Source organism: Bradyrhizobium sp. Cp5.3 (assembly GCF_000426265.1).
Taxonomy (GTDB): domain Bacteria; phylum Pseudomonadota; class Alphaproteobacteria; order Rhizobiales; family Xanthobacteraceae; genus Bradyrhizobium; species Bradyrhizobium neotropicale.
Window position 1 is genome coordinate 1 of sequence record NZ_AUFA01000031.1, and the last position, 56,124, is coordinate 56,124.

The 56,124-nt window shown below is 64.5% G+C and carries 53 protein-coding genes and 2 pseudogenes (1 of these 55 only partly in view); 24 read left to right on the forward strand and 31 right to left on the reverse strand.

Annotated elements, in window-relative coordinates; translation table 11 throughout:
- From K289_RS0130300 to K289_RS0130320, 5 genes are all read left to right on the forward strand, one after another.
- Nucleotides 1-411: chemotaxis protein CheW (locus K289_RS0130300; RefSeq protein WP_027554927.1), on the forward strand; the 411-nt coding region annotated here is incomplete at its 5' end.
- Between the two features lie 31 nt (nt 412-442).
- Complete coding sequence (locus K289_RS0130305; protein WP_027554928.1) at nt 443-829, forward strand: response regulator; 387 nt, start codon at nt 443-445, stop codon at nt 827-829.
- Between the two features lie 47 nt (nt 830-876).
- Nucleotides 877-1,758: a protein-glutamate O-methyltransferase CheR gene (locus K289_RS0130310; protein WP_027554929.1), complete on the forward strand. Its 882-nt coding sequence runs from the start codon at nt 877-879 to the stop codon at nt 1,756-1,758.
- 2 nt (nt 1,759-1,760) lie between these two features.
- The gene (locus K289_RS0130315; RefSeq protein ID WP_027554930.1) at nt 1,761-2,078 is read left to right on the forward strand and encodes a hypothetical protein; all 318 of its coding nucleotides are present in this window, start codon (nt 1,761-1,763) and stop codon (nt 2,076-2,078) included.
- Nucleotides 2,079-2,212: 134 nt separating this feature from the next.
- Complete coding sequence (locus K289_RS0130320; protein WP_027554931.1) at nt 2,213-2,716, forward strand: response regulator; 504 nt, start codon at nt 2,213-2,215, stop codon at nt 2,714-2,716.
- A 12-nt stretch (nt 2,717-2,728) separates the two neighbouring features.
- Here the strand turns inward: K289_RS0130320 and K289_RS45660 are convergent, their stop codons facing one another.
- On the reverse strand, nt 2,729-3,058 hold the full coding sequence (locus K289_RS45660) for a hypothetical protein (protein ID WP_051310971.1): 330 nt from the start codon (nt 3,056-3,058) through the stop codon (nt 2,729-2,731).
- Between the two features lie 150 nt (nt 3,059-3,208).
- On the opposite strand from K289_RS45660, the gene K289_RS0130330 reads away from it, so the two are divergent.
- Nucleotides 3,209-3,844, forward strand: a complete 636-nt coding sequence (locus K289_RS0130330) for a response regulator transcription factor (protein ID WP_027554932.1) — start codon at nt 3,209-3,211, stop codon at nt 3,842-3,844.
- Nucleotides 3,845-4,007: 163 nt separating this feature from the next.
- On the opposite strand, the gene K289_RS0130335 is transcribed toward K289_RS0130330, so the two are convergent.
- From K289_RS0130335 to K289_RS0130345, 3 genes are all read right to left on the reverse strand, one after another.
- Nucleotides 4,008-7,598 (reverse strand): PAS domain S-box protein, encoded by a 3,591-nt coding sequence (locus K289_RS0130335; RefSeq protein ID WP_027554933.1) that lies wholly within the window; start codon nt 7,596-7,598, stop codon nt 4,008-4,010.
- Complete coding sequence (locus tag K289_RS47905) at nt 7,576-7,728, reverse strand: hypothetical protein (RefSeq protein ID WP_245284042.1); 153 nt, start codon at nt 7,726-7,728, stop codon at nt 7,576-7,578. The genes K289_RS0130335 and K289_RS47905 overlap by 23 nt, the downstream gene beginning before the upstream one ends.
- Nucleotides 7,729-7,946: 218 nt before the next feature.
- On the reverse strand, nt 7,947-8,663 hold the full coding sequence (locus K289_RS0130345) for a GntR family transcriptional regulator (RefSeq protein WP_027554934.1): 717 nt from the start codon (nt 8,661-8,663) through the stop codon (nt 7,947-7,949).
- A 153-nt stretch (nt 8,664-8,816) separates the two neighbouring features.
- Here K289_RS0130345 and K289_RS45670 point away from each other — a divergent pair.
- From K289_RS45670 to K289_RS0130375, 6 genes and pseudogenes are all read left to right on the forward strand, one after another.
- Nucleotides 8,817-9,777, forward strand: a pseudogene (locus K289_RS45670) (ABC transporter substrate-binding protein).
- Nucleotides 9,777-10,538 (forward strand): ABC transporter ATP-binding protein, encoded by a 762-nt coding sequence (locus K289_RS0130355; RefSeq protein ID WP_027554935.1) that lies wholly within the window; start codon nt 9,777-9,779, stop codon nt 10,536-10,538. The pseudogene K289_RS45670 and the gene K289_RS0130355 overlap by 1 nt, the downstream one beginning before the upstream one ends.
- Before the next feature lie 11 nt (nt 10,539-10,549).
- A complete protein-coding gene (locus tag K289_RS0130360) occupies nt 10,550-11,413 on the forward strand; it encodes an ABC transporter permease (RefSeq protein WP_027554936.1) in 864 nt (287 codons plus the stop codon).
- On the forward strand, nt 11,410-13,149 hold the full coding sequence (gene araD, locus K289_RS0130365; RefSeq protein ID WP_027554937.1) for an L-arabinonate dehydratase: 1,740 nt from the start codon (nt 11,410-11,412) through the stop codon (nt 13,147-13,149). The genes K289_RS0130360 and araD overlap by 4 nt, the downstream gene beginning before the upstream one ends.
- A gap of 132 nt (nt 13,150-13,281) precedes the next feature.
- Nucleotides 13,282-14,001 (forward strand): ribonuclease activity regulator RraA, encoded by a 720-nt coding sequence (locus tag K289_RS0130370; RefSeq protein ID WP_027554938.1) that lies wholly within the window; start codon nt 13,282-13,284, stop codon nt 13,999-14,001.
- Nucleotides 14,002-14,085: 84 nt separating this feature from the next.
- Nucleotides 14,086-15,177 (forward strand): SMP-30/gluconolactonase/LRE family protein, encoded by a 1,092-nt coding sequence (locus K289_RS0130375; RefSeq protein ID WP_027554939.1) that lies wholly within the window; start codon nt 14,086-14,088, stop codon nt 15,175-15,177.
- Between the two features lie 214 nt (nt 15,178-15,391).
- On the opposite strand, the gene K289_RS0130380 is transcribed toward K289_RS0130375, so the two are convergent.
- From K289_RS0130380 to K289_RS0130395, 4 genes are all read right to left on the reverse strand, one after another.
- Nucleotides 15,392-17,506: a S9 family peptidase gene (locus tag K289_RS0130380; protein ID WP_035686357.1), complete on the reverse strand. Its 2,115-nt coding sequence runs from the start codon at nt 17,504-17,506 to the stop codon at nt 15,392-15,394.
- Nucleotides 17,507-17,631: 125 nt separating this feature from the next.
- Nucleotides 17,632-18,819 (reverse strand): alanine--glyoxylate aminotransferase family protein, encoded by a 1,188-nt coding sequence (locus K289_RS0130385; protein WP_027554941.1) that lies wholly within the window; start codon nt 18,817-18,819, stop codon nt 17,632-17,634.
- Nucleotides 18,820-18,925: 106 nt separating this feature from the next.
- Nucleotides 18,926-19,651, reverse strand: a complete 726-nt coding sequence (locus K289_RS0130390) for a thermonuclease family protein (protein WP_027554942.1) — start codon at nt 19,649-19,651, stop codon at nt 18,926-18,928.
- A 238-nt stretch (nt 19,652-19,889) separates the two neighbouring features.
- Nucleotides 19,890-21,620 carry a hypothetical protein gene (locus K289_RS0130395; RefSeq protein ID WP_027554943.1) on the reverse strand — a complete coding sequence of 577 codons (1,731 nt, stop codon included), beginning with the start codon at nt 21,618-21,620 and terminating at the stop codon, nt 19,890-19,892.
- A 428-nt stretch (nt 21,621-22,048) separates the two neighbouring features.
- On the opposite strand from K289_RS0130395, the gene K289_RS0130400 reads away from it, so the two are divergent.
- Nucleotides 22,049-22,897, forward strand: coding sequence for a caspase family protein (locus K289_RS0130400; RefSeq protein WP_027554944.1), 849 nt, complete (start codon nt 22,049-22,051; stop codon nt 22,895-22,897).
- A gap of 202 nt (nt 22,898-23,099) precedes the next feature.
- Here the strand turns inward: K289_RS0130400 and K289_RS0130405 are convergent, their stop codons facing one another.
- From K289_RS0130405 to K289_RS51785, 4 genes are all read right to left on the reverse strand, one after another.
- Entirely contained in the window at nt 23,100-23,990 is an 891-nt protein-coding gene (locus K289_RS0130405; RefSeq protein WP_027554945.1) for an efflux RND transporter periplasmic adaptor subunit, read from the reverse strand.
- A 183-nt stretch (nt 23,991-24,173) separates the two neighbouring features.
- On the reverse strand, nt 24,174-25,313 hold the full coding sequence (locus tag K289_RS0130410; RefSeq protein ID WP_027554946.1) for a lactonase family protein: 1,140 nt from the start codon (nt 25,311-25,313) through the stop codon (nt 24,174-24,176).
- Nucleotides 25,314-25,460: 147 nt separating this feature from the next.
- Nucleotides 25,461-25,598, reverse strand: coding sequence for a hypothetical protein (locus K289_RS50795; RefSeq protein WP_156918266.1), 138 nt, complete (start codon nt 25,596-25,598; stop codon nt 25,461-25,463).
- Nucleotides 25,599-25,703: 105 nt separating this feature from the next.
- Complete coding sequence (locus K289_RS51785) at nt 25,704-25,973, reverse strand: hypothetical protein (protein ID WP_198024800.1); 270 nt, start codon at nt 25,971-25,973, stop codon at nt 25,704-25,706.
- A gap of 57 nt (nt 25,974-26,030) precedes the next feature.
- Here K289_RS51785 and K289_RS52875 point away from each other — a divergent pair, with 57 nt between their 5' ends.
- Nucleotides 26,031-26,153: a hypothetical protein gene (locus K289_RS52875; protein ID WP_256380022.1), complete on the forward strand. Its 123-nt coding sequence runs from the start codon at nt 26,031-26,033 to the stop codon at nt 26,151-26,153.
- A gap of 28 nt (nt 26,154-26,181) precedes the next feature.
- Here K289_RS52875 and K289_RS0130430 read toward each other — a convergent pair whose 3' ends face one another.
- Complete coding sequence (locus K289_RS0130430) at nt 26,182-26,520, reverse strand: hypothetical protein (protein WP_027554947.1); 339 nt, start codon at nt 26,518-26,520, stop codon at nt 26,182-26,184.
- A 431-nt stretch (nt 26,521-26,951) separates the two neighbouring features.
- Between K289_RS0130430 and K289_RS0130435 the strand changes: the two genes are divergently transcribed.
- Nucleotides 26,952-27,641, forward strand: a complete 690-nt coding sequence (locus tag K289_RS0130435) for a dienelactone hydrolase family protein (protein WP_256380023.1) — start codon at nt 26,952-26,954, stop codon at nt 27,639-27,641.
- Between the two features lie 217 nt (nt 27,642-27,858).
- Nucleotides 27,859-28,962: a transglycosylase SLT domain-containing protein gene (locus tag K289_RS0130440; protein WP_245284043.1), complete on the forward strand. Its 1,104-nt coding sequence runs from the start codon at nt 27,859-27,861 to the stop codon at nt 28,960-28,962.
- 370 nt (nt 28,963-29,332) lie between these two features.
- Here the strand turns inward: K289_RS0130440 and K289_RS51790 are convergent, their stop codons facing one another.
- Both K289_RS51790 and K289_RS0130450 read right to left on the reverse strand, forming a co-directional pair.
- Nucleotides 29,333-29,503, reverse strand: a complete 171-nt coding sequence (locus K289_RS51790; RefSeq protein WP_198024801.1) for a hypothetical protein — start codon at nt 29,501-29,503, stop codon at nt 29,333-29,335.
- A gap of 301 nt (nt 29,504-29,804) precedes the next feature.
- Nucleotides 29,805-30,167, reverse strand: a complete 363-nt coding sequence (locus tag K289_RS0130450) for a hypothetical protein (RefSeq protein WP_156918268.1) — start codon at nt 30,165-30,167, stop codon at nt 29,805-29,807.
- Nucleotides 30,168-30,338: 171 nt separating this feature from the next.
- Here K289_RS0130450 and K289_RS53145 point away from each other — a divergent pair, with 171 nt between their 5' ends.
- Nucleotides 30,339-30,554 carry a hypothetical protein gene (locus tag K289_RS53145; RefSeq protein WP_371260872.1) on the forward strand — a complete coding sequence of 72 codons (216 nt, stop codon included), beginning with the start codon at nt 30,339-30,341 and terminating at the stop codon, nt 30,552-30,554.
- A 39-nt stretch (nt 30,555-30,593) separates the two neighbouring features.
- Here K289_RS53145 and K289_RS53150 read toward each other — a convergent pair whose 3' ends face one another.
- The 3 genes from K289_RS53150 to K289_RS0130465 all read right to left on the reverse strand — a co-directional run bounded on the left by K289_RS53150 (nt 30,594) and on the right by K289_RS0130465 (nt 31,414).
- The gene (locus K289_RS53150; protein WP_027554951.1) at nt 30,594-30,806 is read right to left on the reverse strand and encodes a hypothetical protein; all 213 of its coding nucleotides are present in this window, start codon (nt 30,804-30,806) and stop codon (nt 30,594-30,596) included.
- A 58-nt stretch (nt 30,807-30,864) separates the two neighbouring features.
- On the reverse strand, nt 30,865-31,107 hold the full coding sequence (locus K289_RS49170) for a transcriptional regulator (protein ID WP_084788782.1): 243 nt from the start codon (nt 31,105-31,107) through the stop codon (nt 30,865-30,867).
- A 97-nt stretch (nt 31,108-31,204) separates the two neighbouring features.
- A complete protein-coding gene (locus tag K289_RS0130465) occupies nt 31,205-31,414 on the reverse strand; it encodes a cold-shock protein (RefSeq protein ID WP_027554953.1) in 210 nt (69 codons plus the stop codon).
- 437 nt (nt 31,415-31,851) lie between these two features.
- On the opposite strand from K289_RS0130465, the gene rpsU reads away from it, so the two are divergent.
- Nucleotides 31,852-32,127, forward strand: coding sequence for a 30S ribosomal protein S21 (rpsU, locus tag K289_RS0130470; protein ID WP_027554954.1), 276 nt, complete (start codon nt 31,852-31,854; stop codon nt 32,125-32,127).
- Between the two features lie 247 nt (nt 32,128-32,374).
- On the opposite strand, the gene K289_RS0130475 is transcribed toward rpsU, so the two are convergent.
- From K289_RS0130475 to K289_RS45675, 3 genes and pseudogenes are all read right to left on the reverse strand, one after another.
- Nucleotides 32,375-32,653, reverse strand: coding sequence for a DUF1488 domain-containing protein (locus K289_RS0130475; protein WP_027554955.1), 279 nt, complete (start codon nt 32,651-32,653; stop codon nt 32,375-32,377).
- 130 nt (nt 32,654-32,783) lie between these two features.
- Entirely contained in the window at nt 32,784-33,080 is a 297-nt protein-coding gene (locus tag K289_RS0130480) for a hypothetical protein (protein WP_027554956.1), read from the reverse strand.
- Nucleotides 33,073-33,328, reverse strand: a pseudogene (locus tag K289_RS45675) (hypothetical protein). Before K289_RS45675 ends, K289_RS0130480 begins: the two are co-directional and overlap by 8 nt.
- A 340-nt stretch (nt 33,329-33,668) precedes the next feature.
- On the opposite strand from K289_RS45675, the gene K289_RS51795 reads away from it, so the two are divergent.
- A complete protein-coding gene (locus K289_RS51795) occupies nt 33,669-34,013 on the forward strand; it encodes a hypothetical protein (protein WP_198024803.1) in 345 nt (114 codons plus the stop codon).
- 188 nt (nt 34,014-34,201) lie between these two features.
- Here the strand turns inward: K289_RS51795 and K289_RS0130500 are convergent, their stop codons facing one another.
- Complete coding sequence (locus K289_RS0130500; protein ID WP_027554957.1) at nt 34,202-36,865, reverse strand: EAL domain-containing protein; 2,664 nt, start codon at nt 36,863-36,865, stop codon at nt 34,202-34,204.
- 286 nt (nt 36,866-37,151) lie between these two features.
- A complete protein-coding gene (locus tag K289_RS0130505) occupies nt 37,152-37,856 on the reverse strand; it encodes a hypothetical protein (protein ID WP_035686379.1) in 705 nt (234 codons plus the stop codon).
- Nucleotides 37,857-38,051: 195 nt separating this feature from the next.
- Between K289_RS0130505 and K289_RS0130510 the strand changes: the two genes are divergently transcribed.
- Together K289_RS0130510 and K289_RS0130515 are read left to right on the forward strand one after the other, a co-directional pair.
- The gene (locus tag K289_RS0130510) at nt 38,052-39,041 is read left to right on the forward strand and encodes a LysM peptidoglycan-binding domain-containing protein (protein ID WP_027554959.1); all 990 of its coding nucleotides are present in this window, start codon (nt 38,052-38,054) and stop codon (nt 39,039-39,041) included.
- A gap of 228 nt (nt 39,042-39,269) precedes the next feature.
- Entirely contained in the window at nt 39,270-40,541 is a 1,272-nt protein-coding gene (locus tag K289_RS0130515; RefSeq protein ID WP_051310978.1) for a Spy/CpxP family protein refolding chaperone, read from the forward strand.
- Nucleotides 40,542-40,567: 26 nt separating this feature from the next.
- On the opposite strand, the gene K289_RS0130520 is transcribed toward K289_RS0130515, so the two are convergent.
- The 3 genes from K289_RS0130520 to K289_RS0130535 form a co-directional block, all read right to left on the reverse strand.
- Complete coding sequence (locus K289_RS0130520; RefSeq protein WP_245284044.1) at nt 40,568-41,395, reverse strand: hypothetical protein; 828 nt, start codon at nt 41,393-41,395, stop codon at nt 40,568-40,570.
- Between the two features lie 333 nt (nt 41,396-41,728).
- Nucleotides 41,729-44,176 carry an adenylate/guanylate cyclase domain-containing protein gene (locus K289_RS0130525; RefSeq protein WP_027554962.1) on the reverse strand — a complete coding sequence of 816 codons (2,448 nt, stop codon included), beginning with the start codon at nt 44,174-44,176 and terminating at the stop codon, nt 41,729-41,731.
- A 221-nt stretch (nt 44,177-44,397) separates the two neighbouring features.
- On the reverse strand, nt 44,398-46,434 hold the full coding sequence (locus tag K289_RS0130535; RefSeq protein WP_027554963.1) for an AsmA family protein: 2,037 nt from the start codon (nt 46,432-46,434) through the stop codon (nt 44,398-44,400).
- A gap of 232 nt (nt 46,435-46,666) precedes the next feature.
- On the opposite strand from K289_RS0130535, the gene K289_RS0130540 reads away from it, so the two are divergent.
- On the forward strand, nt 46,667-47,341 hold the full coding sequence (locus tag K289_RS0130540) for a Crp/Fnr family transcriptional regulator (protein ID WP_027554964.1): 675 nt from the start codon (nt 46,667-46,669) through the stop codon (nt 47,339-47,341).
- A 24-nt stretch (nt 47,342-47,365) separates the two neighbouring features.
- Here the strand turns inward: K289_RS0130540 and K289_RS0130545 are convergent, their stop codons facing one another.
- The 4 genes from K289_RS0130545 to K289_RS0130560 form a co-directional block, all read right to left on the reverse strand.
- On the reverse strand, nt 47,366-50,515 hold the full coding sequence (locus K289_RS0130545; protein WP_027554965.1) for an efflux RND transporter permease subunit: 3,150 nt from the start codon (nt 50,513-50,515) through the stop codon (nt 47,366-47,368).
- Complete coding sequence (locus K289_RS0130550) at nt 50,515-51,444, reverse strand: efflux RND transporter periplasmic adaptor subunit (protein WP_027554966.1); 930 nt, start codon at nt 51,442-51,444, stop codon at nt 50,515-50,517. The genes K289_RS0130545 and K289_RS0130550 overlap by 1 nt, the downstream gene beginning before the upstream one ends.
- A 157-nt stretch (nt 51,445-51,601) precedes the next feature.
- Nucleotides 51,602-52,276 carry an OmpA family protein gene (locus K289_RS0130555; RefSeq protein ID WP_027554967.1) on the reverse strand — a complete coding sequence of 225 codons (675 nt, stop codon included), beginning with the start codon at nt 52,274-52,276 and terminating at the stop codon, nt 51,602-51,604.
- 143 nt (nt 52,277-52,419) lie between these two features.
- A complete protein-coding gene (locus tag K289_RS0130560; protein WP_027554968.1) occupies nt 52,420-53,949 on the reverse strand; it encodes a caspase family protein in 1,530 nt (509 codons plus the stop codon).
- Nucleotides 53,950-54,324: 375 nt separating this feature from the next.
- Here K289_RS0130560 and K289_RS0130565 point away from each other — a divergent pair, with 375 nt between their 5' ends.
- Complete coding sequence (locus K289_RS0130565) at nt 54,325-55,131, forward strand: N-acyl homoserine lactonase family protein (RefSeq protein ID WP_027554969.1); 807 nt, start codon at nt 54,325-54,327, stop codon at nt 55,129-55,131.
- Nucleotides 55,132-55,257: 126 nt separating this feature from the next.
- Here the strand turns inward: K289_RS0130565 and K289_RS0130570 are convergent, their stop codons facing one another.
- Complete coding sequence (locus K289_RS0130570; RefSeq protein WP_027554970.1) at nt 55,258-55,791, reverse strand: MarR family winged helix-turn-helix transcriptional regulator; 534 nt, start codon at nt 55,789-55,791, stop codon at nt 55,258-55,260.
- Nucleotides 55,792-55,899: 108 nt separating this feature from the next.
- Between K289_RS0130570 and K289_RS0130575 the strand changes: the two genes are divergently transcribed.
- Nucleotides 55,900-56,124, forward strand: partial view of an FAD-dependent oxidoreductase gene (locus tag K289_RS0130575; protein ID WP_027554971.1) — the beginning only. The gene runs 1,389 nt beyond the window's last position; the window shows 225 of its 1,614 coding nt (coding positions 1-225); its start codon is at nt 55,900-55,902; its stop codon lies beyond the right edge, outside the window.

The window sequence follows — 56,124 nt, forward strand, 5'->3', positions numbered from 1 at the left end:
GGCCAGCTGTTCGGCCTGCCGATCTCCCGCGTCCAGGACGTGTTCATGCCCGAACGCGTCACCCGCGTGCCGCTGGCCTCCCGCGAGATCGCCGGCGTGCTCAATCTGCGCGGCCGCATCGTCACCGTGGTCGACATGCGCGCCCGGCTCGGCCTGCCCAAGGCCGAGGACGGCAAGGTGCCGATGGCGGTCGGCGTCGACCTGCGCGGTGAATCCTATGGCCTGCTGATCGACCAGATCGGCGAGGTGCTGCGCCTGCCCGAGGACGGCAAAGAGGAAAACCCCGTCAACCTCGATCCCCGCATGGCCAAGCTCGCCGGCGGCGTCCACCGCCTCGACGGACAGCTCATGGTCGTCCTCGACGTCGATCGCGTCCTCGAGCTCGAAACCAAAGTGCAAATGGCTGCGTGAACCCCAAACACATCGAAGCCGGAGAACCAAAATGAAGACATGTTTGGTCGTCGATGATTCCAGCGTCGTGCGCAAGATCGCGCGCCGCATCCTGGAAGGTCTGGAATTCGAAGTCACCGAGGCCGAAGACGGCTCGAAGGCACTCGAGATCTGCCAGCAGAAGCTGCCGGATGCGGTGCTGCTCGACTGGAACATGCCGGTCATGGACGGCTTCGAGTTCATGGGCCACATGCGCCGCCTGCCCGGCGGCGATCAGCCCAAGGTCGTGTTCTGCACCACCGAGAACAACGTGGCCCATATCGCCCAGGCGCTCAGCGGCGGTGCCAATGAGTACATCATGAAGCCGTTCGACAAGGACATCATCGCCGACAAGTTCGCCGAAGTCGGCTTGATCCCGGTCGGACAAGCCTTTGCCTGAATATCACTGGCCTGACTGTTCCCAGTAAAGCGTGCGAGAGGCTATCCGTGACCCCGACCGAGTATGAGTATCTGCGCAAGTTCCTGAGGGACCATTCCGGTCTCGACCTGTCCGCGGACAAGCAATATCTGATCGAGAGCCGCCTGCTGCCGCTCGCCCGCAAGACCGGGCTCTCGGGCATCACCGAACTCGTGCAGAAGCTGCAGGGCCTTGGATCGAGTGCGCTCGCGACGAGCGTGGTCGAGGCCATGACCACCAACGAGACCTTCTTCTTCCGCGACAAGGTTCCGTTCGACCATTTCCGCGACACCATTATGCCGGAAGTGCTGAAGGCGCGCGCGGGCCGCCGCAGCGTGCGGATCTGGTGCGCGGCCGGCTCGACCGGGCAGGAGCCCTATTCGCTGGCAATGTGCCTGAAGGAGATGGGCGCGGCACTCACGGGCTGGCGCGTCGAGATCATTGCGACCGATCTGTCGCAGGAGGTGCTGGAGAAGGCCAAGGCCGGCGTCTACAGCCAGTTCGAAGTGCAGCGCGGCCTGCCGATCCAGATGCTGGTCAAGTACTTCAAGCAGACCGGCGAGACCTGGCAGATCAATCCCGAGCTGCGTGCGATGATCCAGCACCGGCAGCTCAACCTGCTGCACGATTTCGCGCAGCTCGGCACGTTCGACGTCATCTTCTGCCGCAACGTGCTGATCTATTTCGACCAGGACACCAAGATCAACATCTTCAACCGCCTTGCCCGCCAGATCGAAGGAGACGGCTTCCTGGTGCTGGGCGCCGCCGAAACCGTGGTCGGACTGACCGATGCCTTCCGGCCGATCGCCGAGCGGCGCGGTCTCTACAAGCCGAATGACGCGCGTGCCGTGGCCGGCAAGCCGGCGCTCGCGGGCGCCGTGCCGCGCATGGCGGCGATAGCAGGACTCTAGAGATGGCCGAGGATGGAAAAGGCGCGGAGCGCGTCACGTTCAGCCGCGGCTATGATGTCTGCATCATGGCCATCGACGGCACCTGGCGCCGCGACTGCAAACTCAATGCGATTTCCGACACCGACGCCATCCTCACGGTTGAAGGCTCGATCCAGGGATTGAATCTGAAGGAGTTCTTCCTGCTGCTGTCGTCGACGGGACTGGCCTATCGCCGCTGCGAGCTGGTGCGCGTCAACGGCGCCGAAATGGATATCCAGTTCCTGCGCGGCAAGAACAGGAAGAAGCGTGGCGCGACCAGCGGCCATGACGCGGTGGCCTGACGCCTGCCCGCCCTCCCTTTCCCGATACTTGCTTCACATTTGCTAAAATATCCGATTGAATTCGCCGCAGTGGCTTTACGTGGCCTAAGCGCGGACCGTGTATCAAGTGCCGGTCTCAATCGCAGGGTACGGAAATGCCAAGAAGCTCTCTCTCCCCCATCCCGTCAAATCTGCCTGATGTTGCCGAGCGGCGCGCGCTTCAGCTGCTGGTCGTCGATGACGACGCCACACAGCGCAGCCTGATCGCGGTCGCCGCCAAGCAGGCCGGCCATGAGGTCACCGTGGCGCCGTCGGTCGCGGAGGCGATCCAGAAACTGCGGTCAGCGCGCTTCGACTGCGTGACGCTCGATCTCGTGCTGGAGGATGGCGACGGCATCGACGTGCTGCGCGAGATGGCGGAGGCGAAGTTCTCGGGCTCCGTGATCGTCGTGAGCGGCATGGACGGCAAGCGCCGCAGCGCCGCCCGCAGCTTTGCCCGCTCCGTCGGCATCGAGCTCCAGAGCCTGCCGAAGCCGTTGGATCTCGCCGCTCTGCGGATCAGCCTCGCCAATCTCGGCAAGACCGCGATGGGCCTGCCGGCGATCCACACCTGGGGCGGCGTCGCCACTGATGCGATCGTGGGGCGCCACCGAGCCTGATACGCGGAACCGCTATGCGGTCAGATGCGGCAGATCCGCCGCGCTGACCGCGATCTCCGCCGGCGCGCCGGTCTCCGACAGGCATTGCAGCGCCTGGTCGAGCCCCGCCCGGCAGGCGTTGAGGGCGGCGCTCGCCGTGGCATAGCGCGGAGTGATGTCGTCCAGCACGAAAACGTCGGCGGAACCCGCGGGATCGCCATCGTCCTCCTCAGCCATGGCTGCGTCGATCAGGCGCATGCTGCTCTCGATCCGTGCGATCAAAGAGCGAAGGTCGGCAGCGATCAACTGACGGCTGTCGATTTCGGACATCGTGACCGGGGGCGCGCTCGCAGAATTTAGCATGGATATTCTCCGTCTTCTGCAAATAGGCTCCATGCCGCTACTTGTGCGTTAAGTCCATGTCCCGTACAAATACGGGTGGGCCGAATCCGTGCCGAACGCCATAAACTTTGGCGCGGACGCGAGTCGCTTAATGCCAAATGGACGTGGCACATGGCCGAACAAACCTCTCGTAGCGAGATCTTCGTGGTCGACGACGACCCTGCCGTTCGCGACACCTTGTCGATGGTGTTGAAGGCGGCGGGCTATGAGGTGATCTGTTTCGCGGACGGCGCAGCTTTGCTCTCCGTCGCGCGAAGCCGAACACCGGCTGCGATCCTGCTCGACGTGCACATTCCCGGAAAGTCGGGCCTCGACATCCTCAGAGAACTGCATGGCGAGGATTATCCGGCACCGATCTTCATGATCTCCGGTCAGGGCGACATCGCCATGGCCGTGAGCGCGATCAAGAACGGCGCGCTCGACTTCATCGAGAAGCCGTTCCGCGGCAGCGAGATCGTGAGCCGGCTCGAAGAAGCGATCGGCGCCTATGCACGGCGGCAGGCGGAGAATGCATCGCCGAAATTCGGCCAGCTGCATTTCCCCGGACGCGAGCCGTTGACGCGTCGGGAGCGCGAGGTGCTCGAGCAGTTCGCCTCCGGCGCTTCCAACAAGGAAGCCGGCCGTACGCTCGGGATCAGCCCCCGCACGATCGAGGACCACCGGGCCAACATCATGAAGAAGCTCGGCGCGCGCAATGCCGCCGATCTGATCCGCATCGTGATGACCGCGGCCCAGCGCGCGTCGTAGACGCTCGCGCTTCTCTCGTGCCCCGGACGCAGCGCGTCACCATAAGCGCGTCTTCGACGCACTATGGTGATGCGGCTGCCGAGCCAGGGCCTATCTCTCAATTCGGAGCATGACGTTCTGGGTCCCCGGCTCGCGTTTCGCGCGTCCGGGACACGAGAGGGTCTCACCCCTCCAGCGCCTTGCGCAGGATCCGTGCGAGATCCGATTTGCGATAGGGTTTGGCCAGCAGCAGGACGCCTGAATCCAGCCGTCCGTGATGGATGATCGCATTCTCGGTATAGCCGGACGTATACACCACCCTGAGATCGGGCCGCGTCTTCGATAGTTCGTCGGCGAGCTGCCGTCCGTTCAGCTTGCCCGGCATGATCACGTCGGTGAAGAGCAGATCGAACGGCTTTCCGGCTGCGACGATTGCGAGCGCCTCCGCGGCATTTGCCGCCTGCAGCGTCACGTAACCGAGCGAATGCAGCTGCGCCAGCACGTAGTCGCGCACCAGCCGATCGTCTTCGACCACGAGAATGGTCTCGTGCCCGCCTTCGATGGTCGCCGGCGTCACGCCTTCGCCGACCGCCGTGGCGGTCTTGCCGGGCGGCAGATACATCTTGATCGTGGTGCCGTGGCCCTCCTCGCTGTAGATCTTGATGTGGCCTGCGGACTGCTTGATGAAACCGTAGACCATGGAGAGCCCGAGGCCGGTGCCCTTGCCGGGTCCCTTCGAGGTGAAGAAGGGATCAAACACCCTCGCCAGTATGTTCGCGGGGATGCCGGTGCCGGTGTCGCTCACCGCGATCAGCACATAGTGCCCGGGCCGCACGTCGTTGACGCTGGCATAGATCTCGTCGAGATAGGCGCCGCCGGTCTCCAGGATCAGCTTGCCGCCGTTTGGCATGGCGTCGCGGGCGTTGAGCGCGAGATTGAGGAGAGCGGTGGTGAGCTGATTGGGATCGACGATCCCCACGCAGCTCTCGTCCTCGAACACGGATTCGATCTGGATCTGCTCGCCCAGCGTCGGCCGCAGCAGTTTTGCGGTGTCGATGATCAGTGAGTTGATGTCGATCTCGCGCGGTTGCAGCGGTTGCTTGCGCGCGAAGGCGAGCAGGTGCTGCGTCAGCTCCGCGCCGCGGGCGGCCGCCTCGTCGATCATTCGGGTGATGGCCGCGAGCTGCGGATCCTTCTCCACCGCCTCCGCCAGGATCTCGATCGTTCCGGTGATCACGGTGAGGATGTTGTTGAAGTCGTGCGCCACGCCGCCGGTGAGCTGGCCGACTGCCTCCATCTTCTCCGCATGGCGGATGCGTTCCTCGGCCGCGATCTTGTCGGTGAGGTCGCGGTAGAAGACGTTGAAGAGGAGGCCCTCGCGGCGCTTCAGCGCCGTGACGCTCAGCTCGGCCTTGAACTCCCTGCCGTCGCGGCGCCGGCACATCAGCTCGCGGCGGCGGTCGAGCGTCTTGCCGTCCCCGGATTCCAGGAAGCGTTTCAACCCGGCCCGGATCCTCTCGCGATCGCTCTCGGCGATGATCAGATCGATCGTGCTCCTGCCCAGCGCCTCGTCGCGGTGCCAGCCGAACAGCTGCTCCGCCTGCGAGTTCCAGTTCAGGATGTTGCCGGCCTCGTCGGTCTGGACGAAGGCGTCGAGCGCGGTGTCGACGATGTTGCGCGCAAGCTGCTCACTCTCGCGCAGGGATTCCTCCGCGTGCCGCGCCTCGGTCATGTCGCGCCCGACGAAAAAGAAACGCCTGGCCTGGTCCGACCAATTGCCGAGCCAGGACAGCCAGACCTCGCGTCCGTCCTTGTGCAGGCAGCGGGTGTCGGCGAGCTTGGGGTGCTTGCCGCGCCGGAGCACTCGCATTTCCTCGCGGGACTGCTCGAGATGGTCGGGGTGGATGAAATCGGCCCCGCTGCGACCGATCATCTCGTCCGGCCTGTAGCCGAGAATGATCTCGCTGCTCGGGCTGATCTGCACGATGCGACCACGCGAATTCATGATCAGGATCAGGTCCTGCGAGGCGTCGAAAAGCTGCCGCCGTTCCTCGAGCTGCTGCTGGAGCGCCCGCTCGGTCCGTCGCGCCTCGGTGAGGCTGCGGGCCGAGCCGGAGGCGCCGATGATCTCGCCCGACGGCCCCCTGATCGGCGACAGGCCGAGCGAGATTTCGACCGGCCTGCCGTCCTTGCGCAGGCGCACCGTCTCGAAACGTTCGATCGGATCGCCCCGGGCGATCCGGCTCAAATAGTCCTTGCCTTGCGCGCGGCGGTCGGGCGGGACGATGATCGAGGTGGATTTCCCGATCGCCTCATCCGCCGAATAGCCATAGAGGCGCTCGGCGGCGGGATTCCAGCCCGTGATGATGGCATCGAGCGTTTGCATCACGATCGCGTCGTCGGATGATTCGACGGCGGCGCTGAACAAGCGCTCGCGCGCGGCATGATGGCTTCGCGCGGCCTCGGTGCGCCGATGCTCCTGGATCTCGCGTTCGAGAGCGGCTGTTTTCGCCCGCGTCTCCTCGACCATCTGGGCAAAGGCCCGCGCCAGCACGCCCGTCTCGCCGCTGGCATCGACAGGAATTTCCGCCGGCCGTCCGCTGCCGATTGCCTCTACCGCCGCGGTCAGGCGCCCGATCGGACGCGTCAACGAGCGCGCCAGCAGCACCGCGAGCACTGCCGCGGCGAGAATGGCAAGCACGCCGACCAGCAGGGAGGTGTTTTGAATGGCCGCCGGCACGCGGGCGAACACCGAAGGAGGGACGGTCGCGATGATTGCGACCCATTCCTTGCCTGCCAGCAGCGCCGGTGCGATTGCCACGCCGCTCGGCCGGCCCGCCTTGTCGGTCATGAGCTCCGTGGAAACGTCCGGCGTGCCGGCCAGGGCCGCAAAAAATGGAAAGTCGTTGCGCCAGTTGGCGGGGTGGTCGTGCAATGAGCCGAATTCCCGCGCGCGATCGGGATGGACGAGATAGTCGCCGCGCGAATTCACGACGTAGATCTCGCCTCCCAAGCCCGCGGTCGAGCGGACGTGGTCGAGTGCCGGGCGCATGTCGATATTGGCGATGATGATACCGAACGGCTTGCCGTCCGCCGTGAACAGCGGCGTCGCGACACGCAGAGTCGGAATGTGAGGGGTCGTGGTCCCGCCCGCCCGGGTCGCGAGATCGATGGGCGAAACGTAAATCTCGCCCGGCGCCAGTCGAATCGTTTCCTGAAAGTAGGTTCGCTCGCTCTTGCGCTCCAGTTCGCTGTTGGGAACGATGCGTGCCGCTCCATTCGGGCCGGAACGATCGACGCGGACCAGCTCGCGCTGGTCGTCATCAATGCCGATGACTCGAAACTGGCCATAGCTGGGCTTGGCCTCGATCTCGGCCGCCAGCCGCTCCGCGATGCGCTCGCGCCAGATCTGCTCCGAAACGCCGTCGAGGGCGTCGATGCCTCCACCAATGTGAGCACGGATCAGGCCGTTGATGGCCGCAGCGGAGCGATAGCCGAGTAGATCGCCGCGGGCTCCGGCAACGTAGGATTCAAGATTGCTTGCCAGCAGGCGTGATTGGGCCTCGACCCGCTCCAGGACCCGCGGAATCACGGCTTGCGTGAGGTTGCGATAGCCCAGCCAGCCGACTGCGGCCACGGTCACCGCCACCAGCAGGATCATCGCGATAGCCAGCCGTGTCGCAAGCGTCATGGGACTATTCGCATTGCTTCCCGAATAGCCGCGCCGTTTCTGACCAGAAAGGCGGTCTTTGTCATCGGCGGCCGGCGCTGACATCGCGAGCCTCTGGCCGGGCCGTCGTCAGGCAGTCGTCGACCGCCGCGAGCAGCGCCTCGGGCCGGAACGGCTTCTGCAAGCTCGCCACCACGCCGAGCTCGGTCGCCATCTTCAGGAGGATGTTGGCCAAATTCCCGTCCTCCGAACCCGATGGGAGGTCCAACTCGATCGTTGGAATCGACGCATCAATACGAAATTGTTGCGCGGATTCTGTCCGGCCCGCAAGCGCTTCGCGACCGAAACAGCTCCTCCTGTGGTGCGACCCGGGACCAGACCTTCGTCGCGTATGTGCACGCTCGCGTGCACAGCGCGGTATGCCAAGACCAAGGGCCCGGCGCGCAGGCGGCTTCAGTCGGTCAGATATTCCGGATAACGGGCGCGGATCTTGTCCAGCTCGCTGAGGGTGCCCGACAAATGCGTGCGCAAATGCTGCTGCGCGGCATTGGCATCGGCTGCCTCGATCGCGCGTGTGATCAGTCCATGGTGTCGCAAAATGTTCTGGGCCTTGCCCGGTGAGGGCAGATGCAGCCGGCGCAGCCGCTCGATATGCCCGCTGCGGCTGCGCACCAGCCCCCAGAGGTCCTGCTTGTCCGCGGCAGCATAGAGCTGCGCATGGAATTCGTTGTCTCCAACCATGAAGCCTTCGTAGTCGCCGGCCTTCGCGGATTGCTGCTGCTGCGCAATCATGTGGTCGAGCCGACTGATCAGGGCCTTGTCATGATGCTCCGCGAGCAGCCGCACGATCTCGAGCTCGAGCGCCTGGCGCAGGAAATGCGCCTGCTGGGCGCGACCGACATCGACCCGGCTGACGACGGTCGCGTGCTGCGGAAACACGTCGACCAGCCCTTCTTCCTCGAGCCGCATCAGGGCATCGCGAACCGGTGTCGAGCTGACGCCGAATTGGCCGGCGAGCTCCGCGCGCGACAGCGGCGAGCCCGGCGGCAGTTCCAGGGCGATGATTGCATTGCGCAGCCGCTCGAACACTTGCGGCGCGGCCTGGCGGGCCCGATCGAGCCGTGCGCCGGGGCGCAGCACCGGGCGAGGCGCGGTGTGGGGGTGTTCCATGGCGGCTCCCGCGGACTTGCCTTTGATGCACTAATATATTAGTGCATCAGCGCGGTCAACGAACGCCGCCGCCTCCCGGGAAGGAAACGCACAACAATGATCAGCCATCTCCGTCATAGCCTTGCCGCGGCGACCGTGCTCGCGGGCCTCTTCATGTCCGCATCGGCAGAGGCGCAGCAGAAATCCGAGATCGCGCTGTCCCGTCAGCCCGGCATTTTCTACATGCCGAGCCACATCATGGAGAAGCAGAAGCTGATCGAGAAGCACGCCACGGCGCTCGGCGTGCCCAGTGTCACCACCAAATGGATCACCTTCTCCGGCGGCGGCGCGCAGACCGACGCGCTGCTCGCGGGCGGGCGTCGATATCCTCAACACCGGTACCGGTAATCTTCTGCTGCTGTGGGATCGTACCCGCGGCGGGGTCAAGGGCATCGTCGCGACCTCGGCGCAGCCGATGACGCTGATCAGCCGGGATCCCAACATCAAGTCGATCAAGGATTTTGGTCCGGCCGACAAGATCGCGGTGCCGACGGTGAAAGTCTCCACGCAGGCGATCGTGCTGCAGATCGCAGCCGCCGAAGCGTTCGGCGCCGACCAGTGGTCGAAGCTCGATGCCAACACGGTGCAGCTCGGTCACCCCGACGCCTATGCGGCGCTGTCCAATCCCAAGCACGAGGTGCACAACCACTTCTCGATCCCGCCCTTCACCTTCCTGGAGCTGAAGAATGTTCCGGGAGCGCATGTCGTGCTGAACTCGCCCGACGTGATGGGCGGGCCGCTCAGCCAGGCGCAGTTCTTCACCACGACCAAATTCGCCGACGCCAACCCCAAGATCATCCAGGCGGTGCGCGACGCGACCAAGGAAGCGCAGGACCTGATCCGCAGCGACACCAGGCAGGCCGTCGAGATCTACAAGGAGATCACCGGCGACAAGACCTCGGTGGAGGAGCTGCTCGATCTCCTGAAGGAGCCGGGCATGATGGAGTGGAATCTCGAGCCGCAGGGCACGATGAAATTCGCCGCGCATCTGCATCGGACCGGTACGCTGAAGAATCAGCCCAAGGCGTGGACGGACTATTACCTGCCGGTCGCGCACGATCTGAAGGGCAACTGATGGCGCTGCTCGATGTCAGCGGGGTGACGCTGCGCTACAAGACGTCCAGCGCCGTCGTCACCGCCACCGAAAAGGTCTCCTTCACCGTCGACAAGTCCGACCGCTTCGTGCTGCTCGGGCCGTCCGGCTGCGGCAAGTCGACCCTGCTCAAGGCCGTCGGCGGCTACATGCTGCCGAGCGAGGGCCGCATGGCGATCAACGATCGCGAGATCCACGGCCCCGGCGCCGACCGCATGATGATCTTCCAGGAGTTCGATCAGCTCCTGCCCTGGAAGAGCGTGCTTGCGAACGTGATGTTTCCGCTCCTGACGGCGCGGCGGCTGCCGCGCAAGGAGGCTGAGGCACGCGCGCGGGCCTATATCGAGAAGGTCGGGCTCACCCGCGTGATCGATGCCTATCCGCACACGCTGTCCGGCGGCATGAAGCAGCGCGTCGCGATCGCGCGCGGCATGGCGATGGAGCCGGATATTCTCCTGATGGACGAGCCGTTCGCAGCGCTCGATGCGCTGACACGCAGAACCTGCCAGGACGAGCTGCTCCAGCTCTGGAGCGAGACCAAATTCACCGTGCTGTTTGTGACCCATTCGATCGCGGAGGCGATCCGGATCGGCAATCGCATCCTGCTGCTGTCGCCGCATCCCGGCCGCGTCAAGGCCGAGGTCGTCAATGTCGATCGGGTCTCGAACGAGGACGGCAGCGCCGGCCGGCTGGAGAAGGAGATCCACGATCTCCTGTTTGCGCAAGCCGAAACGGCGCATTGAGGGAGCCTCTGATGAGCGAAGCGAGAATTCTGCTGCGGACCGCGCCGGCCGCTACAATCGCCGGTGCCGGCGAAGTCGAGCGCAAGCTCGGCGTGCTCGAGCTGCTCTGGAACGACGGCTTCGTTCGCAAGACCGTCATCATCCTTGTTCTGGCCGCGATCTGGGAAGCCTACGGCGTCTATCTCGACAATCCGCTTCTGTTCCCGACGCTGCACGACACCTTGATCACGCTGTTCGAGCGGATCAAGGACGGCACCATTCCGATGCGGGCCTGGACCTCGCTGAAAGTGCTGTTCATGGGCTATTCGGCCGGCATCGCGCTTGCCGCCATTTTCACCGTGCTCGCGATCTCGACCCGTATCGGCACCGACTTCCTGGAGACGGTGACGGCGATGTTCAATCCGCTGCCGGCGATTGCGCTGTTGCCGCTGGCCCTGATCTGGTTCGGGCTCGGCAATGGCAGCCTCGTCTTCGTGCTGATCCATTCGGTGCTGTGGCCGGTCGCGCTCAACACGCATTCCGGCTTCAAGAGCGTGTCGAACACGCTGCGCATGGTCGGCCGCAATTATGGCCTGCGCGGGCTGCCCTATGTCGCGAAGATCCTGATCCCGGCCGCCTTCGGCTCGATCCTCACCGGCCTGAAGATCGGCTGGGCGTTCGCCTGGCGCACCCTGATCGCGGCCGAGCTCGTGTTCGGCGTGTCGTCGGGGCAGGGCGGGCTCGGCTGGTTCATCTTCGAGAACCGCAACCTGCTCGACATCCCCGCCGTCTTCGCAGGACTATTGACCGTGATTATCATTGGGCTCTTTGTCGAGAACCTGATCTTCCGCGCGATCGAGCGGAACACCGTCCAGAAATGGGGCACCCAATCATGACCAAGAAGAAAAAGACGCCCGACCAGCTCCGCAGCGCGCGCTGGTTCGCGCCTGACGATCTCCGCTCGTTCGGCCACCGCTCCCGCACCATGCAGATGGGCTACGCGCCGGAAGAGTGGAAGGACCGCCCGATCGTCGCGATCCTCAACACCTGGTCTGACGCCCAGCCCTGTCACATGCACTTCAAGTCGCGCGTCGACGACGTCAAACGCGGCATCCTGATGGCCGGCGGCCTGCCGCTCGAGCTGCCGGCGCTGTCGCTGTCGGAATCGCTGCTCAAGCCGACCACCATGCTCTACCGCAATCTGCTGGCGATGGACGCGGAGGAGCTGCTGCGCAGCCATCCCGTCGACGGCGTGGTGCTGATGGGTGGCTGCGACAAGACCACCCCGGCGCTGCTGTTGGGTGCCACCTCGATGAACATTCCCGCGATTTATCTTCCGGCAGGTCCCATGCTGCGCGGCAACTGGAAGGGCAAGACGCTCGGCTCCGGCTCCGACGGCTGGAAGTACTGGGACGAGCGGCGGGCGGGAAAAATCTCCGACAAGGACTGGGTCGACATCGAAGCCGGCATCGCCCGCAGCTACGGCACCTGCATGACCATGGGCACCGCCTCGACCATGACCGCGATTGCGGAAGCGATCGGCATGACGCTGCCGGGCGCCTCCTCGATTCCGGCGGCCGATGCCAACCACATTCGCATGGCTAGCGAATGCGGCCGCCGCATTGTCGAGATGGTGTGGGAGGATCTGACGCCGAAAACGATCCAGACCCGCAAGGCTTTCGAGAACGCGATTGCAGTAGCGATGGCGATGGGCTGCTCGACCAATGCGATCATCCATCTGATCGCGCAGGCGCGCCGTGCCGGCCAGGATATCGGGCTCGACGATTTCGAGAAGGCGAGCCGCGAGGTGCCCGTGATCGCCAATGTTCGGCCGAGCGGCGATGCCTATCTGATGGAGGATTTCTTCTATGCCGGCGGCCTGCCGGCGTTGATGGGCCAGATCAAGCCGCATCTGCATCTCGACTGCATCACGGTGACCGGCCGGACACTCGGCGAGAACATCGACGGCGCCGAAGTCCACAATGACGACGTGATCCGCTCGATCGACAATCCCATCTACAAGGAAGGCGCGCTCGCCGTGCTGAAGGGCAATCTCGCGCCCGACGGCTGTGTCATCAAGCCGAGTGCCTGCGCGCCGCGCTTCCTCAAGCATACGGGATCGGCCCTGGTGTTCGACGATTATCCGTCGATGAAGAAGGCGGTCGACGATCCCAACCTCGATGTCACCGAGGACCACGTTCTCATCCTGCGCAATGCGGGGCCGCAGGGCGGGCCGGGCATGCCGGAATGGGGCATGCTGCCGATCCCGACAAAACTCGTGAAGCAGGGCGTGCGCGACATGGTGCGCATTTCGGATGCGCGCATGAGCGGCACCAGCTACGGCGCCTGCATCCTGCATGTCGCACCCGAATCCTATGTCGGTGGCCCGCTGGCGCTGGTGCAGAACGGCGACCGCATCACGCTCGATGTCGAAGCGCGCACCATCAATCTCGACGTGCCCGAGACCGAGCTCGCCAAGCGCCGCGCCGCCTGGAAACAACCCGAGCGCCGCTTCGAGCGCGGCTATGGCTGGATGTTCTCCAAGCACATCATGCAGGCCAATGACGGCTGCGACTTCGATTTCCTGGAGACCGGCTTCGGCGCGCCGATCGGCGAGCCGTCGATTTACTAGCGCAACTGTCATTCCGGGGCGCCGCAAAGCGGCGAGCCCGGAATCCATTGCGCCGCAGTCCGTGCTGCTCGATGGATTCCGGGCTCGCGCCAAGTGGCGCGCCCCGGAATGACGAAGAAGAGAGAGAGCACAATGTCAAAACTCAGCGACGCCACCCGCAACAAGCTCAAGACCGTCTCGACAGCCACCGTCGCCACCGCGCTGTTCAAGCGTGGCCTGCGCATCCAGATGATCCAGGACGTGCATCCCCTCGGTCCCGACCAGCCGACCATGGTCGGCGAGGCCTTCACGCTGCGCTACATGCCGGCGCGCGAGGATCTCAACACCATCGACGTGTTCCGCGACCGCTCGCATCCGCAGCGCAAGGCGGTCGAGGACTGCCCGCCCGGCGCGGTGCTGGTGATGGACAGCCGCAAGGACGCGCGCGCGGCCTCCGCCGGCGCGATCCTGGTGACGCGGCTGATGAAGCGCGGCGTCGCCGGCGTCGTCACCGATGGCGGTTTCCGCGATTCCGCCGAGATCGCAAAGCTCGGCTTTCCAGCCTTCCATCATCGCCCGAGCGCGCCGACCAATCTGACGCTGCACCAGGCGATCGAGATCAACGTTCCGATCGGCTGCGGCGACGCGCCGGTGTTTCCCGGCGACGTCATCCTCGGCGACAGCGACGGCGTCATCGTGATCCCCGCGCATCTCGCCGACGAGATCGCCAACGAGACTTTCGAGATGACTGCGTTCGAGGATTTCGTCACCGAGGAAGTCGGCAGGGGCCGCGGCATCTTCGGTCTCTATCCGGCTACCGATCCGCAGACGATGACCGATTTCGCGGCGTGGCGGAAGAAGAACGGCCGCTGATCCCGGATCGGATCAATCCGCATCGACACGGAGAGGTCGGTCCACGCGGGGCCCGGTCTCAAAATCAATCAGGGAGGAACTTAAATGAACTTGTCACGACGCGATCTCTTCGCCGGTGCTGGCGCGGCGGCGGCCTCGATGCTGCTGGCGCGCAGCGCGGATGCGCAGTCTTTCCCCTTCATGCCCAACCAGCGCTATCCGGACCCCGCCGTCCAGATCCTCGATCCAAGCTTCGCAAAATATCGGCTCTATTCCTCGACGCTGGAGCAGGTCGCAACCGGCATGCGCTGGGCCGAAGGGCCGGCCTATTTCCCGGAGGGCGGCTATCTCCTGTTCTCCGACATTCCCAACAACCGGATCATGAAGTTCGACGAGAAGACCGGACAGACCAGCGTGTTCCGTAGCAATGCCAACTACGCCAATGGCAATGCGCGTGACCGCCAGGGACGCCTCGTCACCTGCGAGCACTCCGTCACCCGCCGTATCACCCGTACCGAGAAGGACGGCAAGATCACGGTGCTCGCCGACAAGTTCGAGGGTAAGCGGCTGAACGCGCCCAACGACATCGTGGTGAAGTCCGACGACAGCATCTGGTTCACTGATCCCACCTTCGGCATCAATGGCGAGTGGGAGGGCAAGAAGGAAAAGCCCGAGCAGGCCACCACCAACATCTACCGCATCGCCAAGGACGGCAAGCTCAGCGCGGTGCTCACCGATCTCGTCAATCCGAACGGGCTCGCCTTCTCGCCGGACGAGAAGAAGCTTTACATCGTCGAATGGAAGGGCACGCCCAATCGCAGCATCTGGAGCTACAACGTCGGCGACGATGGCAGCCTCAGCGGCAAGACCAAGCTGATCGACGCCGCCGACCAGGGCTCGCTCGACGGCTTCCGTGTCGATCGCGACGGCAATCTGTGGTGCGGCTGGGGCTCGAACGGCGCGCTGCAGGCCGAGCCGACGGATGTCGGTGGCCGCAGGGTGTTCCAGCTAAGGGGCAAGCCGGAGGATCTCGACGGCGTGATGGTGTTCAACCCCGAAGGCAAGCCGCTCGCTTTCATCAAGCTGCCCGAGCGCTGCGCCAACCTCTGCTTTGGCGGCCCCAAGAACAACCGCCTCTACATGGCAAGCTGCCACTCCGTCTACGCGCTCTACGTGGAAGCGCACGGCGCGGTGTGAGGCGGGAGACCATCTCCAACCGCAGAGCGTCGCCTCGGATCGAGGCACGAAGCCGGTGACTCTTCGCCTCTCCCCGCTTGCGGGGAGAGGCCGTAATTCGAGCGCAGCTTGAATTATGGGTGAGGGGGAGTCTCCACGAGTCCATCCGTCACTGTCCCCGTGGAGACTCCCCCTCACCCCGACCCTCTCCCCGCAAGCGGGGAGAGGGAGAAGATCACGCCTCCGCCATCCCCGCCGCCCACAGCGCAAACGCATAGACGATCGCAACCTCATCCAGCCGGTCGAAGCGCCCCGAGGCGCCGCCGTGGCCGGCGCCCATGTTGGTGCGGAGCAGGACCGGGCCGCCGCCGCTCATGGCGGCACGCAGGCGCGCGATCCATTTGGCTGGCTCCCAATAGGTGACGCGCGGATCGGTCAAGCCGCCCATCGCCAGGATCGCCGGATACTCCTTTGCCGCGACATTGTCGTAGGGCGAGTAGGACAGGATCGTCCGAAAATCCTTCTCGCTCTCGATCGGGTTGCCCCATTCCGGCCATTCCGGCGGCGTCAGCGGCAGCGAGTCATCGAGCATGGTGTTGAGCACGTCGACGAACGGCACTTCGGCGACGATGCCGGCGAACAGTTCGCCGGCGCGGTTGGCGACCGCGCCCATCAGCATGCCGCCGGCCGATCCGCCATGGCCGACGATGCGCTTGGCGCTGGTGTACTTCGCCTCGATCAGCGCGCGAGCGCTCGCGGCGAAATCATCGAAACTGTTGGTCTTCTTCTCGCGCTTGCCGTCGAGATACCAGCCCCAGCCCTTGTCGGCGCCGCCGCGGATATGGGCGATGGCGTAGACGAAACCGCGATCGACGAGTGAGAGACGATTGGCGCTGAAGGAGGCCGGCATCGCCATGCCATAGGAGCCGTAGCCGTAGAGCAGCAGCGGCGCCGCGCCGTCAAGCCTCAAGCCGCGCTTATGGAGAATCGAGACCGGCACCTCGGCGCCGTCATGGGCTTTCGCCATGATGCGCGTGGTGACGTAATCGGCAACGTCGTGGCCGGACGGAATCTCCTGGCGCTTGCGCAAGACGCGCGTGCGCTTTGCCATGTCGTAGTCATAGACCTCCGACGGCGTCGTCATCGACGAATAGGAGAAGCGCAGATTGGTCGTCTCGAACTCGTAGGAGCCCATCGTGTCGAGCGAATAGGCGGCCTCGTCGAAGGCGATCGCGTGCTCTTCGCTCGAGGCGAGATCGCGAATGATGATCGCCGGCAGCGCATTGGCGCGCTCCAGCCGCACCAGATGGCCGGCATAGAGATCGAGGTCGATGATGTAGATGCCCGCGCGATGCGGGATCAGATCGCGCCAGTTTGCCCGCTCGGGCGAGGCCAGCGGCGCCGTGACGATCTTGAAGTCGATGGCGTCGTCGGCATTGGTGAGGATGAAGAGCTGGTCGCCGCGGTCGGCGAGCGAATATTGCACGCCCTCCTGCCGCGCCGCGACCAGTCGCGGCGGCGCCTCGGGATTGTCGAGATCGATCAGTCGCTGCTCGGAGGTCTCGTGGTCGCCGCCGGCGATCACACAGAAGCGGCCGCTGGTGCTCTCATGCAGATGCGTGAACCAGCCCGCATCCTGCTCTTCATAGACGAGGGTGTCGTCGGCCTGCTTCGTCCCGAGCCGGTGGCGCCACACCTGCATCGGGCGGTGATTGTCGTCGAGCTTCACATAGAAAAAGCTTTTTGCGTCCTTGCTCCAGACGATGCCGCCGTCGGTCTCCTCGACGACGTCGTCGAAATCCTTGCCCGTGGCCCAGTCGCGCACCCGGATCGAAAAATATTCGGACCCCTTGGTGTCGGCGCTCCAGGCCTGAAGCTTGTGGTCGGGCGAGTGCCTGCTGCCGCCGAACTTGAAATATTTGTGGTCCTTGGCGAGCGCATCGCCGTCAAGCACGATATCGGCCTCGCCGCCGTCGCGCGGCATGCGGCCGAACAGCTCGTGCTGCCCGCCCTCGCGAAACTTGCGGAAATAGGCGAAGGAACCGTCGGGCGAGGGGACGCTGGAATCGTCCTCCTTGATCCGGGAGCGCATCTCGCGCACCAGCGTCTTCTGCAGCGGCGACGTGTGGCCGAGCAGGCTCTCGGTGTAGCCGTTCTCTTCTTCCAGATATTTGCGGATGTCGCCATCGAGCACCGCGGGATCGCGCAGCACCTCCTGCCAGTTCGCGTCCTTCAGCCAGGCGTAATCGTCAGTGACGGTGATGCCGTGGCAGGTAAAGGAGTGCGGCCGTCGCGGCGCGACGGGCGCGGTCTCGGTCTTGCTGGCGGTCTTGCTCGTGGTCTTGGGCAAATCGATCCTCGTGCGCGTGCTTGGTGTCTCGCACCTATATCAGATCGAAGGTGGGGGATTTAAAGACGGGCCGGCGCACCGGCGGTCGGCTCCCTCTCCCCGCGGGCAGGGAGAGGCGAAGAAGGCTACGCCTCCACCTGCTGGCCCAGATACGCAACCGCCGCTTCGAGCCCGCCCTTGCCGTGCGGGATCTTCAGCGCGTTGAGCGCGATCTCGATCACGCCGAGGGTGCCGAGCAGCATCGGTGCATTGACATGGCCCATATGGGCGATGCGGAAGGCCTGGCCGGAGAGGTCGCCGATGCCGGTGCCGAGCACCACGCCGCACTTGTCCTTGCAATAGCGCTGCAGCACCGCGGGATCATGGCCGCCACCCATGGTCACCGTTGTCACGGTGTTGGAGCGTTCATTGGCCTCGGTGACGTTGAAGCCGAGCACCTGGCCTTCCGACCATGACGCCACCGCGCGGCGCGCGGCTTCGCCGAGCAGGCTGTGCCGGCGGAATGCGTGCTCGAGCCCTTCCTCGTGCAGCAGATCGATCGCCTGGCGCAGCGCGAACAACAGATGCACCGGCGCGGTGCCGGCATATTTGCGATAATGCTCGGTGCCCTCGCGCTCGCTCCAGCTCCAATAGGGCGTGCTCATATTGGCCTTCTTGTGCGCCTCGAGCGCGCGATCGTTGGCGGCGACGAAGCCGAGGCCGGGCGGCGTCATCAGGCCCTTCTGCGAGCCGGACATCGCAACGTCGATGCCCCATTTGTCCATCTCGAACGGCATGCAGCCGAGGGAAGCGACGGTGTCGACCATGTACAGCGCAGGATGGCCGCTCGCCTTGATCGCCTTGCCGATCGCCTCGATGTCGTTCTGCACGCCCGAAGCGGTATCGACCTGGACGACGACGACCGCCTTGATGGTGTGCTCCCTGTCGCGGCGCAGGCGCTCCTCGACCTCGTGCGGGCGCACCGCGCGGCGCCAGTCGCCCTTGAGCACCTCGACCACGGCGCCCATCAGCGCGGCGGCATGGCCCCAGCCGACTGCGAAGCGGCCGCTTTCCAACACCAGCACCTTGTCGCCGCGCGACAGCACGTTGCTGAGCGCCGCTTCCCAGGCGCCGTGACCGTTGGAGATGTAGATGTAGGACTTGCCCTTGGTCGCAAACAGTTTCGAGAGATCGCCGATCAGGCTTTCGGTCAGATCCGTCATCTGCTTGGAGTAGATGTCGATCGCCGGACGGTGCATCGCCCGCAGCACCTCGTCGGGCATTGAAGTGGGCCCGGGGATGGCCAGAAATTCCCGGCCCGCGCGAACGGTCATTGTCGTTTGTCCTTGTTGCTTGAGAACAGGCTGATGGGTTGCTCGATCACGCTTTTACGCGCCGCAGGGAGTGAGGAAAAGCGCGTAAAATGCAGGTCTGGGGTTCTTATCTCTTGGTTTCGCGGCAGCCGGCGGCTTCCGCTTCCTCGACCGAGCAGAACCAGCGGGTGCCCTTGCTGATCTTCATCTTGATCTGGGTGTACCAGCGGCTGGTCGGGGTATGGTAGATGCATTCGCCCGCGGTGTTGACGTTGCCCTTGATGGTGCAATCCGGCGAAGGCGCGACCGGCCCCGAGGCTGAGGCGAGCAACACCGAATGCGCGCCATCGGGCGGCTTGGTGGCGCCCAGGATCGGGGTCTTCTTGTTACGTACGCGCCAGTCCCAGGGCGCGATGAAGGCGCCCTGCCACATTCCGGCCTTGGCCTCGCGCGCCGCCGCCTCGTCGGCATCATAGTCGTGCGAGACGCGGGTGTAGGCCAGCGCCCAGCCGCTGCGCACCAGCCATTTCTGGATGTCCTCGCCGCCGACCTCGCAGCGCGCCACCGTGCGGCCGCGCCGGTCCACCGATCTGCTGTGGCAGACCCAGCTCTTGCCCTCGGTGTATTTGGCAAGCTCGTCGCGCGCGGCAACGCCGCAGGTCCAGCGCTCGCCCTTGGTGTTGAGGCAGAGCTGGTCGGACGAGGGCGCGTCGATGCCGCCGAGCCGGATCCGCGTGTTCCCGATCAGGATGGAATCGCCGTCGCGGACTTTTGCCGTTCCGGTGATGTCGGCGGCTTGCGCCAGCGACGGGATGACGATCAGGGACAATGCAATCAGGAATTTTCGCAACATGCCGGTCCGCGCTTGAGGAAAATTTCGATAGGCCGGGCAATTGTGGTCGGCTTTTGACCGTCCGGCCAGCGTCTGCCTAAGAGATAGGCTTTCAACTTCCTGTCATCATGTTTCGGACCCGCAGGGTGGGCAAAGCGAAGCGTGCCCGCCATGTCCGGCATCGCGCATGAATGGTGGGCACGGCGCGCGAAGAGCGCGCCTTTGCCCACCCTACGCTTCTGCGCCCGGAGCACGAAATTTAACCCCGTCCCACCATCGCCCGCCGTGCCACTGCCAGTCCCATCAGCACGAACGCCGACGTCACCTCCGGCCCGCCGACCAGAATCCGCGTCGGCGTCTTCATCTTGTTCCATTCATAGGCGCGGAACGGGCCGCGACGACCGCCTTCGCCGAACTGCGCGATGATGACGTTCAGCGCCGGTGCAAAAGCGCGCGGATCGGCACCGAGATGGCCGAGCGCGATCAGCGCCAGGGCGGCGTCGAACACGTTCATCTCGGCGGCCATCAGCTCGCCCTGGACGTAGGAGAGCACGCGGTGGCGGATGAAATCGAAATCGCCATCCGGATCGATCGCGGCCTGCGCGGCCAGCGGCAACGCCAGGAAGGCCGCATAGCAGCGGCCGAAATAGGCGCTGTAGAGCTCGGGCAGATAATAGATGTGCGAGCGCGGATTGGCGAAGGCGCCGCTGGCGGCCAGCCGCTTCTGGAAGCCGATGATGCGATGGACGGTCGCGAGCCGCGCCGGCGTCTCCAGAATCTTCCAGCGCGCCAGATTGCGGAAGCTCACCTCGAGAATGTCGAGATTGAGCGTCGGATCGAGATCGTTGCCATAGGGCCGCTCACCCTTGAGATTGTCGATCCAGGTCGCAACGCCGCCCTCAAAGTCGATATTGTCGTTGAGCGGCACGGTTACGCGCGGTTCGTTGATGCCCGCGCGCACCTGGTAGCCGGCGTAGAAATCCAGCAGCGGCTGGTCGAGGATCGGATCATTGCTGCCTGCCTGCATCGCCGCGGAGATCGAGCAGGCCGTGGTGTCGCAGTCCGGCACGTAGACGCCGAAGCCGAGATCCTGCTTGATTTGCGCGAAGAAGCGTGAAAAGCGCGGATGCGGCGCCGGCGCCAGCGCTGTGATGACGTCGAAGCGTGCGCCGTCGGTGCCGCGAACCTCCTCGCGGCTGATGTTGATGCAGAAATCGACCATGTCGGCGATCGCGCGCTTTGCCGCCGTCGCATCAGTCTGCGAGGCGAGGCCCGTCTCGATGTAGCTCAGCAGCGCCTCGATGAAGAACGCGTCGTAATAGGCCGAGCGGTGCCGGATCTGCACCGGCTCCCACATCGGCTCGGCAATGCCGGTCCAGGGCGGATTGATGACACCGCGCGCCTGCGATCGCGCGATGAAGACGCGGGCGAGGTTGAACAGCAGCGACGAATTCTTGTAGCCGCGCGAATTCAGGCCGGTCAGCGCCATGATCAATTCGCGTCCGCGGACGTCGGGATCGCCGATCAGGTTGAAGGCGGCATAGGTCGGCAGAAAACCGTTCTGGCGGAACGAGCGCAACAGGTGCTGCGCGCAGTCGCGGATCGCGCCGTCGATCTGTGCTTGCCGTGGCATGGTGCCGGCGAACGGCACCGGCGGCGGCTTGGGATGCTCGAGCGGGATGGCGTCGACGAGGTCGGCGACGGGCCGGCCGAGGGCCGCCCAGTCGGGCTCGGCATCGTCGCGGGCGCGGGTGAGCGCTTCGCGGAGCCGGGCGAGCCGGGTCTCGTCACGGAGCTCGGGCAGGCCGGCGCGGCGGAGCAGGATCCGCAATGCCGGATTGCCGAGCGCAGTCTTGTAGAATTTTGCCAGGTGCGGATCGCCGCTGGCGGGCCCCGCCAGCACGGGATCGCAGACGTCGTAGAGCGAGGGACCGTCCTTTCGCGCCGTCAGCGCCCGGCAGGCGGCGCCGGCAAAATAATGAAAGCTCATGAAATACCTGGGTCGCGGGCCTTGCCTGGGCTTTCGGCGAGCGCGCTCCAGTCGCCCGCCAAACCCCCTGCAAGTGATTGAAAAAGCTACCCGGATTCGCAGGAAAAACAAACGTGATGGAGGTCACGGAAAAACCCGGCACGGAGGATGCATAGTCAAGGCCAGGGAAGGGGTCGGACGGTGAAAAAATGCGCCAAGCCGCCTCTTGAAATTAACCAACACTCTCAGCGGCTTAGCTCAAATTTTTGGCAAACTATTGCCGGGAGGACTATATCCGGTTAAGGGTTTGTTTGGTGCGGCGCCGCAAATTGCGCGCAATTCGGGGACACATCCCCGGCCAATCCCTCAAACCTAAGGACGCCATCGCGCTACTCAAACAGGTGTGCGCGCGCTTGGACGCTCTTTGGCACTGACAGGAATGAACCGAGATGAATGTAAGGCAGCTCGACATTTCCCGACGCACGATTGCGGTCGCCGCAGCCCTCATCGGCACGGTGTCGCTGGTGATCGGCGCTCATGCTGCCCTCAACATGCGTTCGCTCGACGCCGCCAAGGCCGTCTCGACCGACCAGGTCACGGGCTCGATCGGCCAGACCTCGCGCCTGGCGCTCGTCATCGGCAATGGTCACTATCCCGACGCCAGCGCGCCGCTGACGCAGTCGATCAACGACGCCCGCGTGCTGTCCTCGGCCCTGCGCAAGAACGGCTTTGACGTCGACATGGTGGAGGACGCCAGCAAGGACGACATGGTCCGCGCCGTCAACCGCCTGAAGTCCAGGATCAAGCGCGACAGCGTCGTCATGCTGTTCTTCGGCGGCTATGGCGTGCAGGCCGGCCGCGAGAGCTACATGCTGCCGGTCGATGCCGTGATCTGGAAGGAGAGCGACGTTCGCCGCCACGGTGTCTCCATCGACGGCGTCATCGAGATGATGAAGGAGCAGGGCGCCAAGGCCAAGCTCGTCGTGGTCGATGCCTCTCGCCGCAACCCCTATGAGCGCCGCTTCCGCTCCTATTCGCACGGCCTTGCGCCGATCAGCGCGCCCGACAACGCGCTAATCCTCTCCTCCGCCTCGCCCGGCAAGGTCGCCGACGACGGCAAGGGCGAGCACAGCGTGCTGGTCAGCGAGCTCCTCAACAATCTCGACACGAAGGCGAGCGCCGAAGCCGTCTTCAACAAGACCCGCGTCGCCATCTCCCGCGCCTCCGAAGGCGATCAGGTCCCGACCGTGTCCTCCTCGCTGCTCGAAGACGTCCAGTTCAACGAAGCCGGCGGCTAGTTTTTCCTTAGATCTTGCGAAGTCTCGTGCCCCGGACGCGGCGCATCATGCAATGATGCGACGCTGAGCCGGGGCCCATTTTTTTCTGGCGCAGAGTCGTAGGGTGGGCAAAGGCGCAAAAGCGCCGTGCCCACCATATCTCCAGCATTTCGATAGAAGAGGTGGGCACGCTTCGCTTTGCCCACGCTACGAAGTTTGTTCCCTACTTCGCTGCTTCCGCGCTTGCCATCACCGGGCGCACGGGATCGCCTTCGCGCAGCAGCGCGCCGGCGCGGGCGACGACGATGTCGCCTTCGTTGAGGCCGTCGCGGACCTCGATATTGCCGCCCGACATCAGTCCGATCTCGACACGCTTGGTCTCGACGCGGTTGCGCCGGATCACCTGCACCACGGTGCCGGCGGAGGAATACTGCACGGCGGTCAGGGGCACTGCGATGTTGCAGCTCTGCCCGGTCTTGATCAGCGCGCGCCCGCTCGCGTTCAGCAACAGCCGCTTTTGCGACGAGATGCCGATATAGACCATGCCCTGCTGGATGTTCGGCTCGACCGTCGGCCCGATGCGGCGCACCTTGCCGTCGAGGTCGCCGGCGCCGGCGACCTTCACCGTCGCCGGCTGATTGACCGCGAGCTTCTTGATGTCGCTGGTCGCCACCAGGGCGACGAGATCGTATTCGCTGCGCGCCACGATCGTGAACAGCGCTTCGCCCTTGGCCGAGGCGAGCCCGCCGATCTGGGCGGTTGACGTGGCGATCACCCCGGCAACCGGCGCGGTGACCTGAACCGTGCCGCCTTCGGGCAGCGCGAGACGTGCGATCACCTGGCCGGCGGTAATGGTGTCGCCGGCCTCCGCCATCACCTCCGTCACCTTCAGCCCGGGACGTTCGGGCCGCACCGAGGTCTCCTCGCGCGCCATGATCGTGCCGGTGGCCTCGACGATGTCGGAGAAGCAGGATTTGGCCACCTTCAGCACCGTGACGGCCGGTCCCTTGGGCGCATCGTCATCGGCGGCCGGCGCGGCCTGGGTGGACAGCACCAGCAGTCCGGCGAGGGCTGTGAGCTTTCTGGAAAAGGAACGCGCAGGCAATGGATGCATAGATCATTCCGGTTGGGCGTTGGCGCCCCATCGATAGCAGAAGCACGCACGGCGGGCCATGGGCCGCCCCCGTGACGAGATTGCCGCGGCGCGCCGGCGGCGCGATGCCGCCCGTTCAATTAGTCACCGGAATGAAGAGGAGGTTCGCCGCTTCCCACCCTCCCCCTCCAGGGGAGGGTAAGCTCACGGCAGGCTCAAAAACTCCACCCAGTTCGGCTTCTTGCCGGTGGGATAGGATTTCAGCTTGCTCAGCGTGCCGCTGGTCTGGTCGATGGCATAGACCGTCATGCCGTCGGAGAGTTCGCCGACGGCGGCGAGATAGTGGCCGGTGGGATCGATGTTGAAGCCGCGCGGCTGTTTCTCGGTCGCCACGCTGCCGATCGTGGTCAGCTTGCCGGTTGCCGCGTCGACCTTGTACGCGGCGAGCGTATTGGTGGTGCGCTCGGAGGCGTAGAGGAAGCGGCCGTCCGGGGTGATGTGGATGTCGGCGGCCCACGGCTTGCCGTTAAAACCTTCGGGCAGCGCAGTGGTGCGCTGGATCTCGCTCCATGCGCCGCTCTTTGCCTCATACGCGAACGCCGCGACGTCGCCGTTCAGCTCGTGGACGAGATAGACGAACTTGCCACTCGGATGGAATACGAAGTGCCGCGGTCCCGACTTTTCCGGCACCTTGATCGCCGGCGGCTCGCTCGGCGCCAGCGCGCCGGTCGCTGCATCGAACGCGAAGCTCAGCACCTGATCGGAGCCGAGATTGGTCGCGAACGCAAAGCGGTTGTCGGGCGAGGGCAGGAAGGCGTGCGCGTTCAGCCCGGTCGGGATCACCTGCTTCGGCTCGCCGACGACGCCGTTCGCAAGCAGCGGATTGAGCGCGACCTTGTTGCCGCCATAGGAGGCGCTGAACAGGAATTTCCCGGAGCGGTCGATGGCGATGTTGGCCATGCTGTCGGCGAGCGGTCCGTTGCCGATGTGGCTGAGCTGCCCGGTCTTCGGATCGATCGCGAAGCTCACCGCGAGGTAGCGCTGCGAGCGCACGCCAGCGATCAATACGCGTCGATCGGGCGTGATCGCGAGCGGCGTCGACGAGCCGGGCTTCTCGACGCCCTTGAAAGCGGCGGTCTGCACCGGCGTCATCTCGCCGTTCTCGGTCACCTTGAACACGCTGATGTCGTTGCTGTCGGCATTGCCGATATAGGCGTAGGTGTCGGCCATGCTGGCGCCGGCTCCGGAAATGAGGCTTAAGGAAGCGACGAGGATTTTGGCGATCGCAGCGCGTGGGGCTGCGAACGCAGGGCGGCAGGCAAGTCTGAATTTCGGTCTGGACATGGGCTCCTCCTGATCGGGCGTGCCGGATACGGCGCTATCGTTTTGCGGAAGGATAGCGGGCGGGGCGCGGCGGCACCAAATTCCAATTGGGATTGATCGATGCCGAAATTGTATCGGTCGCGGTCACCGCGCGCGGGCGAGCAGTCGCTACCGCACCGCCGCGTGGAGACTGCGCGAGGGCAGGTTCGGCGCTCCCGGATGTTCGGGCGGCCCAAGCACAGTCCAGACGGCGACCGCGACCAGCGCGGAGGTCAGGATGGTCCAGGCGACGAGTTGCTTGCGCATCAAGCCAAAATCCGTGCGTCGAAGATGTGATGCGCGAGAGGCGCGCTGGCGATCGTGCACCGCAAACGGCAACGTCCCTATGAAATCGTTCACATCCGGCACCGCTCAAGCAAATTGCGAACCAATGCCGTGCCAGCGCATTGAAGCGGTATGCCCAACGAAAATGATCTCGAAGGAAAGCCCGACATGGGCGGCAAGCATGGCGGTCAGGCCGGCCAGCCCAAATCGTCGCCACGCCCACAAGAGGGGCGGCGCGACGAGGATGTCGTGGCAAAGCGCCACACCGGTCAAACCGGCGGTGATGTCCCGTCGACCAACAAATAGCGCTGCGCCCGCGCGTCGCTGTGCCGCGCCTTGCGCCGGGAACGGTGGCAACGCTCTGCCGTTATCCTGATTCCCGTTGGCTGAGGATGTCGAAACGGAGGCTGGGACATGTTTTGGATTTATTGGGACACCGCCTGGTCGCTGATCATCAGTGGCATCATGGTCGCCACCATCGTCAGCCATCCCGACTCCGAATTTGTCGAGGTGCACGCCGCCCGACGGCAGATGTGAAAGTCCCGTTTCCGGACGTCGCCTTAGGTCAGGTCATGCTGCCCGGAATGAAGCAGCGGATCAGCGCGCGGCCGTTGACGTAGTAAGGCCAGACGAAGGTGCGGCCCGCGCGATTCGGCTCGGTGATCACGGCGTCGTCAGGCACCACGATCCACTGGCCTTGCAACCGGACACGGTAATGCCCGTCTTGCGTGTCCCAATCGACGTCGTCGAGCGCGGTCCCATCGGCATCTGCGCAGCAGGGGCCGCCGGCCTTGCTGTGGAGGCTCTCGAACCAGCCCTTGAGGGGAGAGTTCGCGTAGCGGCCGTCGTCGCGGGCCTCCACGGTCGCGCCGATCAGGGCTATAGCCGCAACGAGAGAGATCATCCGTGAGATCGCCAAGACAGTCGTCAAGACCATGCTCGCCATGTCGCCTCGCTCGCTATGCGCACGCGCGCAAAAACGCAGACGCAAGATCGTCTGCGATGCGCGTTGGCTGACGCCCGCCAGCCGAGGTTCCGGCCGTCTCAGCGGAGCGATAACCGCAACGCCCGGCGTTTGATCCTATTTTTGTGAGTGGCGAGCGGAGCGCTGCCTTGAATGCGGGCGGAGAAGCCGGCCTCAAGCCGCCGCTGTCGCCTGCTTGCCCCGCCTAGCGTAGGGATCGCTGGCATGCCAATGTAGGGTGGTGCCAAACCCTGCAGGAGTTCAACATGCGAACGAATATAGTGGGAGCACTGTGCGCCGTCGCGCTCATCGCGAGCGCACACGCTGCGATAAAGGAGCAGCCGGTCACGTATACGGACGGCGAAACCACGATGAAAGGCTTCGTGGTGTACGATGACGCGATCCAAGCGAAGCGGCCCGGGATTGTGATGGTGCATGAATGGTGGGGCATCACCGATCACATTCATGACGAGGCACGAAAATTCGCGCAGCAGGGTTATGCTGCATTCATCGCGGACATGTACGGCGACGGCAAGACCGCCGACAACCCGAAGGATGCCGGCGCGCTCTCGGGATCAGTGATGAAGAACCCGAAGGTGATGGAGCAGCGCTTCAACGCCGCGTGGCAAGAACTCGCCAAGCAGGCCTCGGTCAATCCCGGGCGGATCGGCGCCGTTGGTTACTGCTTCGGCGGCGCGGTGGTGCTGAACATGGCGCGCGCCGGCGCTGATCTCGCCGCCGTTGCCGGCTTTCACGCATCACTTGGTCTCAACACCCCCGCGCCGGCGCCGGGAGCCGTCAAAGCGAAAATCCTCATTCTGAACGGCGCGGACGATCCGTTCGTGAAGCGCGAGCAGTACGATGCGCTCAAGAAGGATTTCGACGCAGCGAAGGCCGATTATCGTATCATCGAGTATCCCGGTGCTGTGCACGCGTTCACGAACCCCGAAGCCACCGAACTCGGCAAGAAGTTCAACTTGCCGCTCAGATACGACGCCAAAGCTGATCAGGAAGCGAAGGCCGAAGCAGCCAAGTTCTTTGCCGCAAACCTTCAAAAATAAGCAAAACAGGCCGCCGACACGCTAATGCACGAAGATGCCTTGTTTAGCGGTGGTTGCGCGACATGGTGCCCTTATCCTCGGTCGGAGGCGCATCAAGACCGCAACTTCCAATTTAGGCGATCTCTTGGCGAGGCGGCCGAGACTGACCGCACCTGCGCCACAGGTGTGCCCTATTGTCTCCTCTTCGCCTCCTTAATTCGTGTGCCAAGTTGGGGACATGAATGGGGGAACCGCGGCCGCGCGGCTGGCGACATTGAAGATTTGGCGAGCAAGCTGCATTGCCGGTGCGCTGACCGCGACGTCGCTTGCCGCGATTCATCAGATCGCGGTATGGCGCCCGAGCGTCGCAACGCCGAATGCGAGAGTTGCTGGTGCATTCAGCGCCGTCCCGCTGAATGTGACGATGGTCCTGACAAATGCCCGCGCAGCGTTTCAGACCCCGGTCATTGAGTCGAAATTCGATCCAAGCTCATCGGCTAATGCGATCGTCGCGGCGGAATTCAGCGCCGCCGCGCCGGACGCGGCGATGCCGTCCGATGCAACCAGTTCGCTGCGGCTAGGGCGAATGTCGCAGGTCGCCAGCCTTGAAGCAGCGCCGCCCGAGAACGAGGCAACGCCACAGCAGGACCGTCCGCCCGCTGCTCCGCCCAATCCGGACGAAGGCGAACCGGCGTATCTGAAGTACTACGTCTACTCGGAAATTCCGCCGCCGGAGAAACCCGCGAAGATCGCCTTGTCGGCGTTGAGCGGCGTTCCGCTCGGAACGCCCGTCCAGGAGATCGAACGCGCGGCCAAAGCGTTCGGCGTCGATGCCAATTTCATGAAGGCGGTCGCCAAAATCGAATCCGATTTCAATCCCAGGCAACGCACCGGCTCCTATATCGGTCTGTTCCAGCTGAGCAAGTTTGAATTCAGCAAATACGGATCGGGCGACATCCTCAATCCTCGCGACAACGCTATGGGTGCCGCCTACAAGTTCCTCACCGAGGCTGCGCTATTCGAAGTCATGACGCACAAGCAGCCGACGTTTTCCGATCTCTACCTGATCCACCAGCAGGGCGGGGAAGGAGCCGCCGAACACATCAGCCATCCGCAGCGGATTGCCTGGAAGTCGATGTGCGCAACCCAGGAGGGCTCGGCGAAGGGCGAGCGATGGTGCAAGCGCGCCATCTGGGGCAACACGCTGCCCGCGGTCAAACGCGAATGGAAGTCGGTCGATAATCTCACCTCGGAAGCGTTCGTGGCGATGTGGCGGGATCGCGTCGACACGCTCTATGCCCGCTATCCAGTGCTAACTGCGGCGGCCGAACGCTCGAGATAGAACGTTCCGGAAGGGTGGACAGCCGCGCTGTTGACCAACCAGCTTACGCCTCAGGAGGTCGAAGTGTTGAACCTCCAGCTTGAACCAAGATACCCGACCCGATGCGATCATGTAATTCAAATCCCGTAAAGCTTGGAAGCAGAAGAGGCCGCTGGGGAGAGTACCTGTCGGAGTTGCCGCGTGAGTGGCTCTGGCCTGTTTGGAACGCAAGTGGTCAGCTCTGCAGTGGATCGCGGCCTAATTTGTTCTTGAGGTGATCTCTCGAACTTCGCCCGGACAAAAAGTTTGGCTTCAACGAGCTGGAGGGAGGCATCGGCGATGCTTTCCTTCTGACCGGCCCTGCTAAAGGGCGACGCGCGTGGCATCGACATCATGGTTTGCTGTGACCCTTGTTCGTATCCAACCACTCCAACACGTCCAGCGCGGTATCGATTTGCGCAAGCTGACGCTCAATTTCGTCGCGCTCAATCCCTGTTGGGCCGCTCTCAAGCTGCCTGAGCAATTGCTGCCGTCGAGCAAGCAAGTTCGTCACGGCTGACATGGTCGGGGTCTCGAATGGGCGGCAGCTTCAACCGCCAACCAGAGCTGACCACCGATGTTCCTAAAGGTCGCTCATCACGCGCCATTCCAAAGAATAGCTCTTGCTTCCCTAGTCGGTCGGAACCAATCGGGGCGACTGCCCGTTGGTCTTCAGACTTCTGCCGAGGGGCGGGCCACCACGGACATTCTGTTTGCAAACTGAAAGGCCCGATGAGAAAATCGGCAAGCTGTTCCACCCTCGCCAGTTGCAGGCTTTCGACCTTCGGAACCTCTGCTGAGAGCCATCGTATCATGGATGGCTCTCAGAATGATAAGCCTAACTTGTCCGAGGCGATAAGTCGCTCGTCGAACTGGGACTTGCGCTGCACGCCGATCAAGATCGACAGAAGCGGCGCGCTCGCAAAATGGATGGCGATGCGATTGACCGCATGGGCGACACAAGGACGACAGCAGATGATCGGGCAACTCGCAAGCGGGATCTGCTCGATGGACCCGCGGAGTTCGACCGCGTGCGAATTGATCGGCCCAAGCGCGGCAAGTCGATCCAAAATAACCTGAGCAACGAGAAGCCGCCAACACCGCGCGACTTCAAAAGACAAACGAGGACAAGCGATGAGACAGCATTTCCGATCGCCTGCGGTGAATGAGGCAAACAATCTGTTCAAGCGCGTCGCAGAGAAAGCCACGACTGACTACGAAAAAGCGCAACAAGCCTTCCACGCAAATCGGGAACGGCTGAAAGCTGAACGGTTGGCCAGAGAGGCCGAACGACGAAGCCAGTCCGATCGAACGACGAAGCCAACCCGATAGGGCGTCTTAGGTGTCGCATTTCTAATATCTGGGACGGCAAGGCGCTCGTCGTAGACGAAGAAGGCCTGGATTTGACCAGTCAACGGGCCGCGGAGATTGAGGCGGCACTATCTTTAGCCGACATTGCCAAAGAGCTTGAAACGTTCGCGAGCATCGATGGCTTGGCCATCGGTATTCGGGACGCAAGCGGTCTCATCTTGCGAGCGACATTCGTCTGCGAAAGAGTTCGCCCGATCAACTGAGCGTCGCCGAAAGTACTCATGCCAACTTGGTAGGTCTGACTAGAGCATCGAAAGGACGACAATCCCGTCTTCGAGCTCCCCTGAAGCAAGGCGCGTTCGCGCCATACGCTCGAACTCCGTTCGATGCTTCTGCAAGTAGCTGAAGGCCTGCTTCTGCGTGTTAAACGTCGTCGTAAGCCGGCACATCTGTCGATTTGCGCCGAACGCCAGAAAGAAAGTGATGGTTCCGTCGTCCGATTTGACTCTAGGCACGGCCCGCTCTCTCCAGAATGTGACGGCCCTCGAAGTTCCGTTTACGACTTTGAGACGGCTATCGCGGTGGTTTTCTCGGGCGTTTCTTGGGCGCGTGCGCTGGCAAAGTTGTTCGAAGAGCTGCGTCAGCCGCTTCCTTGGCTTCGCGCACTTCTCGAAGCCGCGTCATGTTCGCGCGAACCGCGATGGCCTGCCTTTCGACGTCCGCCAATGCCCGCGCTCCCTCTTCAGCGGCCAAGCGCTTACGATCGGAACGCGCGATGTGTTCGGGTGACGGCTCTGCCGATTTCTTGGCGTTCATCCTTCACCCCGCTTCGCAGCCGACAAAACCCGCTCAATCTGAGGATCGAGCGGGCAGAATGGCCGTTTCAGTACATCCGTGAAACGGCGCCACGACATCAAGCCAGCGAGAGGTTCTCGGCGCTGACTTTCCCTCGCATCTTGTCGGTCTTGATCTCGAAACTGACCTTTTGACCCTCTCCAAGACCCGTAAGACCGGCTCGTTCGACCGCGCCGATGTGAACGAATACATCATTGCCGCCGTCGTCGGGCTGAATAAATCCAAAGCCCTTTTGGGCATTGAACCACTTAACAGTACCTGTCGTCATTTTCTTCTCCAAAGTGCACAAGCGCATGCCGCGCGACAATCACGCGGTGCCCTTCAACTTCGTCGATGTCTTTGGAAAAGGAGCCCGCGGGCGCATTCAACAAGGCACAGCGGCAAATCGAACTTCCTTAATATATACATCACCTTCACGTTTTCGCAAGGAATGGAGCCTTTTGTTTCAGTCAGGCTGCTGTGGTGCCCGATCGGGAGGTTTCAACTGGGGCCGTCGACGTGCAAGCAGGGCTTTATCGATTGACAGGGCCACACGACAGTGGTCACTGTTGATACCGCTACGTTGCAGCGTTGTGACAAGATCGGTTTGTCCGAAGCCGGCGACGAACGTCACCGCCACCATCCTCAAAATCGCAATGAAGCTCCTGCGCAATTGGCTGCCATGCAGGGCGTGTCGCAATTCGCAGCCCCATCGAGGAGGATCAATTGCAGGTACTTGTGCGAGACAACAATGTCGAGCAGGCACTCCGTGTTCTTAAGAAAAAGATGCAACGCGAGGGCGTCTTCCGAGAAATGAAACAGCGGCGTTCCTATGAAAAGCCGTCGGAAAAAAAGACTCGCGAGAAATCTGAAGCTGTTCGCCGGGCCCGCAAGCTCGCTCGGAAGCAGGCGATCCGAGAAGGATTGCTGCCCGCGCCGCCGAAAAAGAAGCCTTTTGAGCGCAAGCCGCCCTTGCCGGAGATCAAAGCACGGGCAGAGTAGTGAGTCCCTTGTTCAGGAGAATGCCACACGTCGAGGAACGTTATGCTCTCGGATCTAACGCCATGGTGGTTGCGTCACTTGTGACGCAGCGAAAAAGGACGCAGATCAGTAATCAGAACAGTCCCGGTCAGGGCGGCCGGAAGTCGGGTCGCGACGAACAGCAGCGCCGTTAGCTACGATCATGGGACCGGGACGACGACCGGGTCCCGTGCCGGCTATGCATCTGGCTGGCCGGTTGCTGTCATCACTATGGCCTGAAATCGATGCCTCGTAGCACGATCCCTGGCGGCGTGCCTTCGAACTCCGTCGCGCGATATTTGCTTGCCGCGCATGCTTCGATGCGGTCGCGCAGGCGAGCGAACTGAGCTTCCCGCTGCTCGGGCCCAACTTGCTGGCCGCGCTCGAGATAGTCCATCGCAGTGGTCGAGATCGCGCAAGGAATCTCTCTGGCTCCGTCAAGCATCGAGAACCGGACGATCATCCGGTCGTACTCGTGACCGATAAAGCGGCCGCTGGTCAATGTCATGGCTTACTCCTTCACGTGATTGCTTCTTGGCACGATCGCGCCCTCGACTCATCGCCCCCGCGACCGGCCACCCGCTTCCGGTCGCGCCGAGCATGGCACGTGTTGAGAATGCAGGCGGCCGTCGTTCGCCTCAGCCCTCCCCCGACAGCCGGGCGAAATCGTCGAACAGCGCTGCCACGAGCGCGCGGTGCCGCGTATCCTCGGCGGGCAGGCTCGCAGCATAGAGGTTCAGCAGATGGCGCGCCTTCACCGCGGCCTCCGGCCAGGATGCGGCGGGCACCGTCATCATGCGGTTTTCGAGATCGGCCTCGCGCTCGCGCAGCTCCCTGACATGGGTCTCGACCTCGGCCAGTGCGCGGCGCAGGTCGGTCGCCTTCTGCGCGGCCATGCCGCGGTGCTTGTCGAGATCGACGGTGTGGTCAGTCATTAGCGACACTCGCATCCATGCGTTGGACCGCTAGGTCGACGGATCCGATCGACGGCAGCTCCGTTGAGCCGCGCACGCCTTCGCTGGGTACTGATCATGGCGGCAACGCGGCGCCAGTGCGCGAAGGACAGGGCCTCGATCTTCTCCTCGTCGGTGACGACCTCATAGGCGCCTGCAGGCCGTTCGATGCCACGGATGCGGAACGGGTGCCTGAACGTCAAGGCTTCTCGACGCGAGCGGATGGTCATGCACGCCTGCCTTTCGCAAGTGGGCCCCAACCGACGCCGGCTATGACGACCATGCGCCCTTGGCGCGGCAATAGCCAGCACTATCCTCACCGTGCCGGCTCGCGACGATGCCGCAGCACGGCCCTCGTCAACGAGGCGCTTTAACGCTCGCTATTGGTGTGAGGCAGGCGTAGGCTTGCCGCTGTCACCGCATCTCAAACGGCATCGACCGGTGACTGAGGCTCACGTGCGCTCCCGCCAAAAGCTTCGCAGGAGCGTTTTTGCATCTCGGAATGGGTCGTGCCGCCGGTGATCGTTCCGCTGCTTCTTCTGCTTCTCGTGTGCGGAGCCGCTGTCCGCAATGGCTAGGGCAACACGCGTGCCGTATCTGGTCAGCGGGACCAACGAATACGGCAGCTCCAATCTCGGCCGCGGCACTGCGACGGTCGCGCTGCGCCTCGCGCGAAAACTGCTGCGCGAAGGCTACATGGACGTGCGCGTCTGCACCCCGCGCGGACGCGTGCTGCAATCGGACGAACTCGACGAACTCAAGGCACCAAAGGAGAGCGACATGGCGAAGGGCCAGCAACGCAGTAATCGCGAAGCCAAGAAGCCGAAGAAGGAAAAAGCCAAGGTGATCGCCGCGGCCCCGAGCCGCAAGGAAGCCGCCTGGCAGCCGGATTTCGGACCGGCGAAGAAGAAGTAGCGAGGAGCCGACGCCGAACAGGCAACGCGAGAGTTCGAGGCGCCGAACGCGCCTGAATTGGCACTCTCAGCCGGCGGCTCCGATGTCGCCTGTTCGCCCAAGTCAGACGAGCCGAAGGGACAGGCCGATGTCCGCTTCCTAACGGGATGCGGACACAGCTAATCGAGGCTTGGGGACGAGTACGCGCACTAGGCCGCCACAGCCTGCGCCGACAGCAACCGCTTCAATTGGGATGCCGGCACCGCCGGGCTGAACAGCCAGCCCTGCATCTGGCTGCATCCGAGCTGCCGCAGCACCTCGCGCTGCGCCTCGGTCTCGACGCCTTCCGCCGTCGTCGCCATGTGGCGGGCGGCGGCCATGTGCACCACCGCCTGGACGATCGGGGAGGAATCCTCGGGTTCGCCGATGTCGCTGATGAAGCTGCGGTCGATCTTGATCTTGTCGAAGGGGAAGCGATGCAGATAGCTGAGCGACGAATAGCCGGTGCCGAAATCGTCGAGCGCGATGCGCACGCCGAGCTCGCGGAGCTGCTGCAGGATCGTCAGCGCCTCCTCGTCGTCGCGGATCAGGACGGTTTCGGTGATCTCGAGTTCGAGCCGCTCGGGCGCAAGGCCTGACTCCGCGAGCGCCGCGGCGACCTTCAGCGCCAGCGTCTTGGATCGGAACTGCACCGGCGAGACGTTGACCGCGACGTGGATCTGGCCGGGCCAGCCGGCGGCTTCGAGGCAGGCCTGCTTCAGCACCCATTCGCCGATCTCGCCGATCAAGCCGGTGTCCTCGGCGACGGGGATGAACTCGGCCGGCGAAACCATGCCGCGCTCCGGATGGCGCCAGCGCAGCAGCGCCTCGCAGCCGGTCACCACATTGGCGGCGAGATCGACCAGCGGCTGGTAATGCACCTCGAACTCGCCGCGGGCGAGCGCCTGACGCAGATCGAGTTCGAGCTGCCGGCGCTGTCTGGCCTTGGCGTCGTATTCCGGCACGAAGTAGCGGAAGGTGCGGCGGCCCTCGGTTTTCGCCGCATACATCGCGAGGTCGGCACGCTTGAGCAGGTCGTCGAGATTGTCGCCGTGGTCGGGCGCGATCGCGATGCCGATGCTGGCATCGGTCGGGATCTCCTGGCCCTTGCAGTCCACCGGCGTACGCAGGGCTTTGAGGATCTGCTCGGCCAGCGCGGTCAGCTCGGCCTGGTCGCTGGTACCGGCCTTGATGATGGCGAATTCGTCGCCGCCGAGTCGTGCGACGAGGTCGTTGCCGCTGACGCAGGCGCGCAGGCGGTTCGCGACCTGGCGGAGCAGCTCGTCACCGACCTCGTGGCCGAGCGAGTCGTTGACGCCCTTGAACTCGTCGACATCGATATAGAGGATCGCGAACGGCTTGCCCTCGGCAAGCTCCGCCACGCGGCGCTCCAGATGTCCCCGCATCAGCACGCGGTTCGGCAGGTCGGTCAGCGCGTCGTAATGCGCCATATGCGCGATGCGCTCGTCGGCGCGGATGCGATCGGTAACGTCTTCATGGGTCGCGAGCCAGCCGCCGGCGGCGCCGGGCTGGTTCTTGATCTCGATCAGGCGGCCGTCGGAGGTCTCCACAATGGAGCTCTGGGTGCGTCCGGCATTGGTCAAGATGTGGTCGCAATAAGTGTCGACGTCACCGTGGAACGAGCCGGTGTCGTAGCGATGCTGGATCACGTCGCGGAAATAGGCGCCGGGCTTCACCACGTCGGTCGATAGCCGGTACATCTCGACATAGCGCCGGTTACAGACGATGAGCCGCTCGTCCTGGTCGAACATCAAGAGGCCCTGCGTCATGGTGTTCATCGCGGTGTCGAGCCGCTGCTTCTCCAGCGAGAGCCTGTTCGTCATCTGGCGGAAGATCAGGAACAGCGTGAGCACGAGCAGTGCGATCGACAGCGTTGCCACCGTGACGAAAAACTTCGTCTGCGTGCGCCAGGTCGCGAGCGTCGCGTCCAGCGACTTGGTCGCGACCACGACCAGCGGCTCGCCGGTCAGAAGACGCGAGGCGACGATGCGGTCCTTGCCGTCGATCGGGCTTGAGAGCTGCGTCGTGACGAAGGTGCGCTCGAACACGGCGATCTGCTCGGGCGGACCGTTGCGGTAATTCTGCCCGATCATCCCGTCGACATGCGGAATGCGCGCGAGCAGCTGGCCGTTCTGGTGGTGCATCGAAATCGAGGATTCCTCCCCGAGCCCGGTCGAGCCGAAGAAGGATTCGAGCTGGTCCGGCGTGATCGCGCGCGAGACCATGCCGAGGAATTCGCCGTGCGGACCGGACACGCGCCGCGCGAACACGATCGCCGGCCCGTTGCCGAACCGTCCCGGCACCACCTCGACCTCTTCCTGCGAGGCCGGATCATTCTTGAGCCGATTGAAATAGCCGCGGTCGCCAATCGAGATATCGGCGACCGGCCAGTGCTTCGAGGAATTAATCAGCACGCCGCTCGCATCGAACACGTTGGCGCCGGCGACGTCGGACCAGCCGCTGGCCTTGCTGCGCAGCACCTCGTGCATTGCAAGGGTGCCCATCTCGCTGCGGAACACATCGGCGGATTGGATGCCGTGGCTTTCGAGCTCGGCGATGACGCTCTTCTGCAGCACCGCGAAATCCTCGAATTCGCGGTCGAAATGCCTGGCCAGCAGTCGCACCGCGCTTTCGAGGCTGTCGCGGCCGGTCTCGATCGCGTTCTGCCGGAAGCGATCGACGGTAAGGGCGGTCCCGAGGGCAGTTGCCGCCATCAGCACGAAGCCACCGATGATCAGCCACGTCAGCGGCGCGCCGCGCCAACGGCGAAGCAGCGCGCGCATCCGCGCGCTCCATCGAATTGATGTGCCCATGCAGCCCTCCCGTGGGATGCAAGATGCCTCAAAACCGACAAGAGGCCGTTACTAGCAACGGTTAGGAAAGTATGAATCGGAGCGGAATCAGAGGGTTGGTTCCGGCGGACTGGTCCGTAGGGTGGGTTAGCGTAGCGTAACCCACCTCTTTCGCTTCCGCGGAGGCGGACAGTGGTGGGTTACGCCGAGCGGACTGCGCTCCGCGCAGCCGCGCCAACCCACCCTACTTTGCATGGGGTTGTTTTCGATATTTTGCGGGAGCGGGTCGGCGGGCGAGGGCTAAACCTCACCGGCGGACCTCCCATTTCAGCGCTTCCGCATTCTCCTTGGCGAACATCGTCGGCACGTCGAACTTGCCGGTCTTGAGATCATAGCGGCACTGCCAGCCGCCCAGCCCCTTCCTGGCAACGCGTTTGGGATGGTTGTCGTATTCGCCCGCCAGCGAGATCACGAGGTAACGGTTGTCGGGCCAGTCCACGCCGAGCCAGCGATAGGCCTCTTCCGTACCTTTCATGAGATTGGCCGTAATGTGGAAGTCGAGCTTGGCGAACTTCTTCGTCTCCGGCCGGCTGTAGAAATAGTTCCAGGCGAGATCGCTGAGCGACTTCTTCGTCGCGTTCACGAAGACTCCGTTCTCCACATGGTAGAGAAAGAGGTCCTGCTCGCCCGAGCCGGTCTTCTGCATCCGCACCAGCCATTGCGAATCGTTGGTGAAGCGGAAGCCGGCGCCAAAGCCCTGCTCCGGCTTCAGCTCCGTCATCTGCTCGCCGTGCCGGGCCCAGACCTGCCATTTGACGTCGAAAAGATCGCCGTCCTTCATGTACTGCTCGAGCTTGGTGGCGCCGTCGGGGGAGATGAAGGCGAGGTCGGCGTTGTCGGTGAGGACAAAGCCCGGCGGCGGGCCGGATGCGGACAGCGCCGGCGAGGCGGCGAGGCTGATGGCAAAGGCAAGGGCGATCGCTGGCCGGTAGGCGAGGCGAAATGTGTTCACGGAAAAATCCTTTAAGAAATGCGGGTGCGAGTTCACTGATTTGACATCGCCGGCACGCTTCCGGTTCACCCCGGACCCGGGCCGTGTCGACCCGAAAATCATCCCTTCGGGCGACTTGCTGGCGCGCGCAAAACGGCGCAGGTTGGCGTAGGTTTAAGTCCGTGACTGATTTGCGACCGAGGCTGGGTTGTGTCGATGATTACAGCGTCCAAAGCACTGATTGCGTTCTGTATCCTGGCGATGGTCGGAACCGTGCTCGTGATCGGTCCGGCCGAGGTGCGCCGCATGCTGCCGGGCGGATCGACCGCAGAGGTCGCCAGCGCCGCCAAGCCGGAAGCCAGGTCCGAGGCCAAAGTCGAGCCCGAGCGGATGCTCGCGGAAGCCGCGCCCTCGACGCAGGCCCCTGCCGCGTCCAAGCCGGCGGGCGCCCTGGCCGAAACCCAGACGCAAGCGACGGCCGCGCTCGCCGATCTCGCGCCGGTCAAGGCGCCGCCGGCGGCGGCCGACACCGGCCCCCGCTTCGATGTCGCGCGCATCGACGATCACGGCGAGGCTGCGGTGATCGCCGGCCAGGCCGCGCCCGGCGCGAAGGTCGAGCTGCTGCGCGACGGCAAGCCGCTCGACGCCGCGGTTGCCGATGCCTCGGGTCAGTTCGTCATGACCCCGCCGCCGCTGCCTGCCGGCTCCTATGAGCTGACCCTGCGCGCCAAAGCGCCTGACGGCACCGTCACGGAATCTGGCCGCCGCGTGCCGGTCACGATCGCCGAAGCCGCCCCGCCGCCCGCACGTCTTGCTTCCGCGCGCCCCGATGCGTTGCCTGCCGGCAAGCCAGAGACCAAGTCGGCCGAGAGGCCGGAGCAGGATATCGTTGCGGCTCTGCCGTCTGCCGCGCCGCGCCTTGCCGCGGCGACGGACCGGCCCGCAGTCCACCAGAGGATGATGGGCGCGGCAAAGCCCAGGATCATGGCAAGGGCGACCGCCGCAGACATCGTGAGCGGCGCACCTTCCGAGCCCGGCACAAGCCGGGTGATCTCCCGCGGCGACAGCCTGTGGGCCATCAGCCGGCTCGCTTACGGCGACGGCTCCCGCTACGCGCTGATCTTCAACGCCAACCGCGGCAAGATCCACAACCCGAATTTGATCTATCCCGGCCAGACTTTCGTGCTGCCGCAAAAGGCGCAGTGACGACAGGGCGTTTCGCTGCCCCGAAATGCCGGAGTTGCTCCGCGCGCCACGATGTCACCGCCTTGGTTTGACAACGTGCGCCAGCGCTTCGACGCGGGTGGTTGCGACGCTTTAACTCTCATGCAGCCGGAACCTTTGGTTCCCCCGCGCGTCATTACGATGCGACGCGATGCGTGCTTGGCGCTGGAGGAGGGCCAAGTGACCAAGTCAGTGGTCAGGTCAGTGGTCATGTCGAGATCACGCGTGGGACGGGCACTTGCCGGCGCGATCCTTGTGGGTCTGGCAGTGCTGCTGCCGAATGCGGCGGAGGCACAGTTTGGCCTGCGTGGCGGTCCGCTCGGTGTCGCCCGCTTTGCCGTTGGCCATGTGCTCGGCATGGCGCGCCTGCGCCACGCCCGCATGGCGGTGCGGAGCGGCCGTTACCGCACCGCCGCGCTGAGGTCGCAAGACCCGCGCGGCGCTGAACGTGGCCAGCCCGTCAATCCCTATGCCTTGCGTGCGGCACTCACCGCGCAGGCGGCGCTGTCGGGCTGGCATGGCGGTCGTCGTCCACAGGGCTGGTGGCGACATCCCGACGGCAGCTACGGCTGGGCCGGTCCGGTGTTCTGGCCCTTCGCGCATGACGATCTCACCACCGCAATCATCTTCGGCGACCAGACCAGCCTCTCGCTCTACGGCTATGGCGATATCTATGCCGCGATCTTCGTGCCCTATGCATCTGCCGAGCTCGTCGCCTACACTGAGCCGCAGGGCCGTCGCGCGCGAAGAGTCCCGACGGCGCAGAATATCTGCGATGCCAGCGACACCGGCGGTCTTCCGCTCGATCGCATCGTCGCCACCGTGCAGCCGAACGAAGTGCAGCGCGCAGCGCTCGACGAACTCGCGACAGCCTGGACTTCGGCGCGCGATACCATTCGCGCCGCCTGCCCGGCGCAGGCACCTGCGAATGCGGCCGATCGTCTCGGCCTGATGCAGACGCGCCTCGAAGCCATGATCAAGGCGACGGACGCGGCCGCGCCGGCGCTGGCAAAATTCTACGATCTGCTCAACGACGATCAGAGGGCCAAATTCAACGCGCTCGGCAAGGACAGCCGTGTCGCTGTCCAAGCTGCTGGTCAAGCCAAGGACACGCAGGCGGCGGCCTGCCAGGCGGGCTATGAGCCGCAATATGACGTGCAGGCGCAGCGCCAGTACGAGCAGCTCGTGAAGCAGCAATGGCCCGCCGACGACATCGCCTCCACCTTGCGCCTGGACGACACCGGCCGTGCCCGGCTCGACGTGCTCCAGGACACTACGCTGCGGACCATGGAGACGCTGAGCTCGTGTCCGCAAAAGGCCGCGCCCACGCCTCAAGCCCGTCTCGCCGCGGTCAAGACGCGGCTCGAGACCATGCTGCAGACGGTCAAGGGCGTAAGCGACGCGCTCGACGATTTCGAGGCGGACCTCAGCGACGAGCAGAAGGGGCAGTTCGAGGCGATGGGGCCGAAGCGCGGCGCGTGAGGATCGAGTCGCGTGGCAGCGCCGGTCTAGCCGCAGGCCCAGTCGAACTTCATCTCCTTGAAGTCGAGCTGCGCGTTGCCGCCGCCAAAATTGTAGCCGCCGAAATATTCCTCGAACTCGATGTAGAACGGGCTCATTTCGGGCTCGGACTGGCAGGGCCGCATGGTGCCGCCGAGATGGTTTTGGGCGTGGTCCTTGCTCCAATCATGGAGGCGGAAATTGTCGCGGCTCGGCACGCCACCGACGTAATAGTAAAACGGTTGATAGCCGGTCGGCGCGACGCGGCTTGTGTACTCGTCCTGCGGACACTTGCCGGCATTGGGATCGGTCGCGCGCGGCGTCAATGCAATCGCGCGGTTTTCGGCGAGGTCGGCGCGTGGTGAACCGGAGAACATCTTCTTCGCGTAAGGCGCGGCGGCTTCATGGAAGGCGCTGGCGCCGCCGACGTCGAGCCAGCGCGGTCGTTCCGCAGTTGCCAGCGCAAGCGGCCCTGGCGGCGTCGCGAATGCGCCGTCGTATTCGCGCGCGGTGAGCAGCAGCGCTGCATATTCGTAATCGAGGATGTCGGTCATGCGTGAGAGGCGCGGATGCGCAGGTCCCGCCAGCACCGCCTCGCGGATTTCAGGGTCGTCGGGCGCGCCGCCGTCATTGTGATCGGGCGCGGTGGCGAAGAACGACACCGCGACGATGTCCTCGCCATGCACGCGATAGTCGTCGGGTAGCTTCAAGGTGAAGCCGTGCATCAGCGGATAGCCGGTGACGGGATCGAGCGGCCACTGCTCGGTCGAGATGCCCGGCGGCAAGCCATAGACCCAGCCATGATCAAGCGCGCGGTCGGCGGGACGGTCCAGCATCTGCAAATCATACGCGCGCGAAGGCAAGGCAAATGCCACGATCATCTCCATCCGAACTTTGGCCTCGTCGCTGAGGCGATGGTTAGTCGCGCCGAAGGAGGATGTGGTTCGTGTGCGATTGCGCGAGTCGCGACGACGATGCGGCGTGCGCCGATACGCTCCCTCTCCCCTTGCGGGGGAGGGCAGGGGAGGGGGGTAGCCCAGGCAAAGGTCTATCAGTTGAGAATGTGTCGCGAATGCCGGAATCGAGAGAGCATACCGTGTGGCACCCCTCTCCCTAGCCCTCCCCCGCAAGGGGGGAGGGAACGCACCGAGTGCGTGGAAGGAGGTGGACTACATCCTCCGCCGCGCCGCGGAGGCATCCACCACGTTTGCGACTTCCTCGCGCCAGGACAGGATCTCCATCGCGAGCACGGGATGGTTGAAACCCTTGAGCTGGAGATCGTCGAGCGCGCGCGCTTCGACCCAGGATTCGACCATGCCAAAGACGCGGCGGCTGACCACGATCTGGCCGGCCTTGGCCTCGTCGCAGAGGCGCGAGGCGAGATTGGTGACGCTGCCGATCGCGGCATATTCCGAGCGCTGCTCGAAGCCGATCTGGCCGAGCGTGGCGTAGCCCATCGCGATGCCCAGGCCAAAGCCGAGGGAGTGGCCGCGATTCTTCCATTTCTCGGTCAGGTGGCCGATCGCATCGCGCATCTCGACCGCCATCTTCACCGCGCGCTTGGTGTGGTCGGCGAACTGGATCGGCGCGTTGAACAGGATCATCACGCCGTCGCCGGCGAAGCGGTCGAGCGTGCCCTCGTAACGGAAGATCAACTCGCCGAGCGCGGCGTGATATTCGCGCAGCACGTTCATCGCCTCTTCCGGCTCGGTCGCTTCCGTGAAGGAGGTGAAGCCGCGCAGATCGCAGAACACCACGGTCACCTCGCGACGATGACTGTCAAGCAGGGCGTCGTGACCGTCGGAGGAGGCGATGAGCTGGGCGACCTGCGGCGCGAGGAAGCGTTCGAGCCGCTTGATGCGGCCGATCTCGCCGAGTTGCTTCTCGACGCGTTCCTCGAGCGAGCGATTCCAGTTGCGGAGCTGCTCGGTCTGCTCCTGGAGCTTTGCGGCCTGCTGCTGCACGGTTTCGTGCGCAGCGGCGAGCTCGCGGCCCTTGTGATCGACCTCGGTGAACAGCCGCGCATTGCGCATCGCCAGCACGGCCTGGTGCGCGAAGGTCCGCATCAAGCCGGTGAGGTTGCCCGGGAATTCGCCAGCCGCGCGGCGCAGCACCACCAGCGAGCCGAGCGTGCCCTGCTGGTCGACCAGCGGCACCACCAGCACGGAGTGGAAGCCGGCATTGACCGCAACGTCGCGCAGGGGCTGTTCGCTCGCATGGTCGAGATCGGCCAGCGCGATCGGCTCGCCGCTTTCAGCAGCATCGCTCAGGATGTTTGCGCCCTCGTCGATGGTGACATGCGCGCCCTCGACGGATTTGTCGATGCCGTCGGCCTCGACCAGGTTGAACTGCCGCTTGGCCGCGTCATAGCCGTAGATCAAGACGGCATCTGCCCGGGTGATCTCGAGCGCGCGGGCGGCGATCGTCGGCAGCACCGCGTTGAGATCGAGCGAGGAGGCGACGGCGCGGCCGACTTCCTCCAGCACCTTGAGCTCGTTGATCGACTGCGCGAGGTCGCGCGTGCGCTCCTCGACCTTGGTTTCCAGGCCCGAATAGGTCTCCTGGAGCTGGCCGGCCATGCGGTTGAACTGGCCGGCGAGATCCTCGAGCTCGTCGGAGGTGTGCACGTCGATGCGATGGCTGAAATCGCCTTCGCCGAGCTTGTGCGCGCCGTCGCGCAGCGCGGTGATCGGGATGATCATGCGGCGGGCGAGCAGGGTGCCGGCGAGGATCGCGACCATCAGGCCCATGCCGATCAGCAGCGCGACGCGCACGAGCTGATCGCGGATCGGCGTCAGCGCCTGCGCGGTCGGCTGCTCGAACAGCACGCTCCAGCCGAGCTTCGGCGTGGCGCTTGCGGCGGTCAGCACCGCATGGCCGTTGAAATCGGTGCCGGACGTGTCGGGCTCGCGGCCGGGTGCGATCGCAGCCGCGACCTGTGGTAGCTTCGACAGATCCTTGCCGACCTCGGGTCCCCTCGACGACGTCGCCAGCACGCGGCCGCGTGGATCGACCACATAGGCGAAGGCTGCCTTGCCGACCTGCGCGTCGGTGAGGAAATCGGAAAGAAAGCTGAGATCGATTTCGGCGACAGTGACGCCGGCGTTGAAACCGGAATGCGCCACCGAGATCGACATGAACGGCGTCCGGTCGACGAAATAGGCTGGTGCATAGCTGACGCCACGGGCAACCGCGTCGGTGAAGCGCACGTCGCGGGAGAGGTCGGCGTTGCTGCCGGTCGTGGTCGACTGGCGCGAGACGCGCAGCACCTCGCGGCCTTCGCCGTTGAGCTGGAACAGCTGGCTGACGACCGCGACCTGGTGCAGGAGCTGGGCGTAGTCGGCGCGCCGCTTGTCGATGGTATCCTGGCTCGCGCGGGTCACCCAGCTGATCTGGCGCTCGAGCTCGGAGATCGATTGTTCGATCCGCCGGGAGGCAGCCTGCGCCTTGTCCTCCAGCCCGCCGGTCAACGACGTCTTTGTGGCGCGATAGGAGATCCAGGTCTCCATCGCGCCGTTGACGGCGAGCACGAACACGACGAGGCCGACGAGGGAGACGACGTATTTGGCGAACAGGCCCTCGCGCAAAAACCCGATCTTGTCTTTCGCTCCTGCCATCCGGATCCTCACGCGCCGCGACCGACGCCGGCGCTATGGGCCGTACAGGCCCTGCGGCCTTCTACCACAGTTTGGGGCGTGGGGCCGGTGGAGCGCTCGGCGTGGTTACCCGCTGTGGACGCCATGTCGGTCCGAGGAGCGGTGAATTGCCGCAGCACGCTCTCCTCCGTTCGGAGGAAGCCCTGGAAGGACGGCCGAAGGCCCTCGAGCCGGTCCGTCAATCACCGGTTAAAGAGCTGCCGCAGCACGTCGTTCATCGGCTGGCTGTCCTGCTGCGCAGCCGGCGGGTTCTCCTGGGCGGGCGGCGCGGGCGAGGCCTGCGGCTCCGGCGTGGCCGGACTTGCCGGCAGGCTGCGGCTGCGGGCGGTACCGGTCCCAGTGCCGCTGGAGAGGCCCTGCTGGATCAGATTGCCGATGGCTTCACCGAGCGGCCCGCCAAGCAGATTGTTCTGCCCCGGCTGCTGCGTTTGCGGATTGGGATTGCTGCCTGCGTTACCGCCGCTTGGCGCGGTGCCGCCGAGGCCGAAGCTGCCCAGGATGTTGCCGAGCCCGGCGCCATCAGGGCCGAACAGGCCCTTGCCCATTTCGCGCAGCTTGGCGTAGGCGGCGTCCGGATTGTCGAGCATGCCGGCCATATCCGGATAGATCCGCGGCTGCGACCACGGGCCCTGAATCATCACGGGGATGCCGAAACCGACCGGCTCGGAGGTGCGGCCCTGGCCTTCGGTCGTCATCACCAGCTTAGGCTCGACGCGAAAGCCCATCATCTTGGTATCGAGTGCGATGGTGCCGGCGCCGGTCACGCGCACCAGCGGTCCGATCAGGTTGAGATCCGTCGTCACCGCCTGACCCTTGTCGATGCGGAAGGAGGCAGAGAGTTGCGACAGGTCCGTGCTCTGTTCCTGGCTGTCCTGCCAGCCCGAGAGCGTGCCCGTCGTCAGCGAGCGGATCATCTGCGCGACATTGATGCCGCGGATGGCGCCGTCCTGGAAATTGGCGAACGCCGTGCCCTGCATGTTCGCCATCAGCGCGCGCTGGCTGGTGCCGGCGCTGCGCAGGGCGAGCTTGGCCTGCAGCTTGCCGTCGATCCGGTCGAAATCGGCAAGCCCCTTCAACAACGGCAGGGCGCGCACGCCGACGAGGTCGGAATGCATGGCAAAGCTCGGCGCGCCGCTGGTCGCATCCAGAATCACCTCGCCCGAAACCTGGCCGTCATAGGCGCCGAGATTGGCGGTGCTGGCCTTCAGCACGCCGCCGGCGAGCTTCGCATCGAGCGCGAGCGGCGCGAGACGCGCTTCGCCGATGACCGCTTCGTTCGCCGAGACCCTGATCTGCGCGTCGATATAATTGAGCCCGGAAACGTCGATCGGCGCATTGCTCCAGGGTTGCGTGGCTGCGCTCTCGGGCGACTTGGACAGCGGGATCGCAAGCCGCTGGAAGTCGAGATCGACCTTGACCAGGGGCTTGCTGGCGACGTCGACCGAAGCCCAGCCGTTGAAGGTGCCATCGCCGAGCGTGCCGCTCAGGCTGTTGATCATCACGATCGGGCCATTGAGCCGCATTTCAGCGCGGCCCTTGAGCTGCGACGTCAGCACGCTGGGCATGTCGATGGCGAAATCCACCGGGACCGTCTGCCGCTCGATCGGCGCAGCCGGCGCCGTTGCCTTGATGTCGAACTTGATCGGGTTCTCGCCGGCGCGTGCGGTGCCGGTGAAATCGACCTTGCGGTCGCGGCTCGTGACGGCGTCGGCATCAATGGCACTGATGCGTCCCTCGACGCGGTCGCGCACGCGCGAGAACGCAACCTCGCCATCGGTCACCTTGATGCGGTCGATGCTCGCGCCATCGATGCCGAGCGGCACGGCCGGCATCGGCGACGGATTGGCATTCGGCAGGCGCTCACGCAGCAGCGGCTGGTAGAGCACGGGATGGGTGATGATGAGCTCGCTGATCTTGGGGCGGCCCGACCACACGCTGGACAGCGTCATGTCGGCCTGCACGCTGTCGACCGTCAGGCGCGTGATGCCGCTGCGGTCCTTCGGGTCCTGCAGCGTGAGGTCGTTCAGCGTCACGTTCAGTGTCGGCCACAGGCTGACCTTGGTGGTACCGTCGATCGACAGGCGATAGCCGGTCGCATTTTCGACGCGCGACGCGATCGTCGAGGTCAGGAAACCCGAAGGAATCCCGACCACGAGGAGAAGCGCGATCACGATGATGACGGCGGCGACTGCCGCGCCGGCGAATTTCACTGCTCTCATGTCGACTTTCCAACGACGGACAAGCGGCGTCGATCCCGGCCGTCACCCGTCCCTTGCGCGAGTTTATCCCGGGACGGGAAGTTGCTCCAAGCGGTCAAAAATAGTCTGGGGGTGCTGCAAAGTTATGTGACTTATGACACACTTCTCTGGCACGACTTTACGCGATTCTGATTTTGATGGTTCCAAAGGATTTGCCGACGGATTTACCAGGGGAATTGATAAGGGATTTGAGATGAGCAAGCAGGCCGAATTTGCGGTCATTCTGAAGATGAACCCGATGTTCGCGGATCTCGGCGCGGACGAATTGCAGCGGCTGTCCAACCTCTGCCACACCCAGCATCTGGCGAACGGCGAGGTGCTGTTCCAGAAGGGCGATGCCGGGGATGCACTGTTCGGCGTTCGTCGCGGCCAGATCCGCATCGAGACCGGCGCCTCCGACGGCAGCCGGCTGACGCTCAATTTCATGGGCCCGGGCGATCTGTTTGGCGAGGTCGCGGTGCTGGACGGCCAGAGCCGCACGGCGGACGCGACCGCCGGCGAGGCCAGCGAATTGTTCGTGCTGCGCCGCGAGGATTTTCTCGCCTTCCTCGAGCGCGAGCCGAAGGTCGCGATCAAGATCATCGCGCTGCTCTGCCAGCGGATACGCTGGCAGAGCGAGCGCATGGAGGAATCCATGCTGCAGCCGCTGCCGGTGCGGCTCGCGCGGCGGCTTTGCGCGCTCGCTGCCGACTTCGGCTCCGAGGTGCACATCTCGCAGGAACAGCTCGGCGTCTTCGTCGGCGCCGCCCGCGAAAGCGTCAATCGCCAGCTTCAGGCCTGGCGCAAGGACGCGATCCTGGATCTCCAGCGTGGCCGCATCCTCCTGAAGAACATGACGAGGCTGACGTCGATCGCGCGGAACGAGTAGGGGATGCAGCGGTAGAGCCGCAGTTCACTCCGCCGCGGGATGAATCATCTTCTTCGGTGCCGATGCCGCTTCGGCGGGCGCAGCTCCGTGGTGATCCGCGGTCTCGGCATCTTCGCTGTGCACGATCAGCCGCTTGCCGAAGCGCCAGAACAGCGCGCCGAGGTCGTCCATCACCATGAACATCGCGGGCACGAACACCAGCGACAGGACGGTCGAGAACAGAAGGCCGCCGATCACCGCGAGCGCCATTGGTGAGCGGAACTCACCGCCGGCGCCGACCGCGAGCGCGCTCGGCATCATGCCGGCGACCATCGCGATCGTGGTCATCACGATCGGGCGGGCGCGCTTCATGCCCGCGTCGATCATGGCGTCTTCGCGCGTCTTGCCGGCACGGATCGCCTCGATCGCGAACTCCACCAGCATGATCGCGTTCTTGGTCACGATACCCATCAGCATCAGGATGCCGATCCAGACCGGTGTGGTGAGCTGCTTGCCGGTGACGAGCAGCGCGGCGATGGCGCCGCCGATCGAGAGCGGCAGCGAGAACAGGATGGTGATCGGCTGCAGGAAGGTGCCGAACAGCAGCACCAGCACCGCATAGACCATCATCAGGCCCGCCGTGATCGCGGTGGCGAAGCCGTCCGACAGTTCGTTGAGGCTTTCGGCGTCGCCGGAGGGCGAGACCCTCACGCCCTTCGGCAAACTCTTCATCACCGGCAGGTCGTAGATCTTCTTGGTGGCGTCGCCGAGCGCCGCGGAGCCGACGAGGTCGGCGGCGACGGTTGCCTGCCGCTCGCGGTCGTAGCGGTTGATGCTGGTCGGACCCTGGTCGAGCTTGACGTCGGCGATGACCGAGAGCGGCACGCCCCCCTTCTCCCCGTGCTCACCGAGCGGAACGCGCAGCTGCTCGAGGGTCTTGAGATTGGCACGCGCGGCGTCCTCGAGCTGCACGCGGATCGGCACCAGGCGGTCGCCGACGTCGAACTTGGCGAGCGCGGGACCGACATCGCCGATGGTCGCGACGCGGATGGTCTGCGACAGGCTTTCGGTCGAGACGCCGAGGCGCGCGGCGAGGTCGGCGCGCGGCTCGATGCGCAGCTCGGGCCGTTCCAGCGCGGTCTCCGAGATCACGTTGGAGATGGTCGGAATTCGCTTCATCTGCGTCGCGAGCTCGCTCGCGACGTTGTTGACGATGTTGGCGTCGACGCCGGTCACGACAAGCGAGATTGCGCGCAGCCCGTTCTCGTCCAGGAACCAGAACCGGATGTCGGGGATGTTCTCCAGCTCCTGGCTGATCGAGAATTCGAGCTCGCGCTGGGTGATGTCGCGTGAGGTCTTGGGCGTGTAATTGATGATCAGAGCCGCGCGACGCACCTCCTGCGTTCCCGGCGGAACACGGCCGCCGTCGACGAAGATGCTCTTCACTTCGGGGCGCTGGCGCAGGCGCGCGACGATGTCCTCGGTGACCTTCTCGGTGTAGGCGAGCTGGGTGCCGGGCGGCAGCTCGATCGCGAGCAGCGAGCGAGCGCTGTCCTGCGCGGGCAGGAAGCCCTGCGGCAGCAGCGTGATGCTCCAGATCGAGGCGGCGAAGATCGCAAGGCCGATCAGCACGGTGATATAATGATGCTTCACCGACCAGGCCACGATCTTGTGGTAGGTGCGCAGCACGCGCCCCGGCGGGGGCTCTTCGTGATTGTGGTGCTTGAGGAAGTAAGCCGCCAGCATCGGCGTCACGAAGCGCGCCGCGAGCAGCGAGAAGAACACCTGCACGGAGACGGTGATGCCGAACTGCTTGAAGAACTGTCCGGCGATGCCCGACATGAAGCTCGCCGGCGCGAAGATCGCGATGATGGTGAGCGAGATCGCGATGACGGCGAGGCCGATTTCATCGGCGGCTTCGAGAGCGGCACGATAGGGCGACTTGCCCATGTTCATGTGCCGCACGATGTTCTCGATCTCGACGATGGCGTCGTCGACCAGAATACCCGTCGACAGCGTGATGGCGAGGAAGCTGACGAGGTTGAGCGAGAAGCCGAGGAGGTCCATCGCCCAGAACGCGGGGAAGATCGACAGCGGCAGCGAGATCGCGGCGATGATGGTGGCGCGCAGGTCGCGCAGGAACAGCAGCACGATGATGACGGCGAGGATGGCGCCTTCGAACAGGGTCGAGATCGCCGCCTCGTAATTGCCCTTGGTGAATTCGACCGAGGTGTCGATCAGCTTGAGGTCGACATCCGGATAGGCAGCCTTGAGAGCGTCGATGCGCTTCTGCACGGCGGCGGCGACGACGACGTCGCTGGCGCCCTTGGAGCGCTTGATGCCGAGTGCCACGACCGGCTCGCCGTTGAAGCGGGCGAAGGTGCGGCGATCGGCAATGGTGTCTGTGACGGTGCCGAGATCGTCGAGCCGGACCTCGCCGCCGCCGAACAGCGGGATCATGGTGCCGGCGAGGTCGCTCAAGGTCTTGGCGCCGGCAAGAGTGCGGATCGCCTGGTCGTTCTTGCCGATCTCGGCGCGGCCGCCGGCGACGTCGACATTGGTGCCGCGCAGGCTCTGGCTGACATTGACGGCGGTCAGCCCCATCGCCTGGAGGCGATCGGGATCGAGCGAGACCAGGATCTCGCGCTCGACACCGCCGATGCGCTCGACCTGGGCAACACCGCGCACGCCCTGCAGCGCGCGCTTGACCACGTCGTCGACGAAATAGGACAGTTGTTCCGGCGTCTTGCCGGGCGAGATCGCGGCGTAGGTGACGATCGGCAGGCCGATCACGTCGACGCGCTGGATCAAGGGCTCGGTGACGTTCTGCGGCAGGTTGGAGCGCACGCGCGTGACGGCGTCCTTGACGTCGTTGAGGGCGCGATCGGTGTTGGTCTCCAGCGCGAACTGGATCGTGGTCACCGACAGGCCGTCGGTGATCGACGAGGTGATGTGCCGCACGCCTTCGACGCCGGAGACCGCGTCTTCAACCGTCTTGGTGACCTGGGATTCGAGCTCGGCGGGCGCCGCACCGAATTGCGACACAGCCACCGAGATCACGGGAATGTCGGCCGAAGGCAGTCGCGTCACCGCGAGCTTGGTGAAAGAGACCCAGCCGAGGATCAGGAGGATGATCGAAAAGACGACCGATGGCAGCGGATTGCGAATCGACCATGCCGAGATATTGAGAGCCATCAGCGTACTCGCGATCGATCGATTTCATCGGCGAAGACAGTCTTGATCTGGTCGCCGTCATGCAGCGAAGAGCCAGCGTCGGCCACGACGATTTCGCCTACGTCGAGGCCTTCCAGGATTTCCGTTGAGGTGTCGGACGTCAGTCCGACCCGCACCCTGCGCGTCTCGACCGTATTGCCTTTGACCACCTGGATGGTGAGATGGTCAATGGCGGTCTTGGGAACCGCAACGCCGCAGCTTCGCTTGGCGTCGATCGAGGCGCGGGCGAACATGCCGACCTTCAACGACGGATTGTTGGTGACGCTGATGCGGACACGGCCGAGCTGGGTGGCGCGGTCGATCTCGGGCGAGACCAGCCGAACCCGCCCGATCAGGTCGGGCGCGTCGTCGCGGCTGATCCGCACGGTGGCGCCCGGGTTGAGCTTGGGCATGTGCACCGCCGGAACCTGCGCGTCGAGCTCGATCTCGCCGTTGACGGCGATACGGAACATTGGGCCTGCCTGAGGGGAAGCCGGTGCACCGACGACGGTGCGGACTTCGGTGACGAGGCCGGCGGCAGGCGCCTTCAGCGAGATCGGACCTTGCGCGCCGGGCCGTGCCGGCTGGCCCGGAATCTGTGGTGGCGGCGTCAGGCGGGCCAGCTCCTGGTTCTCGGTGACGGTGGCGCCTTCCGTGACGAAGACGTCGGTGACCCGGGATCCCTCCTGGTCGGCCACGACCACGGCCTCGCGCCGCGGCACGAAGAAGCCGGTCACCCGCACCAGATCGGAGAAGCAGGCGTTGGTCGACTTCGTCACGACGACGAGCGCCTCGGTCGGCGTTTCCTTGGCTTCCGGACGACGCCGATGCTCGAACAAATAATAGCCGACGCCGAGCGCAACGATGAACAGCACGGTTCCGGCAGGCTTGAGATATTCGGTGACCTTCATCGCCGGATCATCCTGGCCTGGCTCACGGCCGTCCGTACGAGGCCTGCTGAGATTGTTTCCCTGAAACGAAGCGGCGCCCCGCAAGGCTGCGGGACGCGCTTGGGCGCCGAGACTTTACACCACATCACAAATGATCACTGCGAGAATTACGTCGTGGTCACTTCGATGCGGTGGTCTTGTTTTCCATGTTGACGACCTGCACGCGGCGGTTCACCTCCGCCATCGGCTGGCTCGGGTCCTTCAGCTTGCTCTTGCCGTAGCCGACGGTGACGAGATCGGACGCGGCGATGCTGTACTTGTCGACGAGATAGCGCTTGATCGAATCCGCGCGGCGCTCCGACAGGTCCTGGTTGTAGGCCTCGCCGCCGGCGGCGTCGGTGTGACCGGCGACGACGAAGGTCGAGCCCTTCAGGTCCGGGCTGGTCAGTGCGCGGCCGAGCGCCTGGACCGAGGGAAGCGACTTGGCGCTGATATTGGCCGAGTTGTAGTCGAAGGTGATCTCGAGATCGATGTTCGGCTTGTCCTTGGCCACTGACGCGATCTCCTCGCGTTCGGTGACCGAGAGCGAACGTGTGGAGCGGCCGCGGACGGACTGGAGCAGCTGGGTCTCTGCCGCGCTCGGTGCCGGATCGGCGGTCTGCGGGCCGATCGAAAGGCCGCGGGTGAGAGGCTTCTTCGCCGCCGGCGCCAGCGCGCGAACGATCTCATCCTCGCTGACGTTCTTGCCGTTGCCGTCGTCACCCGCGCGCACGGGCGAGGGCGCCAGCGACAGGGCGGCACTGACGGTAATGATGGACAGGATCGCGGTCAGTCCCTTTGCAGCCAATCTCATTGCCAGTCCCTCCTGCGCAGCCGGCGCGCGCGGTTCCAAAATTTCTGCAATAAGCCCCCGGAAGGCCGCATGCGGCATTGTCAAATTAGTCGCCGGCAGGGCGATAGGGTTCGAGGCACGCCCTGCCTCAACTCAAAAAAATATCAACGCACTCCGTAACTTGCGAACTCCTGAACGATGTTCGGGTCCATCGCCTTGGCATTCGCAATGTCGAGGGCTCCCTCCTGGGCCGAGCCGTTACGCTGCTTGGCGAGGCCCCGGCCGTAGAGCGAGGAGGTCAGGCGCGGGTTGATCTTCAGCGCCGCGTCGAAATCGGCGATGGCGTTCTTCACTGCACCCGATTTCAGGTTGACGAGGCCCCGGCTGTCGAGCGCATCGACGAAATTCGGCCGCAGCCGCAGTGCCTCGTTGCAATCCCTCAGCGCGCCCTGGAGATCGCCGATCACGGTGCGGGTCCAGCAGCGGTTGTTCAGCGCCTCGACGTCCTTCGCATTGATCCGCAGTGTGCCGTCGAAATCCTTGATGGCGAGGTCGTAGGCCCCCTTGCTGGCATAGACCTGGCCGCGCCGGTACAGCGCGTTCACATCGTCCGGATTGGCGGCGATCTTCGCCGTCAGGCTCTTGATGGTGGGATCGTCAGCCAGCACGGCCGGGCTTGGGCCGCTTTGGCTCGGACCGGCGTCGGCGCTCGGCGGGGTGACGGGATCAGCCGGCTTCACCGGCGGTGGCGGCGGAGGCAAGGCAGCTTCCACCTGCGGCTTCGGCGATGGGGCCGGTGCCGGCGCAGGCGCGGCGGTTGCCTCAGTCGGCTTCGGAGGCGGTGCGGCGGGCGGTGCAGGCGGCGGGTTGTTGGCAACCACGGCAGGCGGCGGAGCGGGAGGTGCGGGGGGTGGTGTCGTCGCCGTCGGACGCGATCCGCCGGCGCCCGGAATGAACGAAAAATCCTCGGCCAGCGAGGACGAGATCCACGGCACCTGCTCGCCGCGCGAGGCGCGGGTGACGCCCATCTTGGTGCGGTTCAGCGTCTCCTCGGCCATCAGGTCGGGGACGCGGATTTCCTTCAGCAACTCCTGGACGAACAGGCTGTGGTCGCCACCGGCGTCAGAGACCACCGAGGCCAGCGCCGCCGAGTACATCACCAGCGTGCCGTTCGGCGCGATGACCGGCGTAAGGCCTGCGGAGAAGCTGCGGAACCGGCGCTCGAACGGGTTGCGCCTGGACGCATCGATCAGCGCGATCTTGACGCCGGCGCCGCGGGTGTTGAGCTCGCCGAGGATGGTTTCGATGCTGAAGCCGTCACGGCGCACATCGGACTCGGTCCAGATCTGCGCATCGATCGGGATCATGTAGCTCTGACGAGCCGACTGGATGCCAAAACCGCTGTAGAACACCAGCGCCACCGAGCCCGGCTTGATCTTGCCGTAGAGCTTGTCGAAGGCGCGGCGCATGGCGTCGCCGGTCAGGTTCTCGCCGATCTCGACGGAAAAGCCGTCCCGCTTGAGCTCGTCGGCGACGTCGCGCGCGTCGTTGATCGGTTCCTTCAGCGGGCTGTCCGCGTCCGGATATTTGGCGTTGCCGATGACCAGCGCGAAACGGTCGCCGGCCGCGAGCGATGGCGCGGTTGGAAGGAGCGAGACAAGCAGGAGCAGAAGAAAAAGGAAGCGAATTTTCATAATCAGCGCGGTCCAGCCAAAAAGGCGCCGTTCCCAGCTTGCGCCGCGGCGACCTTAACTTACGCTATCTGCATTATCAAACCGGGGGGAGGGGGCGTCAACCGCTTGGAGATTCGGCGTTATCGCGACAATTGACCGCGACGCCGCTAGCAGATGCAGGGGGAATAAGTCGGCAGTCACGGCTTCTCTCGATGGGGGTTCGATTCGAGGTTCAGGCCTCTTGGGCCGATCCATGTTAGGCCGGCCACCGCGACGAAAATGTGATTGGTCTGACATTATGATACGCGGGGAGCGCGCCGTTTGACGTTTGCGACGGACGATGGCTTGGTGTGCGGGATCGTCCCGAAAGACTAACCTCAGAAAAAAAGCAAAACCATGGGAAACGCCTACGAAATCTACGCGCTGCGCTATGCGACGATGTCGCCGCGCACCCCTCACATGAACTTCCTGTTGCCGGACCCGCATGACAGCGCGGCACAGGACCTCGACTATTTCGTCTGGCTGATCCGCGGCGGCGGCCGCGAGATCCTGGTCGACACCGGCTTCAATGCCGAGGAAGCGAGCTTGCGGGCCCGCAAGCTGACGCTCAATCCGGTCGATGCGCTGGAGCGCTTTGGCGTTTCCGCGTCAAGCATCCGCGACATCATCGTGACGCATCTGCATTACGACCACGCCGGCAATCTCGACCGCTTCCCCAATGCACGCTTCCATCTCCAGGAGCGCGAGATGGCTTACGCGACCGGGCGCTGCATGTGCAACGGCCTGCTGCGACATCCGTTCTCGGTCGAGCACGTCACGCTGATGGTGCGCCATGTCTATGGCGAGCGCGTCACCTTCTACTCCGGCGAGGGCGGGGTCGCGCCCGGCGTCACCGTGCACCGCGTCGGCGGTCATTCCGATGGCTTGCAGGTCGTCAAGGTCGAGACTGCGCGCGGGCCGGTGGTGCTGGCGTCCGATGCGGCGCATTATTACGCCAATTTGCAGCGGCGCAGCCCGTTCCCGATCGTCTACAATGTCGGCGACATGGCGATAGGCTGGGAGACGATCGAGCGTCTCGCCGGTCATCCCGATCGCTTCATCCCCGGACACGATCCGCTCGTGACGGAAATCTATCCGCGCGCCAGCGACAAGATCGACGCGTGGGCGCTGCATCTGCCGCCGTCGAAGTCGTTTGCGAAATAGCATGATGCCGGACCCTCATCCTGAGGAGGCCGCGTAGCGGCCGTCTCGAAGGATGAAGCCAAGATGAAGCAGCGGGGCCTTCATGGTTCGAGACGGCGCTTCGCGCCTCCTCACCACGAGGGTCCGCTAATACGCTTCCTTGGCGTCCGCCTCCTCGCTGGTCTGGATCAGATCGAGACTCTGCTCGACCTTGCCGAGCAGCGCGGACAATTGCTTGCGTTCCTGCGCCGAAAGACAAGAGAGGATCTCGTCTTCCCGCCGCAGCAGTTGCGGGAACAGCTCCTCGTAGAGCGCGCGGCCCTTTTTCGTCAGTTGCAGGCGGAATTCGCGGCGATCGGCCGCGTTCTCGACCCGCTCGATCAGCTCGTCATGCAGCAGCGTGGTCACCGCGCGGCTGATGGTAGATTTGTGCGTGCGGGTACATTGCGAGATGTACTGCGCGCTGCAGGCATCGTTGCGGAAGCCGAGCGTCGCCAGCACCCGCCAGGCCGGAATGTCGAGGCCGTGGCGCTCCTGATACTCGACCGCGAGCGCTGCGCTGACTTCGGCAGCCAGCCGGTTGAGGCGGAACGGCACGAACTTGAACAAATCGAGCCGCGCCTTCGCCAATGTGTCGTCCGCGTCACGAGTCTTCAGCGCGGTATCTGTCGTCCTCGCCAAAATGCGCTCCGAATTCCAGTTGACGGCCGGCCGGCTCCGGTCCAAAATAGTTGCACGTGAGACTATCTAGCAGATCAGTCCCCTCCTGACCAGAGCCGAGGTTAGCGCATGGCGCAGGCAAAGACCCAGTTCGGCTACCGCCGCCACCCCGATCAGGACCGCCCCGGCCCTAACCCGGCCGAGCATGCGGTGGTCGTGGTTGGCGCCGGCCCGGTCGGCCTGTCGCTGGCGATCGACCTTGCCCAGCGCGGCCAGCGCGTTGTCCTTTTGGATGACGCCGACCGCATCGGCGAGGGCTCGCGCGCGATCTGCTTCTCCAAGCGCTCGCTGGAA

Excerpts from the sequence above, each read along its gene's own strand:
- K289_RS0130305 (WP_027554928.1), top strand. The coding sequence starts at position 443 with ATGAAGACATGTTTGGTCGTCGATGATTCCAGCGTCGTGCGCAAGATC.
- K289_RS0130315 (WP_027554930.1), top strand. The coding sequence starts at position 1,761 with ATGGCCGAGGATGGAAAAGGCGCGGAGCGCGTCACGTTCAGCCGCGGC.
- K289_RS0130320 (WP_027554931.1), top strand. The coding sequence starts at position 2,213 with ATGCCAAGAAGCTCTCTCTCCCCCATCCCGTCAAATCTGCCTGATGTT.
- K289_RS45660 (WP_051310971.1), bottom strand. The coding sequence starts at position 3,058 with ATGCTAAATTCTGCGAGCGCGCCCCCGGTCACGATGTCCGAAATCGAC.
- K289_RS0130330 (WP_027554932.1), top strand. The coding sequence starts at position 3,209 with ATGGCCGAACAAACCTCTCGTAGCGAGATCTTCGTGGTCGACGACGAC.
- K289_RS0130335 (WP_027554933.1), bottom strand. The coding sequence starts at position 7,598 with ATGTCAGCGCCGGCCGCCGATGACAAAGACCGCCTTTCTGGTCAGAAA.
- K289_RS0130345 (WP_027554934.1), bottom strand. The coding sequence starts at position 8,663 with ATGGAACACCCCCACACCGCGCCTCGCCCGGTGCTGCGCCCCGGCGCA.
- K289_RS0130355 (WP_027554935.1), top strand. The coding sequence starts at position 9,777 with ATGGCGCTGCTCGATGTCAGCGGGGTGACGCTGCGCTACAAGACGTCC.
- K289_RS0130360 (WP_027554936.1), top strand. The coding sequence starts at position 10,550 with ATGAGCGAAGCGAGAATTCTGCTGCGGACCGCGCCGGCCGCTACAATC.
- araD (WP_027554937.1), top strand. The coding sequence starts at position 11,410 with ATGACCAAGAAGAAAAAGACGCCCGACCAGCTCCGCAGCGCGCGCTGG.
- K289_RS0130370 (WP_027554938.1), top strand. The coding sequence starts at position 13,282 with ATGTCAAAACTCAGCGACGCCACCCGCAACAAGCTCAAGACCGTCTCG.
- K289_RS0130375 (WP_027554939.1), top strand. The coding sequence starts at position 14,086 with ATGAACTTGTCACGACGCGATCTCTTCGCCGGTGCTGGCGCGGCGGCG.
- K289_RS0130385 (WP_027554941.1), bottom strand. The coding sequence starts at position 18,819 with ATGACCGTTCGCGCGGGCCGGGAATTTCTGGCCATCCCCGGGCCCACT.
- K289_RS0130390 (WP_027554942.1), bottom strand. The coding sequence starts at position 19,651 with ATGTTGCGAAAATTCCTGATTGCATTGTCCCTGATCGTCATCCCGTCG.
- K289_RS0130395 (WP_027554943.1), bottom strand. The coding sequence starts at position 21,620 with ATGAGCTTTCATTATTTTGCCGGCGCCGCCTGCCGGGCGCTGACGGCG.
- K289_RS0130400 (WP_027554944.1), top strand. The coding sequence starts at position 22,049 with ATGAATGTAAGGCAGCTCGACATTTCCCGACGCACGATTGCGGTCGCC.
- K289_RS0130405 (WP_027554945.1), bottom strand. The coding sequence starts at position 23,990 with ATGCATCCATTGCCTGCGCGTTCCTTTTCCAGAAAGCTCACAGCCCTC.
- K289_RS0130410 (WP_027554946.1), bottom strand. The coding sequence starts at position 25,313 with ATGTCCAGACCGAAATTCAGACTTGCCTGCCGCCCTGCGTTCGCAGCC.
- K289_RS50795 (WP_156918266.1), bottom strand. The coding sequence starts at position 25,598 with ATGCGCAAGCAACTCGTCGCCTGGACCATCCTGACCTCCGCGCTGGTC.
- K289_RS52875 (WP_256380022.1), top strand. The coding sequence starts at position 26,031 with ATGTTTTGGATTTATTGGGACACCGCCTGGTCGCTGATCATCAGTGGC.
- K289_RS0130430 (WP_027554947.1), bottom strand. The coding sequence starts at position 26,520 with ATGATCTCTCTCGTTGCGGCTATAGCCCTGATCGGCGCGACCGTGGAG.
- K289_RS0130435 (WP_256380023.1), top strand. The coding sequence starts at position 26,952 with ATGAAAGGCTTCGTGGTGTACGATGACGCGATCCAAGCGAAGCGGCCC.
- K289_RS0130440 (WP_245284043.1), top strand. The coding sequence starts at position 27,859 with ATGAATGGGGGAACCGCGGCCGCGCGGCTGGCGACATTGAAGATTTGG.
- K289_RS51790 (WP_198024801.1), bottom strand. The coding sequence starts at position 29,503 with ATGTCAGCCGTGACGAACTTGCTTGCTCGACGGCAGCAATTGCTCAGG.
- K289_RS49170 (WP_084788782.1), bottom strand. The coding sequence starts at position 31,107 with ATGAACGCCAAGAAATCGGCAGAGCCGTCACCCGAACACATCGCGCGT.
- K289_RS0130465 (WP_027554953.1), bottom strand. The coding sequence starts at position 31,414 with ATGACGACAGGTACTGTTAAGTGGTTCAATGCCCAAAAGGGCTTTGGA.
- K289_RS0130475 (WP_027554955.1), bottom strand. The coding sequence starts at position 32,653 with ATGACATTGACCAGCGGCCGCTTTATCGGTCACGAGTACGACCGGATG.
- K289_RS0130480 (WP_027554956.1), bottom strand. The coding sequence starts at position 33,080 with ATGACTGACCACACCGTCGATCTCGACAAGCACCGCGGCATGGCCGCG.
- K289_RS51795 (WP_198024803.1), top strand. The coding sequence starts at position 33,669 with ATGGCTAGGGCAACACGCGTGCCGTATCTGGTCAGCGGGACCAACGAA.
- K289_RS0130500 (WP_027554957.1), bottom strand. The coding sequence starts at position 36,865 with ATGGGCACATCAATTCGATGGAGCGCGCGGATGCGCGCGCTGCTTCGC.
- K289_RS0130510 (WP_027554959.1), top strand. The coding sequence starts at position 38,052 with ATGATTACAGCGTCCAAAGCACTGATTGCGTTCTGTATCCTGGCGATG.
- K289_RS0130515 (WP_051310978.1), top strand. The coding sequence starts at position 39,270 with ATGTCGAGATCACGCGTGGGACGGGCACTTGCCGGCGCGATCCTTGTG.
- K289_RS0130520 (WP_245284044.1), bottom strand. The coding sequence starts at position 41,395 with ATGCTGGACCGTCCCGCCGACCGCGCGCTTGATCATGGCTGGGTCTAT.
- K289_RS0130525 (WP_027554962.1), bottom strand. The coding sequence starts at position 44,176 with ATGGCAGGAGCGAAAGACAAGATCGGGTTTTTGCGCGAGGGCCTGTTC.
- K289_RS0130535 (WP_027554963.1), bottom strand. The coding sequence starts at position 46,434 with ATGAGAGCAGTGAAATTCGCCGGCGCGGCAGTCGCCGCCGTCATCATC.
- K289_RS0130540 (WP_027554964.1), top strand. The coding sequence starts at position 46,667 with ATGAGCAAGCAGGCCGAATTTGCGGTCATTCTGAAGATGAACCCGATG.
- K289_RS0130545 (WP_027554965.1), bottom strand. The coding sequence starts at position 50,515 with ATGGCTCTCAATATCTCGGCATGGTCGATTCGCAATCCGCTGCCATCG.
- K289_RS0130550 (WP_027554966.1), bottom strand. The coding sequence starts at position 51,444 with ATGAAGGTCACCGAATATCTCAAGCCTGCCGGAACCGTGCTGTTCATC.
- K289_RS0130555 (WP_027554967.1), bottom strand. The coding sequence starts at position 52,276 with ATGAGATTGGCTGCAAAGGGACTGACCGCGATCCTGTCCATCATTACC.
- K289_RS0130560 (WP_027554968.1), bottom strand. The coding sequence starts at position 53,949 with ATGAAAATTCGCTTCCTTTTTCTTCTGCTCCTGCTTGTCTCGCTCCTT.
- K289_RS0130565 (WP_027554969.1), top strand. The coding sequence starts at position 54,325 with ATGGGAAACGCCTACGAAATCTACGCGCTGCGCTATGCGACGATGTCG.